Genomic DNA, 56,747 nt, shown 5'->3' with positions numbered 1-56,747 from the left:
AGCCGGGACAGGGACCTTTTTCCGGCGCGTTACGGTGTGGTTTCCGGCCCCTTCACGATTTCCGCCAGATCGGCGGGCCGTATCCATTTACGAAAGGCATCGCGTATCGCATTGGCATCCAGCGTGTAATACGCCTGCGCTGCAATATCATTCTGGTTCAGGGGCAGGCCCAGATCGCTGAAATGCAGGTAAGATGCGGCAATGGTGTCAAGGCTGGCCGATTGCAGGGCCAGTCCACGCAACATGCCGGCACGGGCCATGGTCAGTTCGTCCTCGTTCACAGGCTGGGTCTGCATGGCCCTGATATCGCGCAGGGCGGCTTCACGGGCTGCGGCAATCCTGTCCGGGTCGGCCCCGAAGGAAATGCTGTAGGCGCTGCGGTTGCGCCGCCATGTCAGATTGCTACGCACGGTATAGACATAACCCGTGCGGACCCGCAGGTCGCGGTACAGGCGGGATGAGAAGCCGGAACCCAGAATCTCGTTGCCCAGGCTGAGCGCGAAATGCTCCGGATTGGCGACCGTCAGCCCAAGGCTTTCCGGCAGGGAAACGGAAGCCTGCGTGCTGGACGGGTCGGGGACGTGTGTCTCGCTCATATGGCTGTCGGGACGGGATGGCAGATCGACAACCGGGGTCGGTCCCGTCGCGTGCCATGCGCCAAAGGTGCGGCTGATCGCCCTGTATGCGGCATCGGGTGTGATGTCGCCGGTAATGACGATTGTTGTCAGGTCAGGCCGATAGGCGGACGCCCAGAAGGCGCGGCAGTCCGCCAGTGTCAGCTTCATGACCCGTTTCGGGTCGGGCTGGCGCAGCGACGGGTCCCCCGATGGGGAGATGGCGGCCTGCATCGCATGGCTGAACAGGTAGCCCGGTGAATGCAGCAGGCCGGACAGGGAGGCCGCCGTGTTGGCCCGCACGACCTTGAATGCCGGTTCGGGCAGGGCCGGATGCAGTTCGTTTTCAGCCAGCAGGTCCAGACCCCGCGCAAAATCGGGTGTCAGGACGCTCAGGCTGAAATCCGCCCCGGCACTTTCGGTTGCGGCAATATCATCAAACGCCTTCTGCAGTCCGATCCGGTCATGGCTTGTGCTGCCGTAATGGAACAGTTCATCGGTAATGTCGGCAATGCCTTCCTTGCCGGGCGGTTCCTGCATGTCCTCATTCTGGCGAATGGTGCCATACAGGCTGATGGTATGGCTGACGGATGCAGGACGCACGATCAGCCGCAATCCGTTCGGCAGGGTGAAGGAAGCTGGCTGCGGCGATGGTTCGGGCGGGCGTAGCGCAAGCAGGCTGTCACTGGCCCATTGCGGCAGGGAAACGGCATGATCCGGCGTGCTGGCGAAGGATTCCGATCCACCAAACCCCTTGTCAGTGGTCGGATGGCCCCCGTCGCGCGGGGTCAGGATGGCGGTAATGGATTGCTGCGGGTCAAGTACCTGACGGGCCAGTCGGTTCACGTCCTCCGGTGTTACGGCGGCGAAGGCGCTGGCTTCATCATCGGGGGACTGTAATCCCATGACCGCCTGCGCTTCCGACCAGCTTTCAGCCAGACCGGAAATGCTGTTGGCGGCGAAACCCAACTGCGCCAGTTCCTTGCGTTTGGCTGCGTCCACCAGATCGGCTGGCACGCCATTTTCACGCAGCGTATGCAGGATATTCTGCATGCGGGCCTGTAGCGGGGCAGGCGCGCCATCCTTGGGGAAGGCCGCGATGGCGATACCGATTCCCGCATCCGCCTTGGTTATGAAATCGAAGCTGGCCAGCAACGCATGGCCCTGGGGCACAAGGTCGTACAGCGCGCCGCGCTGGCTGGACAGCACATCGGACAGAATCCGGGCGGCTGCGTAATCATGGCTGTTCTGTCCCGGCATGCGGCTGGCGATGGCGACCAGCCCGATGGGGTAATCGGTGGGGAAATGCAGCGTCTGCGCATGGACGGGGCCGGGATGGATTTCGGGGCGGGGTGGCAGCCTGCGTGCCGGAATCCCCGCGAATGTCGTGCGGACCAGTTCCAGCGTGGATGTGGGGTCTACCGCGCCGGTTATGACCAGAATCGCATTATTGGGCGCGTACCAGTTCCGGTAGAACCGGCGCAGCATGGCGGTATCGGTCCTGTCGAAGGATGCACGGCTGCCCAGCGCATCATGTTCATACGGGGTGCCTGCGAACAGGATGGACTGCAACCGGGCCAGATAGACATAACCGGGGCTGGACATATCGCGCGAGACTTCCTGCTCGATCGCGCCGCGTTCATGTGTCCAGTCCTCTGCGGCCAGTGTCAGGCCATTCATGCGCAGGGCTTCGATATGCAGCAGCACGTCAAGGTTTTCCGCCGGGGCGGTATAGAAAAACTGCGTCACGTTTTCCGTGGTATCGGCATTATAGCTGCCGCCAAGCCGCGCGCCGATGGCGGCAAGCTGGTCACGGTCCAGCCCGTGGCTGCCACGGAACATCATATGTTCCAGCGCATGCGCCGTGCCGGGAAAGCCCGCCGGGGCGGCTGCGGAACCGGCAAGGTAATTGATCTGGGTGCTGACCACCGGGGCCAGCCGGTCCGGCACGATCACTACGCGTAGTCCGTTGGGCAGCGTGGCCTGTAATGGCATTTCCGGCTGGATCAGGGCGGGAACGGGGGCGGGCCGGGTTGCATGTGCCATGGGGGCCATGGCGCCTCCCAGACCTGTGCCACATAACAGAAGGGAGAGGCTTACGACCTTGAAAAACTGACGTGCTATCATATCACAAGATTACGCTGCTTTGAGCGTGCCGACCAGTTCACGCGCTCGCCCCCTGTGTCGCAAAGGATGGAAACATGACATCTGGCCCCCTCGAAACCAGTGGCATGCGTGCCCGTGTCCGCCATGTCATGGATACGGCAATTGATAAGGCCCGACTGGTCGGCGCGGTGGTCCTGGTTGCGGTAGAGGGCGAGGTTGTGGTGGCGGAAGCCGCCGGCCTTGCGGACCGTGAAGCAGGCCGCCCGATGCAGGTGGATACGCTGTTCCGCCTTGCTTCCCTGACCAAGCCGGTTGTTACGGCTGTCTGCCTTGCGCTGGCGGAAGAAGGGCTGGTGGACCTGCACGCCCCGGTCAGCCGATACCTGCCACAATTCCGGCCCTGCCTGCCCGATGGTGGCCCCTGCGATATTACGCTGCATCAGTTACTGACCCATACCAGTGGACTGGGCTACGGGTTTTCCCTGCCGCGCGACGACAATCCCTATACCCGTGCGGGTGTATCGGATGGAATCGCGGAACCGGGGCTGTCGCTGGCGGATAATATGGCCCGTCTGGCCTCGGTTCCGCTTCTGTTTCCGCCGGGTCAGGGCTGGTGCTATTCGCTGGGGCTGGATGTCATTGGCGCGGTGATTGAACAGGTATCCGGACAGTCCCTGCCTGCTGCCGTCCAGCATCATGTGGGGCGCGTGCTGTCATGGCGGGAGAGTGGCTTTACGGTCCGGGCACCTGAAACCCTTGCCGCATGCTATGCCGATGCGCGACCTGTTCCCATCCGCATGGGGGCTGAATATGTCCTGTCCCGCATCCTGCCCGATGGCGGGGTGGGCGAAATCCGTTTCGCGCCCGACCGTATCCTCAACCCGCACTCCTACCCGTCCGGTGGCGCGGGCATGGTGGGTACGGCCCACGAATTCCTTGCCTTCATCGATACCGTGCGCAGCGGCGGGGATGGTATCCTTTCACCTGCCTCCGCCATGCTGTTCGGGCACAACGCCATAGGCGATCTGGATATGGGACCGCAGACACGGGGGCGTCGTTTTGGCTATGGCGGCGCAGTCATAACCGACCCTGATGCCGCGCGTACGCCGCTAGGCGCGGGCAGCTTCACATGGGGCGGCGTATACGGCCATCAATGGGTGGTGGACCGTTCGCGTGGCCTGAGTATTGTGATGCTGAGCAATACGGCGCTGGCCGGTATGGCCGGAACTTATCCCGATGCGGTTGTCGCCGCCGTCTGTGCCGGGTAAGGCATGGCCCCATGCGGCACGGATACGAAGATACTGGGAACTGTCATGTCATTTGGTGAACGCGTCAACCAGTTCGATGCCTGGCTTCTGGACCGGATTTTTCAGCCTTTTGCCGATGCGCTGCCTGAACGCCTGCCTGCGATGGAAGTGGGCATGAGTTTTCAGGTCGGGTCCATCGTGCTGTCGGCCGCGTCCATATCCGCCCTGCTGGTAATGGAAGGCATGACGCTGGATAACGTGATAACCAACCTGCTCGGCTGGTTTTTCGAGGTCATATTCTATATCGGCATTCACCGCCTGCGCGGCATGGTCCGCCCCGGTTACCAGAACCCGTTACGGGTCATGCTGGCGGGGATGCGGCCCATTTCCATTCCCTTTGCGGTCTATGCCTTCTATCAGGCCCTGACGGCGGAACGGGTTTACGAACTCGCCCTGTGGTTCAATTCCCTGTCCCAGCTTGTATTCGTAGCGGGAATCTACCTGATTTCGTGTAACATGCCGCCGCCGGGACACCGGGCGCGCCAGACCTTCGGGCGCGGACCGCTACCGAACGAAATCGGCTGACAGGCAGCAGCCGTGGATCAGAAGTCCACGCATCTTCCCTTGACCGTCCAGTCGCCGTAGCGGGTTGGCTCCGGTCCCTTGGGGCCGCCGATTTCATCGGGTTCCGCCGGCTGTTTCAGCAGGGCGGCTTCCTTTGCGGCCTCATCGGATTCAGCGGTGGGTGCGGGGGTGGGGATCTTGTCCTTGCTCATGCCCGGCAGTTTCCGCCCGGATGCGGATGGCTGGCAAGCTGAAAAGCCCGCCATGCCATGCGGGTAGCGCGTTATTGATGTTCGGACTGCGCGATACGCTGCTGCACCGTCATCCGCCACGGTGCATCCGCCGGGGCAGCGTCAAGCGCGCGGCGGTACAGATCCGCCGTTTCAGCCGAAATATGGCCACCATCCGCCATCATCTGGGCTTCGGCGGCACGGGCCGCCACTTCGGGGTCGAAGCGCTGTTCTATGGCGCTGCGCCAGGCCTGGGCGGCGGCGGCGTAGTGGTCGCGGCCCGCTTCGGCCTGACCCAGCAGCACATAACCCTGAAACAGGCTGGGATCGCCCGGCGGGATCTGTTTCAACTGCTCGCGCAGGCGGTCGATGATCGCGTCGTTGCGATGATCTTCCTTCTGGATGGCGGCAAGACGGGGGGCAAGGGGCTGCGCAGGCAGGGACGGGTGCCCGACCGTCAGGTAGAGCGCGATCGCCGCAACCGGCAGCCCGATCAGGGCTGCGGCAATGGCGCCAGTGGATGCCCCTTTGCGCGCGACAAAGGCGGGCAGGGTGTCCGTGCCCAGCAGGCGGCGCTGGATTTCCAGCCGCGCGCTGTCATGTTCGGATGGGGCGATCATCCCTTCCACCAGGTCACGTTCCAGTTCCGCAAGCTGGGCCTGATGCAGCGCAAGGGCGGTTTCGCGTTCATCGCGCAGCAGGGTGGCGCGACGGAACGACAGCAGGGCAGGCAGCAGCGCGATCACGCCAAGCAGGCAGATACCAATCCAGATCATCTCAATCTCAGCGTGTTCGGGTCAGGTCGGACAGACGGCGGCGTTCTTCATCCGTCAGGGGCGGTGGTGTGGACGCGCGCGGCCTGCGGAACGTCCACCACGCAACCCCGATACCGATGCCAAGCGCCAGTAGCGGCATGACCCACAGCAGCAGCGTGCCGATGGTCAGCGGCGGCTTGAGGCGGATGAAGTTGCCGTAGCGGTTGACCATCCAGTCCATGATCTGGCGGTTGCTTTCACCCTTGGCCACATGTTCGCGCACCACGTGGCGCAGGTCGCGGGCAAGGTCGGCGCTACTGTCCTCGATCGATTCATTCTGGCAGACAAGGCAGCGCAGTTGCGCGCCAATCGCTTCGGCCCGCTGTTCCTGTGCCGGGTCCGGCAGCATCTCCGACGGGTCATCAACCGCAATTGCCACCACGGGAGCCAGCAGCAGGCAGGCCAGAAGGGCCATCACCCAGCCCCGGCGCAGGAAGGATGTCGTCATGATTTCAGGCTGTCCGCCAGCGGCATGATCGTATTGGCAATCATGCTTTCGGTAATGGGGGAGGCCGTGTGCCAGCGGATGACCCCGCCCGGCCCGATCAGGAAGGTTTCCGGCACGCCGGACACGCCCCAGTCGATTGCCGTCAGCCCGTCGCGGTCGGCGGCAATGCGGGCATAGGGGTTTCCGGCACGCTGGACAAAGCCCAGTGCATGCTCGGGCTTGTCCTTGTAAGCGATGCCCCAGATTGGCAGGCGATCTTTCAGCACGTTCAGCACCGGCATTTCCGCCACGCAGGGAATGCACCACGAAGCGAAGTAGTTCACCAGAACCGGCGTTTTCAGCGCGCGCAGGTCCTGTGCGGAAAAGCCGGTTCCCGGCGCCTGATCGGGCAAGGCGAAGTCCGGCACGGGGCGGTTGAGCGCCGGGGCATGGATGTCATGGGGGTCGAATGATCCACGCGACATGCCCGACAGCATGCGCCAGAACGCGACACCCGCGCCACCTGCGACAACCAGCGGGGCCGCCATGAGCAGGCGGCGGCGCGTGGGGGAAGGGGGAAGGGACGTATCGTTCATCGTGCCGCCACCATGTCAGCCGCCTTCGCCCGCCGTGGCGCGCCCACGCGCACACGACGGTCAGACAGCGACAGCGCGCCGCCAAAGGCCATGATCAGGCCACCCAGCCACATCCATGGGGCCAGCGGGTTGTAATGCAGCCGCAGGACATAGGTGGGGTCGGCATCGCTGCCGTGCCTGTCCCCAAGAACGCCATAGATGTCGGCCATGAGGTTGGTGTGGATCGCCACTTCCGTGGTGGTCTGGTGCTGGCTTGCGAATGTCCGCTTGGACGGATGCAGGGTGGTGATCAGCCTGCCATCGTGGCGGACCTCGATGGTGGCGACCAGCGCGGTGTAATTGGGTCCCTGCGCGGGATGGACTTCGGTCAGGGTCCAGCTATCGCCCGCCAGCATCTCGCTCTGGCCGACATGGACTTCGACAATGCGGTGCGCCGCCTGCGACATGCCCGCAATGCCCAGCACCGTAATGCCGACACCCGCATGGGCCAGCGCTGCGCCGAATACCGCACGCGGCAGGCCACGGGCACGCTGCCAGCTCTGCGCGGGTGACTGGCGGAACAGGCGCAGCCGCTCCACGATATCGGCGACACTGCTGCAGATCACCCATACGGCGGTAGCGGTTGCCAGCACTGGCAGGATGTCACGCATGCGGAAGGTGGCGATAGCCAGCGCCAGCAGCGACACGCAGGCCGCCCACCACAAGCGGCGCAGGACCGGCCACATCTGCGCACGCTTCCACGGCACCATCGGGCCAAAACCCATGAACACCATGAGCGGAATGGCAAGGGGAATGGTGGTCGCATCAAAGAACGGCTTGCCCACCGAAATGGTCTTGCCGAACAGCAGCGACATGAATGGCGGATACATCGTGCCCGTCAGCACCACCGCGCAGATGGAACACAGCAGGATGTTGTTGAGAACCAGCAGCCCTTCACGCGACATGGGGGCGAACAGGCCACCCGTGGTGAGTTGCGGCGCGCGGATGGCGAACAGCAGCAGCGAACCGCCAATGACCACTGCAAGCAGCCCGAGGATGAACACGCCACGCGCCGGATCGTTGGCGAAGGCATGCACGGAATTGAGGATGCCCGAACGCACAAGGAACGTGCCGGAAAGCGAGAAGGAAAACGTGCCGATGGCCAGCAGGACGGTCCAGATTTTCAGCGCCTCGCGCTTTTCCACCACAATGGCGGAATGGACCAGCGCCGTGCCCGTCAGCCACGGGATCAGCGATGCGTTTTCCACCGGGTCCCAGAACCAGTAGCCACCCCAGCCCAGCACGTAATAGGACCACCATGATCCCATGGCGATGCCACAGGTCAGGAAGCACCACGCCGCCACTGCCCACGGGCGCACCCAGCGGCCCCATGCAGCATCCACACGCCCTTCGATCAGGGCGGCGATGGCGAAGGCGAACGGCACGGCGAAGCCGACATAGCCGGTGTAGAGAATGGGCGGATGGAACGCGAGGCCGGGGTCCTGCAGCAGCGGGTTCATGCCCTGCCCGTCCAGCGGCGCGGGCCAGACACGGGCGAACGGGTTGGACGTGGTCAGGCAGAACAGTTCGAAGCCTGCAGCAACCCCGCCCAGCACCGCAATCACGCGTGCCTGCAGGGCGGAAGGCAGGTTGCGCCCGAACAGGGCCACCGCGCCACCGCAGATGGACAGGATCAGCGCCCATAACAGCACCGAGCCTTCATGATTGCCCCATACGCCGGTGATTTTGTACAGCAGCGGCTTGCTGACCGCGCTGTTGGCCGCCACGTTCTGCACGGAAAAGTCGTTGGTGATGGCCGCATGGATCAGGCATGCGAAAGAAGTCGCAAGGGCCAGCATCTGCCCCACGGCCAGCGCGGGGGCCAGCGCCATCAGGCGCGCGTCACGCCGGTTCGCGCCGATCAGCGGCAGGATGGCCTGTCCGGCGGCCATACAGCATGCCAGCGCCAGTGCAAAATTTCCAAGTTCCGGGTTCATCGCGGATGTCAGTTTCCGTCAGGTGTCTGGGTGGCCGGTTTTTTCGCCGTATCGGTCGCCGTCATGGTGTTCCAGCTTGTCGCGTCCGGCGCCTTGCCGAAACGTGGGTCCCATTTGCCGCTGCGGCGCAGTTCCTCGGCCACTTCCTTGGGCATGTAGGTTTCGTCATGCTTGGCCAGAACTTCGCTGGCGCGGAACGTGCCATCGGGATTGACGGTGCCCACGGCCACGACGCTCTGCCCCTCGCGGAACAGGTCGGGCAGTATCCCTTCATAACGAACGGTCACGGCGTCCTGCCCGTCGGTCACGTCGAATATGGCGACCGGGGTGTCCTTCACCTTTTCACGGTGTACGCTGCCCGCCACGACCATGCCGCCCAGACGGATGGTGCGGTCGGCTGGCGGCGGCTTCTTATGGACCTGCGATGGCGCCATGAAGAAGACGATATTGGATGAAAAGGCGTTGAGTGTCAGGGCAGCGGCGGAACCAAGCCCGATCATGCACGCAACCACCAGCCACAGGCGTCGGCTCTTGCGGGTCATGACGGCCTGCGTGTCCGGCCGGGCTGTTCAATGGCGGCAAGCCGTTTGCGCGCCTGTCGCAGCCGGATGGTGGCGTTGACCGACAGGATCGCCGCGACGCCAAGGGTCAGGCCATAGGCGGCCACGATATAGGGCAGGTGGGTCATACGGCGGCACTGTCTGTCTGGGGATTGGTCTGTGCGGACTGGCGGCCACGGCTGGCGGCAAGGATGGTGCGGATGCGGCTTTCCATTACGGAAGCGCGCAGGCGGGCCAGCACGATCGCGCCAAATCCCAGCGTGAAGCCCAGCGTGGTCAGGCCCAGCGGCCACAGCATGGAGGTGGACATGGTCGGCGCCCCCGTAACCGTGATGCTGTCGGGCTGGTGCAGCGTGTTCCACCACTGTACGCTGAACTTGATGATCGGCAGGTCGATCGCGCCCGCCAGCCCCAGTATGGCGGCGGCGCGGTAGCCACGCTGCGGTTCGTCAAATGCGCGGATCAGCGCGATATGGCCCAGATACAGGAAAAACAGCACCAGAACGGATGTCAGCCGCGCATCCCACACCCACCACGTGCCCCACATCGGCTTGCCCCACAGGGAGCCGGTGGCAAGGCAGACAGCGGTGATGGCGGCCCCGACCGGCCCGATCTCCACCGCCGCAAGGTCGGCCAGCGGATGCCGCCATACAAGCGAAAGAAGGGAGCACACCGCCAGCGCCATATACCCCGACGATGCCAGCCATGCTGTAGGCACATGCACGTACATGATGCGCACGCTGTCGCCCTGCTGCCAGTCGGCGGGGGAGAAGAACAGCCCGCATACGATTCCGGCCGCGGACAGCGCAAGTGCGGGCCAGGTCAGCCACGGCTGCAGCTTCGCACCCATGCGCAGGAAACGCCCCGGGTTGGCGTAGCGGTGAAAAAGGTTACCGGTTCTTGCGGTAAGGCTCTGCGTTGCGTTCAAGGTTGATCCATCCGTGCCGGGGGCACCTGTCCCTGCAATGAAAAGGGTCAAGAAAAATTTTCGCCATAGCCCGCGGTCGGCCGGGGGCTGGCGTTTTGCTGCTCTACACTATCGCGTTAAAAAAGACACGGCCAGTCCTGTCCCTTCATGGTACTGTCCCGCCACAGGAGGAGAAAACATGCTGTTTGCGATCATTTGTACCGACAAGCCCGGCGGTCTTGAAACCCGCAAGGCCACCCGTGAGCGTCACCTTGCCTATCTGGAACAGTGGAAGCAGCACATCGTGCATGGCGGTCCGCTGCTGGACGCGGAAAACCGCCCCTGCGGCAGCCTGCTGGTGGTGGATGTGGCCGACCGCGCGGCGGCCGAAGGCTTCGCGGCAGAAGACCCCTATGCCCGTGTCGAACTGTTCGAGAGCGTGGTCATCCGTCCGTTCCGTTCAGTTTTTCGTGATTGCATGCGGGTGGAGTGAAGAACCGGGCATGGCTTACTGGCTGATCAAGTCCGAGCCGGACGCGTTTTCATGGTCCGAGCAGGTGGAAAACGGCGTGGAACCGTGGACCGGCGTGCGTAACCACCAGGCGAAGAAGAACCTCGCGGCCATGGAAGTGGGGGATCAGGCGTTCTTCTACCACTCCAACGTAGGGCGCGAGATCGTGGGCGTGGTGGAAGTCGTGCGTGCTGGCTATCCCGATCCCACGGCGGAGGATGGCAGATGGGTATGCGTGGACGTGCGCGCCGTGGGGCCGATGCCCCGCCCGGTCACGCTGGCGCAGATCAAGGCCGATCCGGTGCTGGAGGATCTGGCCCTTGTGCGGCAGTCGCGGCTGTCGGTCGTGCCGGTTTCGGATGCGCACTGGGGACACCTGTGCGCGATGGGCGGCTGGAACAGCCACGGTTGAGGCGCGTTTCATGCCAGAAGGTATGGTGATGCGCATTGCAAGAACGCCATCATGGTGCTGAAACAGTGGGAACTGCCGCATGGGCGTTGCGGGCGGCGTCATCCATCCCGCCGGTAGTGCAGGGACATGGGGCCGGTCCGTACTGTTACGGAAGATCAGGCGAAGGGCATTGTAATGAGTGCAGGTTCCTCCAACGAACTGGCACCGCTGACGCTGGACAGCGCGTGTATTACCGAACTCCAGCAGGCGCTGGAACGGGTCGAGACGGGGCGCGGCGTGCTGGTGCGTCTGGCCGACCTGATGGGCGGTGCCGTGGGGCAGGCGGCGATGCTGGGCATGCGCACGCTGGGCCTTGCGCCCACGTTGCAGGCCAGCCTGCAATCCGCTGCCGAAACGGCCATCCGGCGTGCATTCGACATCGCGGTGATCGGCATGGACCGCCCGCATGACGTGTCCGCCCAACCGGGCGGCGGTGCCGCATGGCGCGACCCGGCGGTGAAGGCCGCCGTAACCATGTCGGGGGCCATAGGCGGTTTTGCCGGCCTGCCGGGACTGGTGGCCGATGTCGGCTTCACGACGCTGACCATCATGCGCGAGATCGCGCGTATCGCCCGCGAACAGGGGGAAGACCTGTCGCAGGAAGATGCGCGGGCGGCGTGTCTGGAAGTATTCGCCCTCCGTGCCTTCCCCTTTGGCGCGAACCGGAAAGCCGCGCCGGGGGAGGATAGCGAACTGGGCTATTTTTCCGCCCGCGCCATGCTGCGCGGTCGCCCGGTTGTCATGCTGGTCAGTGAAGTGGCGACCCATTACGGGCTGGGCCTGTCGCGCAAGTTCGCACTGCAGATGATGCCGGTGGCTGGCGCGCTGTGCGGGGCGTCGCTCAACGCGGCGTTCCTGTCGCATTACCGCGCGGTGGCGCAGGCGCATTTCACCATCCGGCGGCTTGAGCGTGAATATGGACCGGAAGTCCGCCGCACCGCCGCTGACCTCAAGGCCCACGCCGCAAGTCAGGTCAACGAAGGCTGAAGCGGTAATAATGCTGGCAGACGCGCTTCCTCTCCATTGGTGAGGGCGTCTGCTACGACTTTATTTCTGTGAAAAACTTCAGTTCCCGACCGCTCCGGGCATGGCCCGGAGCGGCTGTCTGTCATGCTTTGCCGGATGTATGCCGCACGGGCTGCGGCTTCCTTACGATTTCGATGGTCGCGGCGATCAGCGTGAAGACCACGTAAAATCCGGTCAATGTCTGCAACAGGCCATTCATGCGCGGCATGAACAGTTCCAGCAGCAGTGTGATCAGCGTGAAAACGATGAAAACGCCGGGCAGTCCCATAAGCGTGCTTCCCTTACGGCCGGATCAGGTGTGGACGGGGGTGGGGGCTGCGCGGCCGTTCAGCACGGCTTCCACGTTTTCAATCGCCAGCATGCCCATGTCGGTACGGGTTTCGATGGTGGCGCTGCCGACATGCGGGGTCAGGAACACGTTGGGCAGTTCCAGAAAGCGCGGGTCGGGATTGGGTTCATTGCGGTAGACATCCAGCCCGGCGGCGGCAAGCTGGCCGCTGCGCAGGGCCGCGATCAGGGCGTCCTCATCCACCAGCGCGCCACGGGCGGCATTGATGAAAATGGCCCCGCGCGGCAGGCGGCCCAGCAGGTCGGCATCGATCATGCCCTCGGTTTCGGGCGTGGCGGGCAGATGCAGGCTCAGGATATCGCAGTGCGGCAGCATGTCGGTCAGGGTGCTGAAATAGGTGGCGCCCGCTTCCTGCGCGGCGGGCAGGCGGCGGCGGTTGGAATACATGACCGTCATGTCGAAGCCACGCGCCCGCCGGGCCACGGCCTGGCCGATGCGGCCCATGCCCACGATACCCAGCCGCTTGCCGCTTATGCGGGTGCCCAGCATTTCATCCATCGCAAGCGGACGGCCCCAGCCTTCGCGCATGAGCGTGGTGTATTCCCCCGCGCGCCGGGCGGCAGCCAGCATCAGCAGGATGGCCATGTCGGCATTGCAGTCGGTCAGTACGTCGGGCGTGTTGGTGACGATGATGCCACGGGCATGAAGGGCTGGAATGTCCAGATGGTCCGTGCCGACGCTGACGGTTGCGACAACCTTCACGCAGTCAGGCAGTTGCGCCACGTCATCGCCACGCAGCGGCAGGCCCGTCGATGTCATGATGGCCTGCGGCTGGAAAGCGCGCGCGGCGTCCAGCAGTTCGCGGGTTGTCATCCGGTGGTCCGGGACGGGGGCTATGGTAAAGTTCTGCTCGATACGCTGCATGACGGGATCGGTCTGGCGCTGGGTCAGCAGTACGCGGGGGCGGGTAGCGGACATAGAGGGTGGTTTCTCCGGCCTAACGGGGGCATGACACAGGCGATCGTGCCTGCAGAAGCATGCGAAAGGGTTATCCTAAGAACATGACGGGTCAAGAGACGGTTCCGCTTACGCCGGAACTTATGCTGCGCGCCTACCGGGCCGGCCTGTTTCCCATGGCGCCCGATGCGCGGTCCGACGAACTGGAATGGTTCTTCCCGCAGATGCGCGGCATCCTGCCGCTGGAGGGATTTCATGTGCCGCGCAGGCTCATGCGCACGGTGCTGTCGGATCGCTTTGCAGTAATGACAGATCAGGATTTCGCAGGAATCATGGATGGCTGTGCAGCACCCATGCCGGGGCGCGAGGATACATGGATCAACCCGCGCATCCGCACCCTGTTCTGTCAGCTTCACGCCATGGGCCATGCCCACAGCATCGAAACCTATCATGAGGGCAGGCTGGTCGGCGGCCTGTATGGCGTGGCCATCGGTCAGGCTTTTTTCGGGGAAAGCATGTTCAGCCGCATGCGCGACGCATCCAAGGTGGCGCTGGTCCATCTGGTGGCCCGCCTGCGTCTGGGTGGCTTTACCCTGCTCGATACACAGTTCGGCACGGATCATCTGGCCAGTTTCGGCGGATACGAGATTCCGGCGGATGATTACATGCGCCAGCTTGTCCGCGCGGTGGCGCAACGGGCGCAATGGATCGGAAATGACAGCGCGGCGGAACTGCTGCCCGCCATCCGTGCCCTGCGGCCCGCGGGCGCGATGGACGCGGATGGTTGACAGTCCTGCGCGTGCAGGGTTCCGTCTTGGCAGAAGAAGGGGAAGAAACGTGATGAAACAGGGAGCGGCCTGCCCGGTAAAGGGTAAGGGCAGGGGGCCGTTGGGCATGATGATGTTCGTGGCGGCCATTGCAGCGGGTGGCGCACCCGGCATGGCGCAGGAAGCCGCCACCGTTCACCCCCCGCTTACCCCCACGCGGGATGTGCAGGTGGACTATAACGTGCAGCCCGATGGCATGCCCGAGCCCAAGGCCGTGCGCACATGGTTCGCCTATAATGGCGGTCTTATGCGAATCGACAGCCCGCTGGCCATGGGCGAGATGGTGCTCAACCGCATGACCCGTCAGGTCATGATCATCATCAATCCGCAGAAGGTGTACAGCCAGCTTGATGCCCGCTACGGCATCCGCAATCCCTTCCTGCTGGACCTGTCCATGTCCTTCGTGCGCAAGGGCACCGCCACCGTGGCCGGGGTCACATGCACGCAGTGGGACGTGACGACCGATCAGGGCAACGCCACCACCTGCGTTACGGAAGATGGCGTGATCCTGCAGGAAGACGGTGTGGATGGGGACGGGCTGCGCGGTAAGCTGGAAGCGACGAAAGTGGTTTACGGACCCATTCCCGACAGCATGTTCCAGCCGCCCGAGGGCTATCGCAAGATCGAACCGCCCCCGCCGCCCGGCACGTCAGCCGCCCGCACGAACCCGGATCAGAAGGGCGGCTGACACGCCTGCCCCGTCCCCGTTTTGAAGGATTACATACCGTGACCCGTTTTTCGTATCGCAGTGGTCAGGCCCTGCTGGTGGCTGGCCTGCTGCTGGCTGGTGCAGGCCATGCGTCTGCCGCCACCGATGAGACCCCCTTCGTCACCCCCCAGAACGATGTGGACGTGACCTACACCATCTACCCCCCCCATGACACGAAGGAGGTCATGACCCAGCGCATGCGCTGGTCCAGCGGGCGGATGATGCAGCGCGTCGATCCGGGCAATGCCACCACCTACATGGTTACCGACTACCACGCGGGCACGCTGACGGTGGTAAACCCCGAGCAGAAGATCAGGACGGTCATTCCCGCGCCGGGTGCCGGTAATGTGCAGATGGGGCAGCGTGCGCAGGGCAACTGGCTGCGCACCGGCACGGCCACCGTTGCCAACATCCCGTGCACGTTATGGCAGACGCAGGACACCGACCAGCGTCCCAGCGAAATCTGCTACACCGATGATGGCGTGATGCTGGAAGTCATCCGTGATGGCAAGGTGATGGTGGAAGCCACCGCCGTCACCCGTGCGCCACAGGCGGACGACGTGTTCGCCATCCCTTCGGGCCTGAAGGAACTGCGCGCGGCCCATCCGTAACGGCCGAGGCCGGTTTATGGCATGAAAAGGGCGATTCCTGCCCGTAAATCGCCATGACCCTCCTGTCTCATCCCTGTCAGGCGGGGATGCGTTCCCCGCCTGATCGAGACAGGAGCAGGAAGAGTTTGATGAAAAACATCGGGCGTATTGCAGCCACCGGGCTGCTTGTCCTGACCGGGCTGGCGGCAGCCGCACCGGGCGCGCAGGCCCACGGGCGTGGCGGCGGGGGCGATGCGCTGGTTGGGGGACTGGTGGGTGGCATTGTGGGTGGCGTCATCGGCGGGGCCATGGTGGACAGCTACGGGCCACCGCCGCCTCCGCCCCCGGTCTATTACCGTCCCCCACCGCCGGCGGTGGCCTATTATGCCCCACCACCCCCGCCGCCGGTCGTGGTCTATGGTCCCTATGGCGGACCGGGACGTCCCTACTGACGTGCTAGCCCGCTGTTCCCGCCTGTAGCGTCAGGGTCGCAATGGCCTTGCGCACGGCGGCGACGTGGTTCGGGACCTTTACCTTGCGCCATGCTTCCACCAGATGGCCATTGGCATCGATCAGGAAGGTCGCGCGTTCGATACCCATGTATTTGCGACCGTACATCGATTTTTCGACCCATACGCCATAGGCTTCCGTAACGCTGCCATCGCCATCCGATGCAAGGGGGAAGGTGAGGGCGTGATCGGCCGCGAATTTCTCGATTGCAGGCATGCCATCGCGGGAGACGCCGATGACGCTTACGCCATCCTTCTGCATGTCATTCAGGGCGGCTTCGAATTCGCAGGCTTCCCTGGTGCAGCCCGATGTATTGGCCTTGGGATAGAAATACAGCACGAAAGGATGGCCGCGCAGGGCGGTCAGGCTGACCGTGCGCCCATGACTTGCGGGCATGTCAAAATCGGGAACGGCGCTGCCGGGTTCGGGGAAAGGGGGAAGAACCTTGCTCATGACCTGCCTTGCTGATCTGTCCGCCTGCATGGCGTGGCGCGTCCGGTATCGGCGCGACCGGCATGCGGGGATATGGGTTGGGCTGCGATCATGCAACGCTTTGGCGGGCGGGGAAACACTCCCGGCGTGGCTATCGCGCCGGTGTGTCCGCAATGGGGGGAATCAGACGGTCGAATATCGCGGTTACGCGGGCGGCCATATCATCCATCCGGTCCAGCAGGGCCGTCGCATTGCGCGCCCTGACTTCCCCCATCAGGATTTCAAGGCTGGCCTGCGGGATCGCATCGGGCACGACGCTGCCGCATATGATGCGGACGAGCCCCTGCATCGACCGCCAGAACAGGTCCGCGCGCCGCAGCAGGCGGGCATCGGCCATATCCAGCGTCCCCGCCTGCGCCAGCCGCAGCAGCGCCAGCCGGGTGGAGGGATTACGGGCCTGGGCATCTGGCGTCAGCAGTTGCAGCCCCTGTGCGATGAACTCCACATCCATCAGCCCGCCCCGGCGGCGTTTGATGTCCCACGGGCTGGCGGCGGGATGTTCGCGCGCCAGCCGTTCGCGCATGTGACGCACGTCATGCAGGATCTGGCGGCTTTCCTTATCCGTCAGCGGGGCATGGTCCAGCGCCGTGGCGATGGCGTGGCGCAGGCGGGCGGCAAGGCGGGGCGGTCCCGCCACCACGCGCGCGCGGGTCAGGGCCATGCGTTCCCATGTCCATGCGGATTCTTCATGGTAGCGGCGGAAGGCGGACAGGGAGACGGCGACCGGCCCCTTCGATCCCGAAGGACGCAGGCGCATATCCACCTCATACAGCGGTCCCTCCCGTCCCGGCGCGGTCAGGGCCGCGACGAAGGCATGCGCCAGCCGGACGAAATACGTGCCCGCCGCAAGCGGGCGTCCGCGCATGCCATCCGTGCCGACTGTGCCATTAACAACGCTTTCCCCCGCATCGGGCGGATGATCGAACACGAGCATGAGGTCGAGGTCGGACCCCGGCATCATTTCATGCGATCCCGCTTTGCCCAGCGCCACAACCGCCATCGCACCACCGGGCACGGTGCCGTGGCGGCGTCTGTGTTCACCGGTGACCACGCGCAGCAGCCCGCGCATGACCGTTTCGGCCATGGCTGTGCGCGCGCGGGCGGCGCTGTCCTCGCCCATGCGGTGTTCAAGGCGGGCAACCGACAGGCGGAATTCCTCCCCGCACACCAGTCCGCGCATCACCGGCAGTACCTGCTCGGCCGATTGTGCCGATGTGACATGCCGCCTGACCAGCGCCGTGGCCGTACCCAGCGCGCCAGGACCGCCATCCATGTCCAGCAGCCCGTCCAGGGCGGAGGGAGTTTCGGCCAGATGGTCGGCCAGGAACGGCGCGCAGTCCAGAACGGTCACGATGCGGTGGATCAGTGCGGTATTGCGTTCCAGCAGCGACAGGAACTGCACGCCCGCCCATTGCCGCTCCAGCAGCGCATCGAAACGGCGCAGCACGGTCAGCGGCTGCTGGCGGCCCCCGATTTCGGTCATGATGGCAGGCAGCAGCCGGCGCAGCAGCTTGCGCGCCCGGTCGGAACGCAGCGCGCGCAGCCGGTTGCTATCCCACCGGTTGAGGATCTGCAGCGCGTCACCGATGTCATGGGGCGCGAAGCCGTAGTCACGCAGCCGGTCGGCGGCATCGACATCCTCCGGCGCGATGGTGATGTCCTGCCGGTCGCTTTCGGCAAACTGCAGGTCGAAGTTGCGGCGCGAATGCTGCATGACCGACAGCATGCTGCAGGCCAGTTCACCCGGCGTTGCAGCCAGCATGAAGGTGGCGAAGCGTGCGAATCCGTCACGTGTGTCCGGCAGGGTGTGGGTCTGGTGATCCATGCGCATCTGCAACCGGTGTTCGGCCTGACGCAGCATGCGGTAGTTGCGGACCAGTATTGCGCACTGGGCACGTTCCAGCAGTCCCGCGCGGCGCAGCCTGCGCAGGCCGCCCAGCGTGGTGGGATCACGCAGTTCGGGCCGCCTGCCGCCCCATACAAGCTGAAGCGCCTGCACGATGAACTCCACTTCCCGGATGCCGCCCTGTCCCAGCTTTACGTTCTGCCCCAGAAGCCAGCCGGTCGCGGTCTCGGGATCGCGGATAGACGCGGCGGGCAGGCTTTCCAGATCAGCGTGGCCCGCATTCCGGTGGCGGTCGATTCGTGCTTTCATGTCGTGCAGATCGTCGATCACCGCAAAATCAAGATGGCGGCGCCAGATGAACGGATGAATGTGTTTGAGGAAACGGCGGCCCGCCACAATATCCCCCGCAACCGGACGGGCTTTCGTCATGGCCGCGCGTTCCCATGTGCGGCCCATGCTTTCGTAATACTGGATGGCGGCGGGAAAGGACACGGCGGCGGGCGTTGCGGCGGGGTCGGGCCTCAGCCGCAGGTCCATGCGGAAAACGTAACCATTTGCATCACGCGCTTCCATCAGGGTGACAAGATCGCTAGTCATGCGCACAAAGGTATGTCGCAGTTCCCCGTTTCCGGGGTGGCGGTCCGGGTCATACAGGATGATCAGGTCGATATCCGAGGAGTAGTTCAGTTCCCGCGCGCCCAGCTTACCCATTGCCAGAACCACGAAGCCGCTGCCCCGGCACGGGTTTTCCGGGTCACGCAGGCGCAGTCGTCCGGTCTGGCAGGCATGCAGCAGCAGATGCCTGACCGCGGCCCCCAATGCGTTCTCGGCCAGTCCGCTCAGCGCCAGCGTCACCTGCTCCAGCGTCCATGCGCCCCCGATATCGGCCAGTGCAATGGCCAGCGCGGCCTGCCGCTTGGCGATACGCAGGGCGGCCATCACCTCAATGCGCGGGGTTTCGGGCGGCAGGGCTTCAAGTCCCCTGAGGATTTCGCGCACATGCGCATCCGGCCCGTCGAGCAGAAGGCGCAGGAAGGCTTCCGTATCGCGCAGCGCCAGGTCCGACAGGTAGGGACTGTTTCCCCCCAGTGCATCGGTCATGACGCGCACGCCCGCTATGCTGGCGATATCCGGCAGTCCCGCGCGGGCGCACGCCTGCGTCAGGTTTTCGTGCATGATGGTGGCCGCCCGGTCATCCGCCGGGTGGGGCCATGTGCATCCGCGCCAGGACGGGTGCAGCGTAAGGTCGGGTGTAGCGGGCATATCCATGGGGCAGGGTCCGGCAGGAGACTGGGAAGTCACGCATTTTCATGCGCTGGCGTAGCGTGGACGGTATGACGGAAACAGGTCAACCCACCCCCGTCGGCCCCCCCGGCGCAGGTCGCGTGCGCCGGGCGGTCATGGCGGCGGGGCGCGTGGTGATCTGGCTGGTGCTGCTGTGCATAACGCTGCCTGCCGTGTTCCTGCTTGTGCTGACGGTGCGCCTTTCGGCAGGTCCGCTGGATGTAACGCCCGCGATCAGGCTGTTCATGCCCATCCCGGTCGCCCATGGTCTGCGGCATGAGGATATTATCGGCGGCCTTTCAGCAGGGCATGTGCGCGTGGGCTGGAATGCCCTGCATGGCGGGATACGCGCCCCGTTCGTGATCTGGGTGGAGGATGTGCGCATCCAGCGCCACGATGGCTCGCTGGCCGATACGCTGCGCCGGGGGCGTATTACGCTGGACAGTCCGGCGCTGTTCCATGGCAGCGTGCGTATCCTTGAACTGTCCGTCTCGCAGGGGCGGCTGCGCCTTGCCCGTAACGCGGATGGCAAATTCGGCCTCGATCTGGGGCCCAACACACCATACCCTTCGCTCAAGCCGCAGGAGCCATCCCCTGTTGACCTGACGGATATCCGTCAGGCCGTCATATCCGATACGCATGTCACCCTGACCGACCGCGCCACGGGCCGTGTGTGGCGACTGGGGGAGGCAGACGCGCATCTGAACATCATAACGGATTCCGGCCAGAAAGGGGTGACGGGGGATATACGCCTCGGCCTTGAGGGCAATGGGGAACGCCTTGTCCTGCATGGATCGGGTGAGCATGTCGGCCCGCAGCAGGTGAACTGGACGCTGTTGCTGGACCCGATCAGCCCCGCCGCCTTCGCGCCGGGACAGAAGGAGGTCGCGCCCCTCGACCTGCCGGTAGGCGGCAGGCTGGATGTGGCGTTCCGCGCCGGGCGCGCTGACTGGCCTTTCCTCATGCCACGTGAATTCGGCCTCAAGCTGCGTGCGGGCAATGGTCAGGTCACGACCCGCAAGGCGGGGCAGTATCTGGTGGGCGAAGGCGAGGCCGATCTGGCTGGCACGCTGGGGACCGGGGCGGGATCTGTGCCCTTTGACGGGCCGCTGCATGTGGCGCTGCGCAATCTGGTCCTGCATCTGCGTGCGCCGGGTCACGCCAGTGATGACGGCAGCGGGCCGACGCTGCATGCGACGGCGGACCTGAAATCCGCCTCCCTGCTCCATCCCGCCTCGATCTGGCTGAATGTGGGCGCGCGGGCGCAGTCGCTGGACTTTGCGACACTGGGTGATTTCTGGCCCCCCCGCGCCATGAAGGGCGCGCGGCGCTGGGTGACGCAGAACATCCCGCAGGGCCATGTGGACCTGTTGCAGGTCAATATGGGTATGGCCAGCAATAAGGGGTGGAAGGGACTGAATGTCGCCTCGCTGGGGGGGACGATCGATGCGCACCGGATGGAACTGCACTGGCTGCGTCCGATCCCGCCCATGCATGACATGGATGCGCACCTGACCTTTGACGGGCCGGACCAGATGATGATCCGTTTCGGCCATGCCTATCAGCTTGTGGATCTGGCGGACCGGCATGTCGATGCGAAGGGGACGGGCCGGATCGAGGTGGGACCCGGCTCCATGCGGATTACGGGGCTTAGCGAAAAGGTGCAGCAGGGCGACATCAACGTCACCCTGCTGGGCAATGTGCGCGACGTGCTGGCCCTTCTGGCCGAACCCCGGCTGAATGTCCTGTCGCGCCATCCCATGTCGTTCACCCATCCGGCCGGGCGGGCGAATGTATCGCTGCATATTGCCCTGCCGCTGGATGCCCATGTCAGGCTGAACCAGATCGACCTGCGCAGTCATGCCGATCTGGGGGATGTGCATCTGGGCAATGTGGTGGTGGGCAGGCCGCTTGACCGGGGCAGCCTTGGCATCGACGCGACCATGAACGGACTGCTGCTGCAGGGAACCGGAGTTCTGGCGGGCATACCGTCCAGCGTCATCTACACCATGGATTTCCGCAGCGGGCCGATGGTGCGCGCGGTGGAAAGCGCAAGCCTGCAGGGACACGTCACGCCGGAAGGGGTAAGGCGCGCGGGATTCGAGATGGGCGAGCATTTTTCCGGCAGCGCCCTGCTGGATGTCGATTATGACCGTTACGTGGGCGGCAAGGCGCAGGTCGATATCGACCTTGATCTGGACCGTGCGGCGCTGGCCATTCCCATCTGGTCCAAGAAACCGGGGCAGGAAGCCAATGCCTCGGTCGAGCTTGATCTTGACCATGGAAAAATCTCGGGCATCGAGAACATACGCGCCGTCGGCCCGGACCTGCTGATCGATGGCCATGCCGAAACAACGGCGGGTATCGCCCGCAGGCTGATCCTGCGTGGCTTCCGGGTCGGGCGCTCGGTGGGGAATGCGGCGGTCACGCTGCCCATGCGTGACAGTGATCCCATTGGTGTCACTGTTGCGGCACGGGTGCTGGACCTGTCCCCGCTGGTTTCCTACCAGACCGCGTCCAGCAGTTCGGCGACGGCGAAGGCCCAGACATCGCAGGGAAGTGGCGGATACCACATGCCCGAAATGGCGACGGGCCGCGTCAACGGGCCGCCGGGGCGGAGCTGGAACCTCAATGTCGATGCCCGCACGCTGTATTATGGCCCTACTGACACGCTGACAAACGTGCACAGCCATCTGGAAACCAACGGATCGCGGCTGATGCGTGGCGTGCTGACGGTGGGCGGACCGGTCGCGGCCACGGCCCATGTGACCCCGCAGGGCAACAGCCGCCTGCTGGATGTGCATCTGGCCAGTCTGGGCAGCCTGCTTCAGGCCATGAAGGTGACGGATCAGATGCAGGGCGGCGTGACCGACATTAACGGCAGTTTTGATGACAGTGTCGCCACCGCTCCCTTCTCCGGCACGGTGCGGATGGGCTCATTCACGCTGCGCGACGTGCCCGCCGTGGTGCGGCTGGCCAATAATGCCTCGATTTATGGCTGGATGCGCGCGCCGCATGCGCCGGGTCTTGAGATTGACCAGCTCAATATCCCGGTCACGATGAACGAGGGCAACATCCATATTGCCGACGGGCTGGTCAGCAATGCCTCTCTCGGCGCGACGGTGACGGGGGATGTGAACCTTGAAAAGAAGTCGCTGGCCCTTGATGGAACCATCATCCCTGCCTTTGCCGTCAATGCGGCCCCCGGTCATCTGCCGGGGCTGCTGGGATGGCTGTTCAGCCCCGAGAAAAACAGCGGCGTGGTCTCGGCCACCTATCAGGTCACAGGGCCGATGGCGAACCCGGCTGTGCATGTGAACCCCTATGCCATGCTGCTGCCGGGGTTCCTGCGTAATCTCATGCACGTTCACTGACCGCCTGCCTCTCGACGGAAGGAGAGGCAGGCGGTCAGGTCACCCTTCAGCTTTCCTGCGTGATCCGGTCATGCGCGGGCAGAAGGAATATAACCGTCAGCAGCGAACACGCGATGCAGCCGGTCACGTACCAGTAGAACAGGTCTTCATGCCCGATCTGCTTGAACCATAACGCGATGTATTCAGCCGTGCCGCCAAAGACCGATACCGTCAGCGCATAGGGCAGTGCGACCCCCAGTGCGCGGACACGTGTGGGAAACAGTTCGGCCTTCACCACCGCATTGATGGACGTGTAGCCCGAAATGCCGATAAGGGCCGCCGTAACCAGCCCGAACGCGGCAAGGGGCGACTGCACGGTTGATATGGTCCGCATGAGCGGCACGGTGAACAGGCAGCCCACAATACCGAATGACAGCAGCAGCCGCCTGCGTCCCACCCGGTCCGACAGCGCGCCAAAGGCGGGCTGGATCAGGGCGAAGACCACCAGTGACGCGGTGGAGACCAGCGTTGACTGCTCCTTGGTCAGGCCCACGGTATTGACCAGATATTTCTGCATGTAGATCGTGAACGTGTAGAACGAAACCGTACCGCCCAGTGTCAGCCCGCATACGCCCAGCACCTCGCGCGGGTGGCGCAGCAGGACACGCAGGCCACCATGGGCCGCACTGTCGCGCGTGGCGGCGTTGAACTGCTCACTTTCCGCCATGCCCCGGCGAAACCACAGGATCGACAGCGCCAGCAGCGCACCGATGCCGAAGGGAACGCGCCATCCCCATGCGCCGAGCTGCGCCGGGCTGAGCAGCGCGAACTGCAGCACCAGCAGCACGACAAGGGCCAGCAACTGTCCCATCACCAGTGTCACGTACTGGAAACTGGCATAGAAGCCGCGCTGCGCGGCTGGCGCTATTTCAGACAGATAGGTAGCACTTGCCCCGTATTCGCCCCCAAGGCTCAGCCCCTGCAGCAGGCGGGCGAGCAGCAGGATGCTGGGGGCGGCCACGCCAATGCGCGCATAGGTCGGGCAGACCGCAATGGCCAGAGATCCCGCGCACATGGCGATGATGGACAGGCTCAGCGCCGCCCGTCGCCCGTAACGGTCGGCCATAAGCCCCATAAGCCACCCGCCCACCGGCCGCATGAGAAAGCCGATGGCGAAGACCGCCGCACTCTGCAGCAGTTCCGTGGTTGCGTTGCCCGGCGGAAAGAACGCATGCGCGAAATACATGGAAAATGCGGCGTATACGTACCAGTCGTAATATTCGATCAGATTTCCCGATGAACCCGCAATAATGCTTCGTATCCGCTGTGCGGTGGTCAGCGCGCCGGTCTGGGTCTGGAAAACAGGCATATGGAAGAACCTATGAAGGGCAGGGGACAGGGCGGAAAAAGGGGTAGGGAGGCCTAACCGGCGGATGACCGGCTGACGGGGACGGTCTCTACACCGGGGATGACCGGCGTTTCAGCCTGCTCGTCGCTCAGGCGGCCGGACAGGGCGGCTGCAAGGCGTTCCGTATCCAGCGCGCCTTCCCACCGGGCCAGCACGATGGTGGCCACCGCATTGCCAATGATGTTGGTCAGCGACCGGCATTCGGACATGAAACGGTCAATGCCCAGAATCAGCCCCATGCCCGCCACCGGCACATCCGGCACGACCGCCAGCGTGGCCGCCAGCGTTACGAAGCCCGCGCCGGTCACGCCCGCGGCCCCCTTGGAACTGATCATGGCGACCAGCAGCAGGCTGATCTGCTGGCCCAGGCCCAGATGCACATCCGTCGCCTGCGCGATGAACAGCGCCGAAAGCGACATATAGATATTGGTGCCATCAAGATTGAAGGAATATCCCATCGGCACCACCAGACCGACGACGGAAGGTGCGCAGCCTGCGTTTTCCATACGGGTCATGAGGCTGGGCAGGGCTGATTCGGATGAACTGGTACCCAGAACGATCAGCAGTTCCTCACGCAGGTAGGCCAGAAGCGGAAGGATGCGAAAACCGTTCCACCGTGCAACGGCCCCGAGGATCACCAGCACGAACAGCGCCGATGTCGCGTAGAACGTCACCACCAGAAAGGCCAGATGCAACACCGCGCCAATGCCGAAACGCCCGATGGTAAACGCCATGGCCCCCAGCGCGCCGATGGGGGCGGCATACATGACCAGCCGTACCACGCCGAACACCAGTTGCGTCAGTTGCCGCAGCAGCGTCAGGATCGCCTGACCCCGCGCCCCCATATGCGAAAGGCTGATGCTGAACAGGATGGCGATCAGCAGGACCTGCAGGATGTCGCCCGTGACAAAGGCGCTGACGACCGTATCGGGAATGATGTTGAGCAGGAAATCACTGAAGGAATGCGCCTGCGCCCGTGCCGCATAGGCCGCGACCGCATGGGTATCCAGCGTTGCGGGGTCGGCATGGATATGCGCGCCGGGCCGGACGATGTTGGCCATGACCATCCCCACCACCAGCGCCAGCGAGGAGAAGGTGAGGAAATAGACCATGGCCTTGGCCGCGAGCCTGCCCGCCTGGCCCAGATCCGTCAGGCTGGCGACACCCGTCACCACGGTCAGGAATATGACCGGCGGGATCACCATCTTGACCAGCCGGATGAACGCATCGCCCAGCGGCTTGAGGGTTACGGCCGTATGCGGGCAGAAATGCCCCAGTGCGATACCCGCCACCACCGCAAGGACAACTTGCACATACAGGCTGCGAAACAGGGATCTGCGCCGCGCGGGCCGGGCCTGCGGGCAGGTCTGCGTTTCCTCGGGCATGGTGGATGGGTCCTCACGAACGGTTCGGGCGCCCGTGCTGGTCACACGCGGCGGTATGGGCATGCAGGACGCACGCTAGTGGTTTGTGGCACCGCAGGAACCTGAAAAACAGGTGATATGCGATCGTTTCGGTTGGTGCATATCATGGTTGCCAGATATTCCAAAAAAACATGATGGCTTTACAGCACCCGTATTACAGGGCACGGACCTGATTTGTTCTTTCTGATCTGATGGGAAACCTCCAGCCATGTCCGATATGCCCGCATCTGCTGCTGTCTGGATCGGAATGTTCTGTGCCGTTGCGTCGTGCGTGATGTCCTTCATCATCCTGCGCCGTATGTCACAGCAGCCCGACCCGCAGGCGGAAGGCGACGTGCTGGCGCGGCTGTGCATCATGATGGAGCGCGAGACCACGGCCCGCGTGGCGGAAAACGAAGTCCAGCGTGCGCGGATGGCCGAAATCGAACGCGCGCTGTCCACCCGCCTTGACCAGCGGCATCAGGAAATGACGGAAACCTTCAACCGCATTGCCCGCATGATGGGCCGCGACCTGTCGGAAATGCGCGTGACCCAGGCCGAATCCCTGCGCGAAATGGCGGAGGAGGGCAGACGGCAGAGCGATGAACTGCGTGCCGCCGTGAATGAACGCCTGCATCAGGCGGTGGAAAAGCAGATGCAGACTTCCTTCCAGCGTGTGCTTGAACAGATCGGCGCCATGCAGAAGGCGATGGGGGAGGTCTCGGCCATGACCGCGCAGGTCGGGGACCTCAAACGTCTGTTTTCCAACGTCAAGACCCGTGGCGGATGGGGGGAGGCGCAACTGCGCACCATACTCGACGACGTGCTGCCCGAAGGTGCGTACGACACAAACCGCCGCCTGCGCGACGATAGCAGGGAGGTGGTGGAATTCGCGGTCCGCATGCCGGTGCGCGCGACGGTCCCGCCGGTGCTGGCCATTGATTCGAAATTCCCGACCGAAGCCTATGAACGCCTCCTGCAGGCGGTGGAGGACTGCAATCCAGATGCCGAGCGTGCTGCCCGCCGTGCGCTGGAAACCACCCTGCGGATCGAGGCGCGCAAGATCGCGACCAAATATATCGTGCCGCCTGTAACTGTGGAATTCGCCGTTCTCTACCTGCCGACCGATGGGCTGTATGCCGAAGTCGCGCGAATTCCCGGCCTGCTGGACGAAATCGGGCGCGCCTATCGCGTCATCGTGATGGGGCCGGGGCTGATGCCCGCCATGCTGCGTACCATCCATCTGGGATATGTGACGTTGGCGCTGGAAAAGCGCACGGATGACATTGCCCGCCTGCTGGGGGCCACGCGGCAGGAAATGCTGCGTATGGACGGGGTGCTGGAAAAGCTGGCCCGCAATGCTTCCGCCATGTCATCCTCGATTGATGAGGCCCGCCGCCGCACCAGCCTTGTCAGCCGCAAGCTGCGTGATCTGGACATGGACCCGCAACATCCCGTGCCCGCCGGGGATGACGGGACAGCCCCGGCGGCACATCCCGGCATGGCGAACGGGGCGCGGCAGGCCGACATGATGCCCACATGGGCCGATGATGGCCCGCACCCGGACGGGCATGGCTGAAAACGATTTTAATTGGCCCGTTTCCGCGCAGCACTGCATAAAGGAAGGGATCATGACCATGCCGTCCGAAATCAATCCTTCCCAGCCCGCGCCCCTGGCCCCGCAGCCCGTGGCCGCGACGCGTATCCTGCTGATCGAGGATGACAGCAAGATCGCGCAGGAAGTGGTGGAGGAACTGGAAAGCCGTGGCTTCCATGTCCAGCATGAGGAATCGGGGGCCGCTGGCCTGTCCATGGGGCTGAACGCCCATTTCGACGTGATGGTCGTGGACCGCATGCTGCCCGAACTTGATGGCCTGACGCTGATCGAGACCCTGCGGGAGCGCAAGGTGCATGTGCCGGTTCTGGTGCTGTCCGCCCTTTCGGCGGTGGACGACCGGGTCAGCGGGCTGAAGGCGGGTGGCGATGACTACCTGACCAAACCCTTCGCGATGGAGGAACTGGCCGCGCGGCTGGAAGCCCTGCTGCGCCGCCCGGACAATTCCCGCCAGACCATGCTGCGCGCGGGACCGCTGGAAATGGACCTGATCGAACGCACGGTCACGCGCGCGGGGGTGCCGATCGACCTGCTGCCGCGTGAATTCCGTCTGCTGGAATATCTCATGCGGCGTCCCAATCAGGTGCTGACGCGCAACATGCTGCTGGAAGATGTGTGGAATTACCGCTTCATCCCGCAGACCAACCTTGTGGATGTCCATATCGGCAAGCTGCGCCGCAAGATTGACGAAAGCGGCAAGCCCGCCCTGATCCAGAGCATCCGTGGCGCGGGGTTCATGCTGCGTGTTCCGTAACGAACTGTTCCGGACCGCCACTTTCCGCCTGACGCTGGCGGTGGTCGCGGCCATGATCGGATCGGCGGCTTTGCAGTTCTTTTTCGGCTACAGCCAGGCCAGCGTGTTCGAGGCCCGGCGTTCCGACATGCTCCTGCTGCGTGAAGCCAGCATCCTGCAACGCGAAACCCCGCAGGAACTCGAACAGCAGGTACGCGACCGCGCGACCGACGACCTGCGCATCCTGCTCAATGTCACCACGCTGTTCGACAGCCAGCAGCATTATATCGTGGGCGACCTGCATAACTGGCCCGCCGATCTGGTGGCGGACGGGCATGTCCATGTCATTACCCCCGAAGCAACGGGCGGCGGCTCATCCACCGTATTGCGGATGGTTGCGGTGAAGGTGCCGGGGGAGCGGTATCTGGTTCTGGGGCGCAGCCGGCACATGCGTACCGAACTGCGGCTCATGATGCGGCATTCCATGCTGGTGTCGATCGTGCCGACCGTGCTGTTCGCACTCATGACCGGCATCGTGCTGAGCCATCGCGCCCTGTCCCGCGTCAAGGACATGCACGAGGCGATCGACCGCATCATGGAAGGCGACCTGCATGAACGCCTGCCCGCGGGTAAGCAGAATGACGATCTCCAGCGTCTTGCGGGCAGCGTCAACCGCATGCTCGACCGGCTGGAACAGCTCCTTGATGAAATACGCGACGTGGGCAACGACATCGCCCACGACCTGCGTACGCCGCTGGCGCGTGTGCGGGCGCGCCTTGACCGTGCGCTGAACGCCGACCATTCGGCGGAAGCGCTGCGCAATGTCATTTCCCATACCATCGATGATCTGGACCAGTCATTCGCCATCATCACCGCCCTGCTGCGCATAGGCGAGATCGAGAACGGCCGCCGACGGGCGGGTTTCGGCACGGTGGACCTTGAATCGCTGGTGGCGGATATCATCGATCTGTACGAACCGATTGCCGAGACCAAGGGGATCGCCCTGTCCCATGTTACGGGTGATGATCCCCCCATTCATGTACTGGGTGATCGGGACCTGCTGATCGAGGTTCTGGCCAACCTTGTGGACAACGCCATCAAATTCACGCCCGAAGGGGGGCGGGTGGAAATCCGCACCCGCATGAATGATGGCTGCGCCATGCTCCAGATCGCCGATACGGGCATCGGCATTCCCGCCGGCGAACGCAGGGCGGTCACGGGGCGCTTCTACCGGTCCGATAAAAGCCGTCACATTCCCGGCAGCGGGCTGGGGCTGAGCCTTGTATCCGCGATTCTGGCGCTGCATCACGCGCGGCTCGATATCCTGCAGTCGCGGGTGCATGACAGTCTGCCCGGGGCAACCATGAACATCGTTTTTCCGCCATCCGGGGTTGTGCAGCCCGGAAACTAAATTGAAATTTCATTTGCCACCTGACGCTCCCTCATTAACACCGGAAGGACAGACGGGGAGACGAGACATGCATGAACACCACCTGTCCCGTGCGAAGGCGGCATGCGACATGCGCCTTGCTACGTGGCGTAGACCGCCACAGTGGAGGGTAACTGGCCGCGCATGAACGGTATTGTCGTTACCGCGCTCAAGCGGCCATATACTTTCGTAGTTCTCTCCATCCTGATTGTCGTGTTCGGTGTGCGGGGCCTCCTGCGCACGCCAACGGACGTGTTCCCCAGCATCAATATTCCCGTGGTCGCGATCTGCTGGACCTATACCGGCCTCATGCCGGAAGATATGTCCGGGCGCGTGGTGTACTATTACGAGCGCGCACTGACCGCCACGGTGAACAACATCGAACATATCGAAAGCCAGTCCTATTACGGACGTGGCATCGTGAAGGTGTTCTTCCAGCCCGGCACCGATACCGCCGTGGCGCAGACGCAGATCACCGCCGTTTCCCAGACTGTCATCAAGCAGATGCCCGCAGGCATGACGCCCCCCCTTGTACTCACGTACAACGCGTCTTCCGTGCCGGTGCTGACGCTGCAGGTTTCATCCGATTCCATGACGGCGTCGGAAATTTACGACATGTCCTCCAACCTGATCCGCCCGGCGCTGGTATCGGTTGCGGGGGCGGCCATTCCCAATCCCTATGGCGGCCAGCCGGGCAACATCATGGTCGATCTGGACCAGAGCAAGCTGCTGGCCCACAAGCTGTCCGCCACGGATATCGGTAACGCGCTGGGCAAGCAGAACATCGTGCTGCCCGCCGGTGACCAGCAGATCGGCGCGTTCGACTGGATGGTCCAGACCAATGCCTCGCCCGAGGAGATAGACACCTTCAACAACATGCCCATCAAGCAGGAGGGCAATTCCGTCGTCTACCTGCGCGACGTGGCATGGGTGCATGCGGGGGGACCGCCACAGACCAACATGGTGCTGGTCAAGGGGCATCAGGCGGTGCTGATCGTCATCATGAAAAGTGGTGATGCGTCCACCCTGTCCGTTGTCAGCGGGATCAAGCAGCTTCTGCCCTCCATCGTCAGGACGCTGCCGCCGGGGGTCGACATCACCGTGCTGGGCGATGCCTCCACCTTCGTGAAGGAGGCGGTGCGCGACGTGGTGCAGGAAATGGGCACCGCCGCCATGCTGACCAGTCTTGTGGTGCTGTTGTTCCTTGGTTCGTGGCGATCGACTGTCATCATTGCAACGTCCATCCCGCTGGCCATGCTGTGCTCGGTCATCGGGCTGGGGGCGGCGGGGCAGACCATCAACGTCATGACGCTGGGCGGTCTGGCGCTGGCGGTGGGTATCCTCGTCGATGATGCCACCGTCATGATCGAGAACATCGACGCACATCTGGAAATGGAAAAGGATCTGGAAACCGCCATTATCGATGCGGCCAACCAGATCGTCATTCCCACCTTCGTCTCGACATTATGTATCTGTATCGTGTGGATGCCGCTGTTCCAGCTTACCGGTGTGGCAGGCTGGCTGTTCATGCCCATGGCGGAAGCCATCATCTTCGCCATGATCGCATCCTTCATCCTGTCGCGTACGCTGGTGCCGACCATGGCCAAATACATGCTGGCGGCGCAGGTCGCGGCCCATGCCAGAGCAAAGGCGGAGGGTGGCCATCAGGAACCGCGCAATGTCTTTGGCCGCTTCCAGCAGGGGTTCGAGCGCCGCTTCGTCATCTTCCGTAACAACTACCGTGGGCTGCTTGAACATCTGGTGACCATTCGCGGGCGTTTCGTCCCGATATTTGCCCTGTCCGCCTTCTGTTCGCTGGGTCTGCTGGTTTTCGCGGGACAGGATTTCTTCCCCGAAATCAACTCCAACGCGCTGGCGATCCATATGCGCGCGCCCATGGGCACCAAGATTGCCGAAGCGGGCAAGATCGCGATGCTGGTGAATGACGAGATCGAACGCCTGCTGCCCAATCAGGTCGAAGGCATCGTCAATAACTGCGGCCTGCCGTTCAGTCCGCTCAATCAGGCGTTCATTCCCACGCCCACCGTTGGCGCGCAGGACTGCGATCTGACGGTTACGCTGAAGAATGATGAAGCGCCGGTGGCGGAGTTCCGTGGCATCCTGCGCAAGGGGCTGGCGGAGAAATTCCCCGGCACCGAAATCACCTTCATGCCAGCCGATCTGACCGCCAAGATCCTGAACTTCGGGCTGCCCGCGCCGCTTGATGTGCAGGTATCGGGGCGCAACCTGTATGGCAATTTCGATTTTGCCGAAAAACTGGCCGAAAAGCTGCGGCACGTCACCGGCATTGCCGATGTGTCGGTGCAGGAACCGCTGAATACGCCGACCCTGCGCGTCAATGCCCGCCGGACCTACGCGCTGGGCACCGGCCTGACCGAAGCGGACGTGGCGAACAACGCGCTGGCCGTGCTGTCGGGCAGCGGGCAGGTGGCGCCGACCTACTGGCTGGACCCCAAGACGGGCGTTTCGCATCTGGTCGATATCCAGACGCCGCTGCAGTTCCTGCAGACCCTGAACGATCTTGAAACCATCCCTATCGACAAGGGGGATGGCAACCCGTCCGACAAGGCGCCGCAGATACTCGGTGGCCTGAGCCAGATCGTGCAGACGGGCACGCCGGGCGAGGTTTCGCACTACAACATCATGCCGGTGTTCAACATCTATGCCTCGAACGAGGGACTGGACCTTGGTGCGGTCTCCCGTGAGGTCAACCGCGTGGTGGCAGAGGCCAGTAAGGACCTGCCCGCAGGCTCAAGCCTGAGCGTGCGTGGTCAGGCTTCCACCATGAACGGGGCGTATGTCCAGCTTATCGGCGGTCTCGCGATGTCGATCCTGCTGGTGTACCTGATCATCGTGGTGAACTTCCAGTCGTGGATGGACCCGTTCATCATCATTACGGCCCTGCCCGGTGCGCTGGCGGGTATCGCATGGAGCCTGTTCCTGACGCACACGACCCTGTCGGTTCCGGCGCTGACGGGGGCGATCATGTGCATGGGCACGGCCACGGCCAACTCCATCCTTGTCGTCTCCTTTGCGCGGGAACGGATGGATGTGCATGGCGATGCCGTCCGTGCCGCGATCGAAGCCGGTTATGAACGTATCCGTCCCGTCCTGATGACGGCGTCGGCCATGATTATCGGCATGCTGCCCATGTCGCTGAGCAATTCGCAGAACGCGCCGCTGGGTCGTGCGGTGATGGGGGGGCTGCTTGTCGCAACCTGCGCCACGCTGCTGTTCGTGCCCTGCGTGTTCGCCCTGATCCATTCCAGAAAGTCCAAGAAGGCCGCCGTCGGCGAAGGAGAGCACGCATGACCGCCACAGGGGAAAACCACACGCCGCACAGGTCCGGGCGTGGGCGGCTGTACGCCACTGTGGGCGGGATCGTGCTGGCCGCGGTTGTTATCGGCGGCATTGTGGAACGCCGCATCCATGTCTCCCACCTGAAAGCCGCGACACAGGACGCGGCCATTCCCCGCGTGCAGATCATCCTGCCGCAGAAAGGCCCCAAGACCCGCACGCTGGACCTGCCGGGCAATATTTCCGCATGGTACCAGGCGCCGATCTATGCGCAGGTCTCGGGCTACGTGCAGATGTGGTACAAGGATATTGGCGCCAAGGTGAAGGCGGGCGAGATTCTGGCCACCATCGACACGCCGGGACTGGATGCGCAGTATGCGGCGTCCAAGGCGAATTTTGACGTGGCCATGGCGCGCTACAGGCTGGCGCAGATCACGGCCCGGCGCTGGCGGGCGCTGCAGGGCACGCAGGCCGTGTCGCAGCAGGAAGTGGACGTGCAGGCCGCCAATGCCGAAGTCAATCAGGCGGAGGTGGAAGCCGCCCGGCATGAGGTCTCGCGCTATGCCGCCCTGATCGGGTTCAAGCAGCTTGTGGCGCCGTTCGACGGGGTGGTTACGTCCCGTCTGGCTGACGTGGGCGATTACGTGAACGCGGGCGGGGGCGATGTCTCCTCACGCGGGACGGCGACCGAACTGTTCAGCGTGGCCGACGTGCACCGGATGCGTATTTTCGTATCCATCCCGCAGGACTATGCGGACATCATCAGCCCCAAGCTGACGGGCGACGTGTCGGTGCCGCAGTATCCGGGCAAGGTGTTCCGGGCCAAGTTCCTTGCAACCGCACGTGCGTTCAACTCCGGCACCCGCACCGTGACCACGGAACTGGTTGTCGATAACGACAAGCGGGAACTGTGGCCCGATTCCTATGCCAATGTACATTTTGTCGCACCCGGTGACCCCGATATTCTGATAATTCCCGAAGGCGCGCTTGTATTCCGTGCGCAGGGTATGCAGGTGGCGATTGTGGATGACGATAACCGCATACGCCTGCGCAATGTAACGGTTGGCACCAACCTGGGGACGAAGGTGCAGGTTCTGGCGGGTATCGGCCCGAAGGACCGGATTGTGAACAACCCGTCCGCAGGTTTGCTGGAAGGCCAGAAGGTCTATCTGGTCGGCGCGACGACGGGGTACAATGACGCCGGGGCCACGGCATCCCCCGGAGTCGACAAGGGAGATGACGTGCGGGCCATGCCAGCGGGTGACAGTAACGCAAGCGATACCGGGGTGCGGCAATGATGGGAGCGCCGCCCAGCCGGTTCCGCCATGTCCTTTCGCGCCATATGCTCTCACTTGCCGGTTGCGCCGCCCTGGCGGGCGGTCTGGGCGGCTGTGTGGACCTTGCTCCCAAATATCGCCAGCAGCATTACATGCTGCCCGATAACTGGAAGGGCGACGGGGTTGTGCAGTACGGCAACCCGCAGGATGGCGTATCGCGCGGGGACTGGTGGCAGGTCTTTCACGACCCCACCCTTGATGAGCTGGAAGAACGTGCAAGCCGCCTGAACCCGGACCTGCAGGCCGATGCGGAAGCCTTCACGCAGGCACGCGACATCGTGGCGGAAGCGCAGTCCAATCTGTACCCCCAGATCAGCGGGGCGGCTTCAGCCTCACAGAATCAGGCGTCCAGCCACAGGCTGTGGCGTGGTGCGGGTTCGCAGGGGCCGATCTACATGTCGTCGGAGCAGTATAGTGCTTCCGCGCGATGGGAGCCGGATTTCTGGTCCGGCATCCGCAACCGCAGGCGTGTGCAGCAGCGTCTGGCGCAGGCGGCGGCGGCTGACTTCGCCGTGGCGCGTCTGAGCATCCAGTCCGAACTGGCCAATGACTATATGCAGTTGCGCGGCATGGACGCGCAGCATGCGGTCTATCTCGACTCGATCCGTTATTACCAGACCGCGGTGCAGATCACGAAAATGCGGCAGGCGGGGGCTATCGCCGCGGGAATCGATGTCTCGCGCGCGCAGACCCAGCTTTCGTCCACGCAGGCGGCGGATACGGACCTTCAGGCCCGCCGGGCGGTGATGGAACATGCGATTGCCATTCTGGCCAATGTGGCGCCGTCCGATTTCCATATCACGCCCCGTTCCCAGATCAGCTTCCCCAAGGTGCCCGCCCCGGTGGGCATTCCCGCCACCCTGCTGGAGCGCAGGCCCGACATCGCCAGCGCCGAGCGGCATATGGCGGCGGCCAACCGCGCCATCGGTGTCTCGCGCGCGGCGTTCTATCCGCATGTAACCTTCAGTGCGACTGCCGGTTTCATGGATAACGGCTTCACGCTCGATAAATTCGCCAACGGCATGTACAACTATGCCGCGCAGGCTGTCCTGCCCCTGTTCCAGGGCGGACTGCGGCGCGCGGAACTGCAACGCAACTGGTCGCAGTACCGGCAGGCGGAAGACCAGTACCGCGCCACTGTGCTGGCAGCCTTCAAGGACGTGGAGGACGGGCTGAGCCTGACCCATGGCCTTGATACGGAGGCCACGCAGCAGGCTGAGGCGGTGCAGGCCGCCATGCGCACGCAGAACATGACCATGCAGCTTTATACGGGCGGCCTGACCAATTATCTGGACGTGGTGGTGGCGCAGGTCGCGGCCCTTCAGGCCCGTATTGCCGAAGTGCAGGTGGAAACCCGCTACATGCAGGCGCAGGTGGAGCTTATCCGCGCGCTTGGCGGTGGGTGGACCACGGCGGAACTGCCCAATAACCGGCAGATCCGTCCGTTCTCTCCGCTACAGTATACGCATCTGCGCACGCCCAAGGCCGTCAAGGGCGTCAATGTCGATAACGGGCCTGAATCCTACGACCTCTCAGGCAAGGGATTTCAGGACGGGGACTTGACAGGCACACCTAAACAGCGGTAGGTGCGCGCCTCTTATCGGAACGCGGGAGGTCACCCCCATCATACCTTCAGGGTAGGGGGTGGCCACCAGAACCGCGGTCCGGGTGAAACAGTCAGGAGCCCCGGATATGGCCAAAAAAATCGTTGGCTACATCAAGCTGCAAATCCCCGCCGGCAAGGCGAATCCGTCCCCGCCGGTTGGTCCGGCACTGGGTCAGCGCGGCCTGAACATCATGCAGTTCTGCAAGGAGTTCAACGCGAAGACACAGGGTCTCGAACCCGGTATGCCGATTCCCGTCGTCATCACCGCGTATGCCGACCGTACGTTCAGCTTCATCACCAAGACGCCGCCGAACACCTACTTCCTCATGAAGGCTGCCAAGATTTCCAAGGGCAGCTCCACCGTGGGCAAGGCTGCCACCGTTGGCAAGGTGACGATCGCGCAGCTGCGCGAGATTGCCGAGACGAAGCAGAAAGACATGAACGCCAACGATATCGACGGCGCCGTGCGCATGCTGGCGGGTTCCGCCCGCTCCATGGGCATCGACGTGGTGGAGGGCTGATAGAATGGCAAAGAACAAGCGTCTGACCGCAGCCCGCGCCGCAGTCGATAATGCCAAGCAGTATGGTCTTGATGAGGCGATCGCCCTGGTCAAGAACAATGCCAAGGCAAAGTTTGACGAAACGGTCGAAATCTCCATGAACCTGGGCATCGACCCGCGTCATGCCGACCAGATGGTCCGTGGCCTGCTGTCCCTGCCCAACGGCACGGGCAAGACCCTGCGCGTTGGCGTGTTCGCCCGCGGCCCGAAGGCCGAGGAAGCGAAGGCCGCCGGTGCCGACGTGGTTGGTGCCGAAGATCTGGCCGAAAAGGTGCAGGCTGGCGAAATCGCTTTCGACCGCTGCATCGCGACCCCCGACATGATGGCCCTCGTTGGCCGTCTGGGTAAGATCCTTGGCCCGCGTGGCCTGATGCCCAACCCCAAGCTGGGCACCGTGACCATGGACGTTAAGGGTGCGGTTTCCGCAGCCAAGTCCGGTCAGGTCGAATACCGCGCGGAAAAGGCCGGTATCGTGCATGCCGGTGTTGGCAAGGCGTCGTTCGACGGCTCCAAGCTGGCTGAAAACATCCGTGCGTTCGTGGACGCCGTCCAGAAGGCCCGTCCGACGGGTGCGAAGGGCACGTATGTCAAGAAGATCGCCCTGTCCTCCACCATGGGACCGGGTGTTACGGTTGATGTCTCCGCCTTCACGGCGGGCTGACACCAGCTTCCGAATGACCCTGCCCTGCAAGGGGTAGGGGACAGGAGATGGCGGTCCGCCGCCATTTTCCGAACCTGTCCATGACCGGATGTGGCGAAAGCCTTGATTGCCCGCAGGGGCTGCAACCGGGAGACGGGGATGCCGGATCGGGGCGAAAGCCCGCACTGGTTGTTCCGTTAAAAAAGGACAGGCGAACCGGGATGCAAGCGGCCTGCCGCAACATCCCAAGGGTAAACCCTATCTGCCGGTTTTGCCGGCGGATGATGATGGAGACGGGATTTGGACCGTACGGAGAAGCGGGAGTTTGTTGCCTCCCTCGCAGCCGTGTTCGCGAAGACGTCCATGGTCATCGTCACCCGTAATGACGGGCTGACTGTGGCTGATGTGACGGAACTTCGGCGTCGCGTGCGTGCGGCTGGAGCTACACACAAGGTCGCGAAGAACCGGCTGACCTCTCTCGCCCTGGCAGGGACCCAGTTCGAAGGCATCAAGCCGCTGCTGAAGGGGCCGACCGCGTTGTCGTGGGCGGATGAACCCGTATCAATGGCGAAGGTGCTGGTCGAGTTCGCCAAAACCAATGACAAGCTTGTTCTGCTCGGCGGATCGCTTGGTGCCCAGACGCTCGATGTCGCGAGTATCAAGGCCCTGGCGGAACTGCCGTCCCTGGATGTTCTGCGTGCGCAGCTGGTGGGGCTTATCTCCACGCCGGCAACCCGCATCGCAGGCGTGCTCCAGGCGCCGGCCGGACAGCTTGCACGGGTTTTTGGTGCCTATGCCAAGACGGGCGAAGCAGCCTGAGACCCAATGGCCCGGCCCGCCGGGTTATCAACAAAACGGCATTTTTCCGAAAAAACGGGATTGTGCTGTGTCAACCAGTGTATAAATTAGGAAGACCGAATTATGGCCGATCTGAACAAGATTGTTGAAGACCTGTCCGCTCTGACCGTTCTGGAAGCGGCTGAGCTGTCCAAGCTGCTGGAAGAGAAGTGGGGCGTTTCCGCTGCCGCTCCGGTAGCCGTTGCTGCTGCTCCGGGTGCGGCTGCTGCTGCTCCGGCAGAAGAAAAGACGGAATTTGACGTTGTCCTGACCAAGGCCGGCGACAAGAAGATCAACGTGATCAAGGAAATCCGTGCGATCACGGGTCTGGGCCTGAAGGAAGCCAAGGATCTGGTCGAGGGCGCGCCCAAGACCATCAAGGAAGGCGCCAGCAAGGATGAAGCCGAAAAGATCAAGAAGACCCTTGAAGACAACGGCGCTTCCGTCGAAATTAAATAAGTTGGCCTATCTGGACGCGTCGTTCGCGGCGCAACCGGGCTGAGTTATTCAGGTGAGGGTGGAAACCGGCTGGTTTCCGCCCCCTTGGCCGTTACAGGCGCCCTGGCCGCAAGGCTTCGGGCGCCTTTGGTGGTAGATAGGGTTGGTCCGGGCGCAGGTCCGGCTGATCCGCCAAAGATTTTCAAGGGCCGCGCAGTCCGCGTGACATTCGTGTCACCACCGTGCGGACCTGTGTGGATGGGGGCTGGATAGGCGATGAACGCGATTACAAAATCGTTCACGGGACGCAAACGCATCCGCAAGAGCTTCGGGCATATACCCGAGGTGGCTCCGATGCCCAATCTGATCGACGTGCAGCGGGCTAGCTACGAGACGTTCCTCCAGATGAACGTGGCGCCCGACAGCCGGACATCGACGGGCCTGCAGGAAGTGTTCCGTTCCGTCTTTCCGATCAATGATTTCGCTGGGCGCGGGCGGCTGGAATTTGTCAGCTACGAACTGGAAGAGCCGAAATACGACGTTGAGGAATGCATCCAGCGTGGCCTGACCTTCGCCGCACCGCTGAAGGTTATCCTGCGCCTGATCGTATGGGACGTGGATGAGGATACCGGGTCACGTTCGATCCGCGATATCAAGGAGCAGCCGGTCTATATGGGCGACATGCCGCTCATGACCGACAACGGCACCTTCGTCATCAACGGGACCGAGCGCGTCATCGTCAGCCAGATGCACCGCAGCCCCGGCGTGTTCTTCGATCACGACAAGGGCAAGACCCATTCGTCGGGCAAGTTCCTGTTCGCGGCCCGTGTCATCCCCTATCGCGGATCGTGGCTTGACTTCGAATTCGACAGCAAGGACCTGATCTACGTCCGCATCGACCGCAAGCGTAAGCTGCCGGTCACCACGCTGCTGTACGCGCTGGAAGGTGCCACGTCCGCTGCCGCACGTGCCACTAAGGCCGCCGAGGGCGGTGACGTGGAAGCTATGGAAATCCAGGGCATGGACCCTGACGAAATCCTTGGCTACTTCTACGGCAAGGTCGAGTTCAACAAGACCCCGAAGGGCTGGGCCCGTCGTTTTGACGCGGAAGCCTTCCGTGGGCAGAAGCTGCTTGAGCCGCTGATCGACGCCCAGACGGGTGAGGAAGTTGCCCCCGCCGATGCGAAGCTGACGGCCCGCATGGTGCGCAAGATCGCGGAAACCACCAAGGAAGTGCTGGTTGGTCCCGCTGGCCTGATCGGTCGCTTCATCGCGTCCGACATGGTCAACGAGAACACGGGCGAGATCTATGCCGAAGCCGGCGAGGAACTGACCGAGCAGAAGCTTGAGGAACTCGATGCCGAGGGCCTGACCACCCTGACCACGCTGGCGATCGACGCCACGAATGGTCCGTGGATCCGTAACACGCTGGCCGTGGACAAGAACGCCTCGCGTGAGGAAGCGCTGACCGACATCTATCGCGTCATGCGCCCCGGTGAGCCGCCCACGCCCGAAACGGCGGAAGCCATGTTCTCCGGCCTGTTCTTCGATCCTGACCGTTATGATCTGTCCGCCGTCGGTCGCGTGAAGATGAACATGCGCCTTGGCGTTGACGTGCCCGATACGGTGCGCGTGCTGCGCAAGGAAGACATCCTGCGCACCGTCAAGATCATGTGCGAACTGAAAGATGGCCGCGGCGCGATCGACGATATCGACAATCTCGGTAACCGTCGTGTCCGCTCCGTCGGCGAACTGATGGAAAATCAGTACCGCGTTGGCCTGCTGCGCATGGAGCGCGCCATCCGCGAACGTATGGGTTCGGTCGATATCGATACGGTCATGCCGCATGACCTGATCAACGCCAAGCCGGCTGCTGCTGCGGTGCGTGAATTCTTCGGTTCCTCGCAGCTCAGCCAGTTCATGGACCAGACTAACCCGCTGTCGGAAGTGACCCATAAGCGCCGTCTTTCGGCACTTGGCCCGGGCGGTCTGACACGTGAACGTGCAGGGTTCGAAGTCCGTGACGTGCATCCGACCCACTACGGCCGTATCTGCCCGATCGAGACGCCGGAAGGCCCGAACATCGGCCTGATCAATTCGCTGGCCACATACGCGAAGGTCAACAAGTACGGGTTCATCGAAACCCCGTACCGCATGGTCGAAAACGGCGTTCTTCAGGATGGCTGGAAATATCTTTCCGCCATGGAAGAAGAAAAGCTTGTCGTGGCTCAGGCCGATGCGAAGCAGGACGCGCAGGGCAACCTGACGGACGATCTGGTTTCGGTGCGTCGTGGCGGTGACTTCCGCCAGGTACCGCCGACCGATGTCACCGCCTGTGACGTGTCCCCCCGCCAGCTCGTCTCGGTCGCTGCCGCGCTCATTCCGTTCCTTGAGAACGATGACGCCAACCGTGCACTGATGGGCTCGAACATGCAGCGTCAGGCCGTGCCGCTGGTGCGTTCCGACGCGCCGCTGGTCGGCACGGGCATGGAAGCGGCCGTGGCCCATGATTCGGGTGCCGCGATCGTGGCGCGCCGTCATGGTGTGGTGGATCAGATCGACGGTGCGCGTATCGTTGTACGCGCCACTGACGATGCTGGTGCAACGCAGGGCGTCGACATCTATCGCCTGCGCAAATACATGCGCTCCAACCAGTCGACCTGCATCAACCAGCGTCCGCTGGTCCGGGTTGGCGATCAGGTGCGTGCGGGCGAGATTATCGCCGACGGTCCGTCCACGGAACTGGGTGAACTGGCGCTGGGCCGTAACGTGCTTGTCGCGTTCATGCCTTGGAACGGTTACAACTTTGAAGATTCGATCCTGATTTCCGAACGGATCGCGCGTGATGACGTGTTTACCTCGATCCATATCGAGGAATTCGAAGTCATGGCCCGTGACACGAAGCTGGGTCAGGAAGAAATCACCCGCGACATTCCGAATGTCGGTGAGGAAGCGCTGCGCAACCTCGACGAAGCCGGTATCGTCTATGTGGGCGCGGAAGTGAATCCGGGCGATATCCTGATCGGCAAGGTCACGCCGAAGGGCGAAAGCCCGATGACGCCGGAAGAAAAACTCCTGCGCGCCATCTTCGGTGAAAAGGCTTCCGACGTTCGTGATACCTCGCTCAAGCTGCCGCCGGGCACGTCGGGCACCATTGTCGATGTCCGCGTGTTCTCGCGTCGTGGCGTGGACAAGGACGAGCGCGCGATGGCCATCGAGCGCGCCGAGATCGAACGCCTCGCCAAGGACCGTGACGACGAACGCGCGATTCAGGAACGTTCCTTCTACAACCGTCTGCGCGAGCACCTGATCGGCCAGACGGCGGGCACCGGTTTCAAGGGTATCCGTTCGGGCACGGTCATCACGGATGAAGTTCTGTCCGAACATCCGCGCGGTGCATGGCGCAACGTGACCGTCATGTCCGACGAGGTCATGGCGGAGCTGGAAACCCTGCGGCGTGAATTTGACGCGGCGGTGGCCAAGATCCAGGCGCGTTTTGACAACAAGGTCGAAAAGCTCCAGCGCGGTGATGAGCTGCCGCCGGGCGTGATGAAGATGGTCAAGGTCTTCGTTGCGGTGAAGCGCAAGCTTCAGCCGGGTGACAAGATGGCCGGTCGTCACGGCAACAAGGGTGTTGTCTCCCGTGTGGTCCCGGTCGAGGATATGCCGTTCCTTGAGGATGGCACTTCGGTCGATCTGGTGCTGAACCCGCTGGGCGTGCCTTCGCGCATGAATGTCGGGCAGATTCTGGAAACGCATCTGGGCTGGGCCTGCGCCAATATCGGTCGTCAGATCGGCCAGCTTGCCGATGATTACCAGCGCAAGGGTGAAAAGCGACAGGAACTGCTGGAAGAACTGAAGTCTGTCTATGGCGACAAGGTCTATGATGACCAGATCGGCGACATGACGGATGCCCAGTTGCTGGAACTGTGCGGTAACCTGCGCAAGGGCGTGCCGATCGCAACCCCGGTATTCGATGGCGCGTCCATTCCGGATATCGAAGCGATGCTGACCAAGGCGGGTGTGGACAAGTCCGGCCAGTCGCAGTTGATCGACGGTCGTACGGGTGAACCGTTCGAGCGTAAGACCACGGTCGGTTACATCTACATGCTGAAGCTGCATCACCTTGTTGATGACAAGATCCATGCACGCTCCATCGGTCCGTATTCGCTGGTCACCCAGCAGCCACTGGGCGGTAAGGCGCAGTTCGGTGGGCAGCGCTTCGGTGAAATGGAAGTGTGGGCGCTGGAAGCTTACGGCGCCGCCTACACACTGCAGGAAATGCTGACGGTCAAATCGGATGACGTGTCAGGTCGCACCAAGGTGTATGAGGCGATCGTGCGTGAGCAGGACGACTTCGAAGCCGGCATCCCGGAAAGCTTTAACGTCCTGATCAAGGAACTGAAGTCCCTTGGCCTGAATGTTGACCTTGAACAGAGCGGCTCCTGATCCGGCCTTTACGGTCCACGTCAGTCCATACGTTTTTATTTCAGGAGTGGAGGCAGGTAACGCGCCTGCTTCCGCTTCATTCCCTCAGGGGGTTTGCGGCGCATGAATGAACTCATGAAGATCCTTGGTCAGGGCGGCCAGGCCATGACCTTCGACCAGATCAAGATCCAGCTGGCCTCGGCCGAGCAGATCCGTTCGTGGTCGTACGGCGAGATCAAGAAGCCCGAGACCATCAATTACCGGACATTCAAGCCGGAACGTGATGGCCTGTTCTGCGCGCGGATATTCGGTCCGATCAAGGATTACGAATGCCTGTGCGGCAAATACAAGCGGATGAAGTTCCGCGGTATCATCTGTGAAAAGTGCGGCGTTGAAGTCACGCTGGCCAAGGTCCGCCGCGAGCGGATGGGCCATATCGAACTTGCCAGCCCGGTAGCCCATATCTGGTTTCTCAAGTCGCTGCCCAGCCGTATCGGCCTGATGGTCGACATGACGCTGAAGGATCTGGAAAAGATCCTGTATTTCGAAAGCTATGTGGTTCTGGAACCCGGCACGTCGCCGCTTAAGCAGTACAGCCTGCTGACGGAAGACCAGTACCTTGATGTCATGGACGAGCATGGCGACGAGGGGATTGAGGTCGGGATCGGTGCCGAGGCGATCAAGAAGATCCTCGAACGCATCGACTGCAAGCAGGAAAAGGAAGAACTGCGGCAGGAACTGAAGGATTCCACGTCCGAGGCCAAGCGCAAGAAGCTGGTCAAGCGCCTGAAGCTGGTCGAAGCCTTTGCCGACAGCGAATCACGCCCGGAATGGATGATTCTGGATCTGGTGCCGGTGATCCCGCCCGAACTGCGCCCGCTGGTGCCGCTCGATGGTGGCCGTTTCGCTACATCCGACCTGAACGACCTGTACCGTCGTGTCATCAACCGTAACAACCGTCTCAAGCGGCTGATCGAACTGCGTGCGCCGGACATTATTGTCCGTAACGAAAAGCGCATGCTGCAGGAATCGGTCGATGCGCTGTTTGATAACGGTCGTCGTGGCCGTGCGATCACCGGTGCGAACAAGCGCCCGCTGAAGTCGCTGTCCGATATGCTCAAGGGCAAGCAGGGTCGTTTCCGTCAGAACCTGCTGGGCAAGCGCGTCGATTACTCTGGCCGTTCGGTCATCGTGGTCGGCCCCGAACTGAAGCTGCACCAGTGCGGCCTGCCCAAGAAGATGGCGCTGGAACTGTTCAAGCCGTTCATCTATTCCAAGCTGGAAAAATACGGTCACGCCACCACCATCAAGGCCGCCAAGCGGATGGTGGAAAAGGAACGTCCCGAAGTCTGGGATATCCTTGAAGAGGTGATCCGTGAGCATCCCGTCATGCTCAACCGCGCGCCCACGCTGCACCGTCTGGGCATTCAGGCGTTCGAGCCGGTTCTGATTGAAGGCAAGGCGATCCAGCTTCATCCGCTGGTCTGCACCGCCTTCAACGCGGACTTCGACGGTGACCAGATGGCCGTGCACGTGCCGCTGAGCCTTGAGGCGCAGCTTGAAGCCCGCGTGCTGATGATGTCGACAAACAACATCCTCAGCCCGGCCAACGGCAAGCCCATCATCGTGCCGTCGCAGGATATCGTGCTGGGGCTGTACTATCTCAGCCTGGAAACGCCCGAGTTCCGTGCGACGCCCGACCAGAACAGCTATGACGACAAGGGTCAGGTCACGGTCACGGGTGCGCCGTCCTTCTCCAGCGTTGGTGAAGTCGAATATGCACTCAGCACCGGCGCCGTGAAGCTACATGACAAGATCCGTGCGCGGATCGAGAATGTCGATGCGGAAGGCAGGCTGTCGCGTGAGACCGTGGTGACGACACCGGGTCGTATGCTGGTGGGCCAGATCCTGCCGCGTAACGCCGCGCTGCCGTTCTCGCTGATCAACCGTCAGCTGACCAAGAAGATCGTATCGGACGTGATCGATGCGGTTTACCGTCACTGCGGCCAGAAGGAATGCGTGATCTTCTGTGACCGCCTGATGGGCCTTGGTTTCCGTCACGCCGCGCGTTCGGGCATTTCCTTCGGTAAGGACGACATGATCGTTCCCGCCGAAAAGAAGGGCCTGGTCGACCGCACCGCCGCCGAGGTGAAGGAGTTCGAACAGCAGTATCAGGATGGTCTGATCACTGCGGGCGAACGCTACAATAAGGTGGTGGACGCCTGGTCGCGCTGCACGGACGAAGTGCAGGCCGCGATGATGAAGGAGATCTCCAAGCAGGAGATCGGCAAGCCCACCAACTCGGTGTGGATGATGAGCCACTCCGGTGCCCGTGGGTCGCCAGCGCAGATGAAGCAGCTTGCCGGCATGCGTGGCCTGATGGCCAAGCCGTCCGGTGAGATTATCGAACAGCCGATTATCGCCAACTTCAAGGAAGGCCTGTCGGTTCTCGATTACTTCACCTCCAGCCATGGTGCCCGTAAGGGTCTGGCCGATACCGCGCTCAAGACGGCGAACTCGGGTTACCTGACCCGCCGTCTGGTTGACGTGGCGCAGGACAGCATCATCGTCGAGGAAGATTGCGGCACCGAACGCGGCCTGACCGTGCGTGCGGTCATGGATGGCGGTGAGGTGATCGCCTCCCTGTCCGAGCGTATGCTGGGCCGCACGCTGGCGGCTGATGTGCTTGATCCGGCCACCGGCAAGGTCCTGTTCCCGCGCAATACGCTGATCGAGGAAGCTCAGGCCGAACTGATCGAGAAGGCTGGCGTCGAAAGCCTGCTGATCCGCTCGGTGCTCACCTGTGACAGCCGGGTTGGCGTATGCGGTCACTGCTATGGCCGTGACCTCGCACGTGGCACGCCGGTCAATATCGGTGAGGCCGTGGGCGTGATCGCAGCCCAGTCCATCGGTGAGCCGGGCACCCAGCTTACCATGCGTACCTTCCATATTGGTGGCGCGGCCCAGCGTGGTGCCGAGCAGTCGATGGTGGAAGCCTCGCGCGATGGCAAGGTGACGATCCGCAACAAGAACGTTGTGCAGAACAGCCAGAACGTGCCCATCGTCATGTCGCGTAACTGCGAAATCCTGCTGACGGATGACCGTGGAACCGAGCGTGCCCGCTACCGTGTGCCGTATGGTGCGCGCCTGCTGGTCGAGGACGGTGCCGATGTGACGCGTGGCCAGAAGATGGCCGAGTGGGATCCGTACACCCTGCCGATCATCACCGAGCAGCCTGGTAAGGTTGAATATCTCGACCTGATCGACTCCATCACGCTGGTTGAGCGGATGGATGAAGTCACCGGCCTGACATCCAAGGTGGTCGTGGACTACAAGCAGGCTTCCAAGGGAATCGACCTGCGTCCGCGCCTGCAGCTGAAGGATGCGAAGGGCGATGTGGTGAAGCTGGCCAACGGCAACGACGCCCGCTACTTCCTGTCCCCGGATTCGCTGCTGTCGGTTGAAAACGGCGCGCAGGTTAACGCTGGTGACGTGCTGGCCCGTATCCCGCGTGAAGGTTCCAAGACGCGTGACATTACCGGTGGTCTGCCGCGTGTGGCGGAACTGTTCGAGGCCCGTAAGCCGAAGGATCACGCCATCATCTCGGAAACCGAGGGGCGCGTTGAGTTCGGCAAGGATTACAAGTCCAAGCGTCGCGTCATCGTGAAAAATGACGAGACGGGCGAGGAGACGGATTACCTGATCCCCAAGGGCAAGCACGTTTCCGTTCAGGAAGGCGACTTTGTCCAGGTTGGCGATCCGTTGGTTGACGGTCCCCGCGTGCCGCATGACATCCTGAAGGTGCTGGGCGTCGAGGCACTGTCCGACTATCTCGTGAACGAGATCCAGGACGTGTATCGACTGCAGGGCGTGAAGATCAATGACAAGCACATTGAGGTCATCGTCCGGCAGATGCTGCAGAAGGTGGAAATCCTTGAACCCGGTGACACGACCTACCTGATCGGTGAGACGGTGGATCGTATCGAGTACGAGGAAGAGAACACCAAGCGCCTGAACATGGGTGAGCGTCCCGCAGTGGCCATGCCGGTGCTGCAGGGCATCACCAAGGCGTCGCTGCAGACCCAGTCCTTCATCTCCGCCGCATCCTTCCAGGAGACCACACGTGTCCTGACAGAGGCTGCTACGGCAGGGAAGAAGGATACCCTGAACGGCCTGAAGGAGAACGTGATTGTCGGTCGCCTGATCCCCGCTGGGACAGGCAGCGTCATGAACAAGCTCCGCGCGGTTGCCGCAGGTGAGGACAAGCAGCGTCTGGCGCAGGCCCGTGCTGCCGTCCCGCCAACCAAGGCGGCCGAGTAAGCTCAGGCGCATACCATATCCGGATACCGGGAAGCTGGTATCCGGAATGATTCGGTGCTGCACTATTGTCACCATCCGCTTCAGGCAGTATCTGCTGCCGGGTGGAACGGTGTTTGCGGGTTGGTGAAACGGATTCGTTCTCCCTGACCCGCGCGAATCCTGCGTAAGGCTTGACTTGAAGTCATTATGCCCGTAGGTTCCGCGCCCTCGGCTAGCCCTGTCTGAAAGACGTTGTTGGCCGTCGAATGCAGCATGCAGACATGCGGCGCCGCAGCTCGGGAATCGGGCTGCCAAGGCCGGATGTAAATATGATGCCCGAACGGATGGTTGTCATTCGTTGGGGTTTTGTTGTGAACGACAGTCGGCAACCGGACATGAGGTTGGCCGGCCGAATTTTGTAAGGATCGGGAAAGGCGTATGCCGACCATCAACCAGTTGATCGCGAAAGGTCGCGAGCCCGCAGCCAAACGCAACAAGGTTCCTGCTCTGCAGGGCTGTCCGCAGAAGCGTGGCGTTTGTACTCGTGTTTACACAACCACACCGAAGAAGCCGAACTCGGCTCTGCGTAAGGTGGCAAAGGTGCGCCTGACAAACGGTTATGAGGTTGTGAGCTATATTCCGGGTGAGGGGCATAACCTCCAGGAACATAGTGTCGTCCTGATCCGTGGTGGTCGCGTCAAGGATCTTCCTGGCGTGCGTTATCACATCCTGCGCGGCGTTCTGGACACCCAGGGTATCGCCAAGCGTCGTCAGCGTCGCTCGCTCTATGGCGCGAAGCGTCCTAAGTAAAAGGAATAACGAGGCATGAGTCGCCGTCATCGCGCAGTAAAGCGCGAGATTCTTCCCGATCCGAAATTTGGTGATGTCGTCATTACGCGTTTCATGAACGCCCTGATGTACGACGGCAAGAAGTCCACCGCCGAAGGGATCGTCTATGGCGCCCTTGAGGTGCTGCGTCGCCGTGGTGGCGCTGCTGCGGACCCTGTGATGATGTTCCACAGCGCGCTGGACAACGTCAAGCCGGCCGTCGAGGTGCGTTCCCGCCGTGTTGGTGGCGCGACCTACCAGGTTCCGGTCGAAGTCCGGGCTGAGCGTCGTCAGGCGCTGGCCATCCGCTGGCTGATCGACGCCTCGCGCAAGCGTGGCGAGAACACCATGCAGGAGCGTCTGTCCAACGAACTTCTCGACGCCGTGAACAACCGTGGTTCGGCAGTCAAGAAGCGCGAAGACACGCACCGTATGGCGGAAGCCAACAAGGCATTCAGTCATTACCGCTGGTAAAGGCGGTCTGGCCGGTCTATCTACCGGCTCGACTTCCGAAACGGAACTTTCCAACCCGACTCTCGGCACGAGGCCGAGTTAACGGAGAAAACGATGGCAAAGGCTAAATTTGAGCGGAACAAGCCGCATTGTAACATTGGCACGATCGGTCACGTCGATCATGGCAAGACATCGCTGACCGCTGCTATCACGAAGACGCTGGCGAAGGCCGGCGGCGCCGAGTTCAAGGCGTACGACATGATCGACGCGGCGCCGGAAGAACGCGCCCGTGGCATCACGATCTCGACCGCTCACGTCGAGTACGAGACCGCGAAGCGTCACTACGCTCACGTCGACTGCCCCGGCCATGCTGACTATGTGAAGAACATGATCACAGGTGCCGCGCAGATGGACGGCGCGATCCTGGTTGTGTCTGCTGCTGACGGCCCGATGCCCCAGACCCGCGAGCACATCCTGCTTGCCCGTCAGGTCGGCGTGCCGGCACTGGTCGTCTTCCTGAACAAGGTTGACCAGGTTGACGATCCGGAACTGCTGGAACTCGTTGAGATGGAAGTGCGCGAGCTGCTTTCCGCTTACCAGTTCCCCGGCGACGATATCCCCATCATCAAGGGTTCGGCCCTGGTGACGCTGGAAGACGGCGATGCGGAAATCGGTGAAAACCGCGTTCTGGATCTGATGAACGCTGTTGACGAATACATCCCGCAGCCGGAGCGTCCGGTTGACCGTCCGTTCCTGATGCCGATCGAAGACGTGTTCTCCATCTCCGGTCGTGGCACCGTGGTTACGGGCCGTGTCGAGCGTGGCGTTGTGAACGTTGGCGACGAAATCGAGATCGTTGGCCTGCGCCCGACGCAGAAGACGACCGTGACCGGCGTTGAAATGTTCCGCAAGCTGCTCGATCGTGGTGAAGCAGGTGACAACATCGGCGCACTGGTGCGTGGCACGAAGCGTGAAGACGTTGAGCGTGGCCAGGTGCTGGCAAAGCCGGGTTCCATCACCCCGCACACCAAGTTCAAGGCGGAAGCCTACATCCTGACGAAGGAAGAGGGTGGCCGTCACACGCCGTTCTTCACCAACTATCGTCCGCAGTTCTATTTCCGCACGACCGACGTCACCGGCGTTGTTCACCTGCCGGAAGGCACGGAAATGGTCATGCCTGGCGATAACGTCGCCATGGATGTCGAGCTGATCGCTCCGATCGCCATGGATGAAGGCCTGCGCTTCGCTATCCGCGAAGGTGGCCGCACCGTTGGTGCAGGTGTTGTTGCTTCCATCACAGCGTGATTGGACAGTAACTGAACTGTGGTATCCCGGTCGGAGCGATCCGGCCGGGTTTCCATTGCGGATCGGGTTCCCCCGAATCAGGTAAAGTTGGACTGAAACAGAAAGATGGACAACCAGAACATCCGCATTCGCCTGAAGGCGTACGATCACCGGGTGCTGGACAACAGCACGAAAGAGATCGTCAATACGGCGAAGCGTACGGGTGCGCGGGTTCGGGGTCCTATCCCGCTGCCGACGCATATTGAACGGTTTACTGTAAACCGCTCCCCCCACGTGGATAAGAAAAGCCGCGAGCAGTTCGAAATTCGGACCCATCGCCGGCTGCTCGACATTGTCGAGCCGACCCCGCAGACCGTGGACGCTCTCATGAAACTCGACCTCGCCGCTGGCGTGGATGTCGAGATTAAACTCTAAGGTCCAGACGATGCGCACCGGATTGATCGCAAAAAAGCTGGGTATGACCCGGCTGTTCAAGGAAGACGGCACACATGTGCCGGTGACTGTCCTGCAGATTGATGATCTGCAGGTGGTTGATGTCCGTAATACCGAGCGTGATGGCTACACGGCCGTCCAGCTTGGCGCGGGCAAGGCCAAGGTCAAAAATGTGTCGAAGCCGAACCGCGGCCATTTTGCCAAGGCCAAGGTCGAGCCCAAGAAGAAGCTGGCTGAATTCCGCGTTGCGGATGACGCCGTCCTGGAAGTCGGGGCTTCTCTGTCCGCCGCCCATTTCGTGGCGGGACAGAAGGTGGACGTTACCGGCACCAGCAAGGGTAAGGGTTTTGCCGGCGCCATGAAGCGCTGGAACTTTGCCGGTCTCGAAGCCTCCCATGGTGTCTCGATCAGTCACCGTTCGCACGGTTCGACGGGTAACCGTCAGGACCCGGGCAAGGTTTTCAAGAACAAGAAGATGGCTGGCCATCTCGGTTCCGAGCGTATCACCACGCTGAACCTTGAGGTAGCGGCTGTCGACGCCGAAAAGAACCTCCTCATGATCCGCGGCTCCGTGCCGGGCGGGAAGAACGAGGTGGTTCTGATTCGTGATGCGATCAAGAAGGCCCGTCATGCCGAGGCGCCGTATCCGGCGGCCCTGGTTGAGGCTGCGGGCTGAGGATAGAGGGCAATGGATTACGAGATCAAAACCCTCGATAACGGGAGCGCAGGTACCGCCAGCCTTCCGGACGAGATTTTCGCCGCAACCCCGCGCAGCGACATTCTGGCGCGTGTGGTGCACTGGCAGCTGGCAAAGCGCCGCGCAGGGACGCACAAGATCAAGGGCATGGGGGAAGTCTCCGGCACGACCAAGAAGCCCTACCGCCAGAAGGGAACAGGTAGCGCCCGTCAGGGTTCGCTGCGTTCGCCGCAGTACCGTACCGGTGGTGTGGTGCATGGTCCGGTCGTGCGTGACCATGGCTATGACCTGCCCAAGAAGGTGCGTCGTCTGGGCCTGATTTCCGCGCTGTCACAGAAGGCTGCCGAAGGCAAGCTGGTCGTGCTTGATGCGGCGACGGCTTCGGGCAAGTCCGCTGAGCTGGCGAAGAAGCTGAAGGTCCTGGGCTGGACATCCGCCCTGATCGTGGATGCCACGGTTGAAGAGAACTTCGGCCGCGCCGCGCGCAACCTGCCGAAGATCGATATTCTTCCGACGGTTGGCGCGAATGTCTACGACATCCTGAACCATGAGGTGCTGGCCATCACCCGCGCCGGGGTTGAGGGACTGAAGGAGCGTCTGGCATGACCAACATCCTGGCAATCCGCAAGAAGGCGGAACGTATGTCTCGGGAAGCGATGTATGACATCATCCGCTCCCCCCTGATCACGGAAAAGGCGACAGCCCTGTCCGAGAAGAATCAGGTCGGTTTCAAGGTTGCGATCAGCGCGACGAAGCCAGAGATCAAGGTAGCGGTCGAGACGCTGTTTGGTGTGAAGGTTCTGGGTGTGAACACACTCATCCAGAAGGGGAAGGCCAAGCGCTTCAAGGGACGTCCCGGCCAGCGTTCGGATGTGAAGAAGGCGTTTGTTCAGCTTGCAGAAGGTCAGTCCATTGACCTGACCGCGAAGCTGGTCTGACGCGGGGTGACAAGAAATGGCATTGAAGCACTTTAATCCAGTTACCCCCAGCCTGCGCGGAACGGTTCTTATCGACCGCAAGGAGCTGTGGAAAGGCAAGCCCGTCAAGGGCCTGACCGAGGGGAAGAACAAGAGCGGCGGCCGTAACAACCACGGTCGCACCACCTCGCGTTTCATCGGTGGCGGACACAAGCAGTCCTACCGTTATGTCGACTTCAAGCGTCGCAAGTTCGACGTGGTCGGCACGGTGGAGCGTCTTGAATACGATCCCAACCGCACCGCGTTCATTGCGCTGATCAAGTACGATGACGGCGAACTGGCCTACATCATCGCACCGCAGCGCCTGAAGGCTGGCGATCAGGTTGTTGCCGGCGCCCGCGCCGACATCAAGCCGGGCAACGCCATGCCCCTGTCAGCGGTTCCGGTGGGAACGATCATCCACAACATCGAGCTCAAGGCCGGTGGTGGCGGGAAGATCGCACGTTCCGCTGGTACCTATGCACAGCTGGTCGGCAAGGATATGGGCTATGCCCAGATCAAGCTGCAGTCCGGTGAACTGCGTGTTGTCCGCGCGGAATGCATGGCCACCATCGGTGCCGTGTCCAACCCGGACAACATGAACCAGCATCTGGGCAAGGCCGGCCGCAATCGCTGGCTGGGCCGCCGTCCGCACAACCGTGGTGTCGTCATGAACCCGGTTGACCACCCGCATGGTGGTGGTGAAGGGCGCACGTCCGGTGGACGTCATCCGGTTACGCCATGGGGCAAGCCGACTAAGGGTTACAAGACCAGGGTCAACAAGCGTACGGACAGTCTGATTATCCGTCGCCGGAAGACCGGCAAGTAAGGGGCATTTAAGATGGCACGTTCCGTCTGGAAGGGCCCGTTCGTGGACGGGTATCTGCTGAACAAAGCCGATGCGTCGCGCGCGTCGGGCCGTAACGAAGTGATCAAGATCTGGTCGCGTCGATCCACCATCCTGCCGCAGTTCGTCGGACTGACGTTCGGCGTCTATAACGGGCATAAGTTCCTGCCCGTGCAGGTCTCCGAGAATATGGTGGGGCACAAGTTCGGTGAATTTTCGCCGACCCGTACCTTCACGGGTCATTCTTCGGACAAGAAAGCGAAGCGGGGCTGATCATGAGCAAGCCTAAGCATCCGCGCACGCTCGCGGAAACCGAAGCGCAGGCCATGACGCGGAACATCCGCATCAGCCCGCGCAAGCTGAACCTTGTTGCGGGTCTCATCCGCAACAAGCCGGCCGGGCAGGCGATCGCCACCCTCACCTTCTCCAAGCGGCGCATCGCCCAGCAGGTCAAGAAGACCCTGGAAAGCGCGATCGCCAATGCCGAGAACAACCATCAGCTGGACGTTGACCAGCTGGTCGTTGCCCGTGCAGAGGTGGGCAAGTCGATCGTGATGCGTCGTTTCCACGCACGTGGTCGTGGCCGTTCGGCCCGCATCGAGAAGTTTTTCAGCCACCTGACTATTGTGGTGGCCGAAAAGAAGTCCGAAGCTGAAACCGAAAAAAAGGCAGCCTGATCCATGGGACACAAAGTTAATCCGATTGGGCTGCGGCTCGGTATTAACCGGACATGGGACAGCCGCTGGTACGCCGATGCCGATTATGCACGGCTGCTGCATGATGACCTGAAGCTGCGCGCCTACCTGCGTCGCAAGCTGTCCGGCGCGGGTGTGTCCCGCGTGGTGATCGAACGTCCGGCCAAGAAGCCGCGCGTGACCATCTACGCGGCACGTCCGGGTGTGGTCATCGGCAAGAAGGGGCAGGATATCGATGTGCTGCGCAAGGATCTGGCCCGTATGGCCAAGACCGATGTGGCGCTGAACATCGTCGAGATCCGCAAGCCGGAAATCGATGCGACTCTGGTGGCCGAAAACATTGCCCAGCAGCTGGAGCGCCGCGTTGCGTTCCGCCGGGCGATGAAGCGCGCCGTGCAGTCCGCCATGCGTCTGGGTGCGCAGGGTATCCGGATCAACTGCTCGGGCCGTCTCGGTGGCGCGGAAATCGCGCGTATCGAGTGGTATCGTGAAGGCCGGGTGCCGCTGCACACGCTGCGTGCGGACATCGATTACGGTGTGGCGACCGCCAAGACGACCTACGGCACCTGTGGTGTGAAGGTCTGGATCTTCAAGGGTGAGATTCTTGCCCATGATCCGCTGGCGCAGGACCGTCGCGCCGCCGAGCAGGCCCCGCAGCGCTGATCTGCGCGGTCAAATGGACCTAGATGCGCCAGGCGGCGCGTGAGGATTTAGAAAATGCTTTCTCCCAAGCGGACAAAGTACCGCAAGGCCCACAAGGGCCGCATTCATGGGTTGGCCAAGGGTGGCACAACCCTGAATTTCGGGGCGTTCGGCCTGAAGGCTCTCCAGCCTGAACGGATCACGGCCCGCCAGATCGAAGCCGCCCGTCGTGCCATTACCCGCGCCATGAAGCGTGCCGGTCGTGTCTGGATTCGGATCTTCCCTGATCTTCCGGTCTCGACAAAGCCCGCAGAAGTGCGTATGGGGTCCGGCAAGGGGTCGCCTGAATATTGGGTGGCTCGTGTGAAGCCGGGTCGGATTCTGTTCGAGATCGAAGGTGTGTCACCGGAAGTCGCGCGTGAAGCGCTGGCTCTGGGGGCTGCGAAGCTGCCGATCAAGACCAAGTTCGTGACCCGTATCGGAGAGGCGTGAGATGGCAAAGGCAACAAAGCCGGCCGATCTGCGTGCCAAAACTGTTGAAGAACTGGACACGCTTCTCGTTGATCTGAAGCGCGAGCAGTTCAATCTTCGGTTCCAGCACGCGACCGGCCAGACCGAGGGTCAGTCCCGCATGCGCGAGGTCCGTCGTGACATCGCGCGTGTGAAGACGATTGCGGCCCAGGTTGTGAAGAAGAGTTCCGCTGGCCAGGCGCCGGCAGTAAAGTCCTGAAGGGAGACGGGCGATGCCAAGGCGCGTCCTGACCGGGCGGGTAACAAGCGACAAGATGGACAAGACCGTAACGGTTCTTGTCGATCGTCGCATTATCCATCCGTTGTATAAGAAGTTCATTCGCCGCTCGAAAAAGTACGCGGCGCATGACGGATTGAATGAATGCAAGGTGGGGGACATGGTGCGCATTGAAGAATGCAAGCCGATTTCCCGCCGCAAGACCTGGACTGTCGTTGTCCGGAATGGTCAGCCCGTAGCGGCTGCCGCCGGTGCCGCGTCTGGTGCGCAGGCGTAAAGAAGGGCATAGACCATGATCCATCCCGAGACCAACCTTGACGTGGCCGACAATTCCGGTGCCCGTCAGGTGCAGTGCATCAAGGTGCTGGGCGGTTCCAAGCGGAAGACTGCCTCGGTCGGCGACGTGATTGTCGTGTCCGTCAAGGAGGCCATCCCCCGTGGGAAGGTGAAGAAGGGTGACGTTCACCAGGCCGTGATCGTGCGCACTTCCTATCCCGTGCGTCGCGCCGACGGCAGCGCCATCCGGTTTGACCGCAATGCGGCCGTGCTGATCAACAAGCAGCAGGAACCGATCGGTACCCGTATCTTTGGCCCGGTCGTGCGCGAACTGCGTGCGCGCAAGTTCATGAAGATCATCTCGCTGGCACCGGAGGTGCTGTAATGGCTGCTCGTATCAAGAAGGGTGACCAGGTTCTGGTCATCACCGGCGGTTCCAAGGGAACCCGTGGCGAGGTTGTTACGGTCCTTCCGGCTGTCAACAAGGCTGTCGTCCGTGGCGTCGCGATCGCCAAGCGGCACACCCGCGCATCCCGCATGGGTGAGCAGGGCGGTATTATCCAGAAGGAAATGCCGGTTCACCTGTCGAACCTGAAGCTGATCGATCCCAAGAGCGGGGACCCGACGAAAGTTGGCTTCCGTATTCTGGAAGATGGTCGCAAGGTCCGTGTCGCCAAGGCGACCGGCGAAGTTATCGAAGGCTGAGGGGGCGGGAATGTCTGAAGTGAAAGAAGCCCGTCCTGTGCCGCGCATGCAGCAGCGCTACCAGAGCGAGCTGCGCGCGAAGCTGCGCGAGGAATTCGGGTACGAGAACGAGATGCAGGTTCCGCGTCTCGAGAAAATCGTCCTGAACATGGGTGTGGGTGAAGCTGCTGGCGACCAGAAGAAGCTGGACGCCGCAGTCAAGGAAATGACCCTGATCGCAGGTCAGAAGCCGGTCAAGACGGTTGCCAAGAAGGCGATCGCGGGCTTCAAGATCCGTGAAGGTCTGCCTATCGGGTGCAAGGTCACGCTGCGTCGTGCCCAGATGTTCGAATTCCTGGACCGGTTTGTGACGATCGCCCTGCCGCGCGTGCGCGACTTCCGCGGCCTGCCCGCGAACAAGGGTTTTGATGGTCGTGGCAACTTCGCCATGGGCCTGAAGGAACAGATCGTCTTTCCGGAAATCGAATACGACAAGGTAGACGAGATCCGTGGCATGGACATCATCTTCGTGACCACCGCGAAGACGGATGCGGAAGCAAAGGCTCTGCTCAAGGCGTTTGATCTGCCCTTCGCTGCATAAAATGTTGCGAAAGGGCTTCCGTCTGAAGTCCAGAAGACCTAATACACACGTTGTTTGGAAAACCGTTGGGAATGGCCCGACAGGTTCCGGAGGGTAAAACAAGGCATGGCCAAAATTTCCGCCGTTAACCGGAATGTCAAGCGCGAGCGCATGGCAACCCGGGACCGGGCTAAGCGGACAGCACTGAAGAACATCATCATGGACCGGTCTCTGCCGGTTGAAGATCGCTTCGATGCTTCGCTTAAGCTTGCTGAACTTCCTCGCAATGGATCGCGCGTTCGCGTGCGCCTGCGCTGCAAGTTGACGGGGCGTCCGCGCGCCAATTACAGAAAGTTCGAACTCTGCCGTATCGCCCTGCGCGACCTGGCCTCTAATGGTCAGATCCCGGGCATGGTCAAATCGAGCTGGTAAGGGCAGGGAACGATGTCACTTTCTGATCCTTTGGGTGATCTGCTCACCCGGATCCGCAATGCGCAGCGTGCACGGCATGCTGCATGCGTGGCGCCGGCGTCCAAGCTGCGCGCCAGTGTCCTCGAGGCCCTGCGCCGCGAAGGATATATCCGTGGTTTCTCGCGTGAGGAACTGCGCAAGGGTGTGGCCCAGCTGCGCATCGAGCTGAAGTATCTCGATGGTGAGCCGGTCATC

Annotated in this window: 56 protein-coding genes (1 of these 56 cut by a window edge); 41 read left to right on the top strand and 15 right to left on the bottom strand. The window is 62.5% G+C overall.

Annotated elements, in window-relative coordinates; translation table 11 throughout:
* Positions 1-29 precede the first annotated feature (29 nt).
* The gene (locus ACBR42_RS03600; RefSeq protein ID WP_371207288.1) at positions 30-2,741 is read right to left on the bottom strand and encodes a M16 family metallopeptidase; all 2,712 of its coding nucleotides are present in this window, start codon (positions 2,739-2,741) and stop codon (positions 30-32) included.
* A 74-nt stretch (positions 2,742-2,815) separates the two neighbouring features.
* On the opposite strand from ACBR42_RS03600, the gene ACBR42_RS03595 reads away from it, so the two are divergent.
* Positions 2,816-3,988 carry a serine hydrolase domain-containing protein gene (locus ACBR42_RS03595; RefSeq protein WP_371207287.1) on the top strand — a complete coding sequence of 391 codons (1,173 nt, stop codon included), beginning with the start codon at positions 2,816-2,818 and terminating at the stop codon, positions 3,986-3,988.
* Between the two features lie 45 nt (positions 3,989-4,033).
* Positions 4,034-4,552, top strand: a complete 519-nt coding sequence (locus tag ACBR42_RS03590) for a hypothetical protein (protein ID WP_371207286.1) — start codon at positions 4,034-4,036, stop codon at positions 4,550-4,552.
* A gap of 17 nt (positions 4,553-4,569) precedes the next feature.
* Here ACBR42_RS03590 and ACBR42_RS03585 read toward each other — a convergent pair whose 3' ends face one another.
* The 8 genes from ACBR42_RS03585 to ACBR42_RS03550 form a co-directional block, all read right to left on the bottom strand.
* Positions 4,570-4,743: a DUF1674 domain-containing protein gene (locus tag ACBR42_RS03585; protein WP_110546601.1), complete on the bottom strand. Its 174-nt coding sequence runs from the start codon at positions 4,741-4,743 to the stop codon at positions 4,570-4,572.
* Positions 4,744-4,814: 71 nt separating this feature from the next.
* A complete protein-coding gene (ccmI, locus tag ACBR42_RS03580) occupies positions 4,815-5,537 on the bottom strand; it encodes a c-type cytochrome biogenesis protein CcmI (RefSeq protein ID WP_102323134.1) in 723 nt (240 codons plus the stop codon).
* 7 nt (positions 5,538-5,544) lie between these two features.
* Entirely contained in the window at positions 5,545-6,024 is a 480-nt protein-coding gene (locus ACBR42_RS03575; RefSeq protein ID WP_102323135.1) for a cytochrome c-type biogenesis protein, read from the bottom strand.
* Positions 6,021-6,599, bottom strand: coding sequence for a DsbE family thiol:disulfide interchange protein (locus ACBR42_RS03570; protein ID WP_102323136.1), 579 nt, complete (start codon positions 6,597-6,599; stop codon positions 6,021-6,023). Before ACBR42_RS03570 ends, ACBR42_RS03575 begins: the two co-directional genes overlap by 4 nt.
* Positions 6,596-8,575: a heme lyase CcmF/NrfE family subunit gene (locus ACBR42_RS03565; protein ID WP_371207285.1), complete on the bottom strand. Its 1,980-nt coding sequence runs from the start codon at positions 8,573-8,575 to the stop codon at positions 6,596-6,598. The genes ACBR42_RS03570 and ACBR42_RS03565 overlap by 4 nt, the downstream gene beginning before the upstream one ends.
* Positions 8,576-8,583: 8 nt before the next feature.
* Entirely contained in the window at positions 8,584-9,117 is a 534-nt protein-coding gene (ccmE, locus tag ACBR42_RS03560) for a cytochrome c maturation protein CcmE (protein WP_102323138.1), read from the bottom strand.
* The gene (locus tag ACBR42_RS03555; protein ID WP_102323139.1) at positions 9,114-9,263 is read right to left on the bottom strand and encodes a heme exporter protein CcmD; all 150 of its coding nucleotides are present in this window, start codon (positions 9,261-9,263) and stop codon (positions 9,114-9,116) included. Before ACBR42_RS03555 ends, ccmE begins: the two co-directional genes overlap by 4 nt.
* Positions 9,260-10,063, bottom strand: a complete 804-nt coding sequence (locus ACBR42_RS03550) for a heme ABC transporter permease (protein WP_102323140.1) — start codon at positions 10,061-10,063, stop codon at positions 9,260-9,262. The genes ACBR42_RS03555 and ACBR42_RS03550 overlap by 4 nt, the downstream gene beginning before the upstream one ends.
* A gap of 178 nt (positions 10,064-10,241) precedes the next feature.
* Between ACBR42_RS03550 and ACBR42_RS03545 the strand changes: the two genes are divergently transcribed.
* The 3 genes from ACBR42_RS03545 to ACBR42_RS03535 all read left to right on the top strand — a co-directional run bounded on the left by ACBR42_RS03545 (position 10,242) and on the right by ACBR42_RS03535 (position 11,991).
* Complete coding sequence (locus ACBR42_RS03545) at positions 10,242-10,535, top strand: YciI family protein (protein ID WP_371207284.1); 294 nt, start codon at positions 10,242-10,244, stop codon at positions 10,533-10,535.
* 10 nt (positions 10,536-10,545) lie between these two features.
* Positions 10,546-10,965, top strand: a complete 420-nt coding sequence (locus ACBR42_RS03540) for an EVE domain-containing protein (protein ID WP_371207283.1) — start codon at positions 10,546-10,548, stop codon at positions 10,963-10,965.
* A gap of 174 nt (positions 10,966-11,139) precedes the next feature.
* Entirely contained in the window at positions 11,140-11,991 is an 852-nt protein-coding gene (locus ACBR42_RS03535; RefSeq protein ID WP_132304751.1) for an EcsC family protein, read from the top strand.
* A gap of 121 nt (positions 11,992-12,112) precedes the next feature.
* Here ACBR42_RS03535 and ACBR42_RS03530 read toward each other — a convergent pair whose 3' ends face one another.
* A complete protein-coding gene (locus tag ACBR42_RS03530) occupies positions 12,113-12,298 on the bottom strand; it encodes a hypothetical protein (protein ID WP_110546590.1) in 186 nt (61 codons plus the stop codon).
* Between the two features lie 24 nt (positions 12,299-12,322).
* On the bottom strand, positions 12,323-13,297 hold the full coding sequence (locus tag ACBR42_RS03525) for a 2-hydroxyacid dehydrogenase (protein ID WP_371207282.1): 975 nt from the start codon (positions 13,295-13,297) through the stop codon (positions 12,323-12,325).
* Positions 13,298-13,380: 83 nt separating this feature from the next.
* Between ACBR42_RS03525 and aat the strand changes: the two genes are divergently transcribed.
* From aat to ACBR42_RS03505, 4 genes are all read left to right on the top strand, one after another.
* Entirely contained in the window at positions 13,381-14,064 is a 684-nt protein-coding gene (gene aat, locus ACBR42_RS03520; protein WP_371207281.1) for a leucyl/phenylalanyl-tRNA--protein transferase, read from the top strand.
* Between the two features lie 52 nt (positions 14,065-14,116).
* Entirely contained in the window at positions 14,117-14,791 is a 675-nt protein-coding gene (locus tag ACBR42_RS03515) for a hypothetical protein (protein WP_371207280.1), read from the top strand.
* Between the two features lie 38 nt (positions 14,792-14,829).
* The gene (locus ACBR42_RS03510) at positions 14,830-15,423 is read left to right on the top strand and encodes a hypothetical protein (RefSeq protein ID WP_371207279.1); all 594 of its coding nucleotides are present in this window, start codon (positions 14,830-14,832) and stop codon (positions 15,421-15,423) included.
* Between the two features lie 128 nt (positions 15,424-15,551).
* A complete protein-coding gene (locus tag ACBR42_RS03505; RefSeq protein ID WP_102323147.1) occupies positions 15,552-15,854 on the top strand; it encodes a hypothetical protein in 303 nt (100 codons plus the stop codon).
* Positions 15,855-15,858: 4 nt separating this feature from the next.
* On the opposite strand, the gene ACBR42_RS03500 is transcribed toward ACBR42_RS03505, so the two are convergent.
* Both ACBR42_RS03500 and ACBR42_RS03495 read right to left on the bottom strand, forming a co-directional pair.
* The gene (locus ACBR42_RS03500; RefSeq protein ID WP_102324139.1) at positions 15,859-16,365 is read right to left on the bottom strand and encodes a peroxiredoxin; all 507 of its coding nucleotides are present in this window, start codon (positions 16,363-16,365) and stop codon (positions 15,859-15,861) included.
* A gap of 130 nt (positions 16,366-16,495) precedes the next feature.
* Positions 16,496-19,519, bottom strand: coding sequence for a bifunctional [glutamine synthetase] adenylyltransferase/[glutamine synthetase]-adenylyl-L-tyrosine phosphorylase (locus ACBR42_RS03495; protein WP_371207278.1), 3,024 nt, complete (start codon positions 19,517-19,519; stop codon positions 16,496-16,498).
* Between the two features lie 65 nt (positions 19,520-19,584).
* Between ACBR42_RS03495 and ACBR42_RS03490 the strand changes: the two genes are divergently transcribed.
* Entirely contained in the window at positions 19,585-22,908 is a 3,324-nt protein-coding gene (locus tag ACBR42_RS03490; protein WP_371207320.1) for an AsmA-like C-terminal region-containing protein, read from the top strand.
* A 46-nt stretch (positions 22,909-22,954) separates the two neighbouring features.
* Here the strand turns inward: ACBR42_RS03490 and ACBR42_RS03485 are convergent, their stop codons facing one another.
* The gene (locus ACBR42_RS03485) at positions 22,955-24,256 is read right to left on the bottom strand and encodes an MFS transporter (RefSeq protein WP_110546581.1); all 1,302 of its coding nucleotides are present in this window, start codon (positions 24,254-24,256) and stop codon (positions 22,955-22,957) included.
* A 53-nt stretch (positions 24,257-24,309) separates the two neighbouring features.
* Positions 24,310-25,680 carry a C4-dicarboxylate transporter DctA gene (gene dctA, locus ACBR42_RS03480; protein WP_371207277.1) on the bottom strand — a complete coding sequence of 457 codons (1,371 nt, stop codon included), beginning with the start codon at positions 25,678-25,680 and terminating at the stop codon, positions 24,310-24,312.
* Positions 25,681-25,927: 247 nt separating this feature from the next.
* Here dctA and ACBR42_RS03475 point away from each other — a divergent pair, with 247 nt between their 5' ends.
* The 31 genes from ACBR42_RS03475 to rpsH form a co-directional block, all read left to right on the top strand.
* The gene (locus tag ACBR42_RS03475) at positions 25,928-27,277 is read left to right on the top strand and encodes a DNA recombination protein RmuC (protein ID WP_282757490.1); all 1,350 of its coding nucleotides are present in this window, start codon (positions 25,928-25,930) and stop codon (positions 27,275-27,277) included.
* A 52-nt stretch (positions 27,278-27,329) separates the two neighbouring features.
* Complete coding sequence (locus ACBR42_RS03470) at positions 27,330-28,067, top strand: response regulator transcription factor (RefSeq protein ID WP_102324141.1); 738 nt, start codon at positions 27,330-27,332, stop codon at positions 28,065-28,067.
* Positions 28,057-29,457 carry a HAMP domain-containing sensor histidine kinase gene (locus ACBR42_RS03465; RefSeq protein WP_102323152.1) on the top strand — a complete coding sequence of 467 codons (1,401 nt, stop codon included), beginning with the start codon at positions 28,057-28,059 and terminating at the stop codon, positions 29,455-29,457. The genes ACBR42_RS03470 and ACBR42_RS03465 overlap by 11 nt, the downstream gene beginning before the upstream one ends.
* Positions 29,458-29,619: 162 nt before the next feature.
* On the top strand, positions 29,620-32,808 hold the full coding sequence (locus ACBR42_RS03460) for an efflux RND transporter permease subunit (RefSeq protein ID WP_132304739.1): 3,189 nt from the start codon (positions 29,620-29,622) through the stop codon (positions 32,806-32,808).
* Complete coding sequence (locus tag ACBR42_RS03455) at positions 32,805-34,091, top strand: efflux RND transporter periplasmic adaptor subunit (protein WP_102323154.1); 1,287 nt, start codon at positions 32,805-32,807, stop codon at positions 34,089-34,091. Before ACBR42_RS03460 ends, ACBR42_RS03455 begins: the two co-directional genes overlap by 4 nt.
* Positions 34,088-35,716 carry an efflux transporter outer membrane subunit gene (locus ACBR42_RS03450; protein ID WP_102323155.1) on the top strand — a complete coding sequence of 543 codons (1,629 nt, stop codon included), beginning with the start codon at positions 34,088-34,090 and terminating at the stop codon, positions 35,714-35,716. Before ACBR42_RS03455 ends, ACBR42_RS03450 begins: the two co-directional genes overlap by 4 nt.
* A 106-nt stretch (positions 35,717-35,822) precedes the next feature.
* Positions 35,823-36,257, top strand: coding sequence for a 50S ribosomal protein L11 (gene rplK / locus ACBR42_RS03445; protein ID WP_102323156.1), 435 nt, complete (start codon positions 35,823-35,825; stop codon positions 36,255-36,257).
* A 4-nt stretch (positions 36,258-36,261) separates the two neighbouring features.
* Positions 36,262-36,957 (top strand): 50S ribosomal protein L1, encoded by a 696-nt coding sequence (gene rplA, locus ACBR42_RS03440; RefSeq protein ID WP_110546571.1) that lies wholly within the window; start codon positions 36,262-36,264, stop codon positions 36,955-36,957.
* Between the two features lie 279 nt (positions 36,958-37,236).
* A complete protein-coding gene (rplJ, locus tag ACBR42_RS03435; RefSeq protein ID WP_102323158.1) occupies positions 37,237-37,755 on the top strand; it encodes a 50S ribosomal protein L10 in 519 nt (172 codons plus the stop codon).
* A gap of 102 nt (positions 37,756-37,857) precedes the next feature.
* Positions 37,858-38,232, top strand: a complete 375-nt coding sequence (rplL, locus tag ACBR42_RS03430) for a 50S ribosomal protein L7/L12 (protein ID WP_102323159.1) — start codon at positions 37,858-37,860, stop codon at positions 38,230-38,232.
* A gap of 255 nt (positions 38,233-38,487) precedes the next feature.
* The gene (rpoB, locus tag ACBR42_RS03425) at positions 38,488-42,660 is read left to right on the top strand and encodes a DNA-directed RNA polymerase subunit beta (RefSeq protein ID WP_371207276.1); all 4,173 of its coding nucleotides are present in this window, start codon (positions 38,488-38,490) and stop codon (positions 42,658-42,660) included.
* Between the two features lie 102 nt (positions 42,661-42,762).
* Positions 42,763-46,959, top strand: coding sequence for a DNA-directed RNA polymerase subunit beta' (gene rpoC, locus ACBR42_RS03420; protein ID WP_102323161.1), 4,197 nt, complete (start codon positions 42,763-42,765; stop codon positions 46,957-46,959).
* Between the two features lie 417 nt (positions 46,960-47,376).
* The gene (gene rpsL / locus ACBR42_RS03415; protein ID WP_003621118.1) at positions 47,377-47,748 is read left to right on the top strand and encodes a 30S ribosomal protein S12; all 372 of its coding nucleotides are present in this window, start codon (positions 47,377-47,379) and stop codon (positions 47,746-47,748) included.
* Positions 47,749-47,763: 15 nt separating this feature from the next.
* The gene (gene rpsG, locus ACBR42_RS03410; protein WP_371207275.1) at positions 47,764-48,240 is read left to right on the top strand and encodes a 30S ribosomal protein S7; all 477 of its coding nucleotides are present in this window, start codon (positions 47,764-47,766) and stop codon (positions 48,238-48,240) included.
* A gap of 93 nt (positions 48,241-48,333) precedes the next feature.
* Positions 48,334-49,524 (top strand): elongation factor Tu, encoded by a 1,191-nt coding sequence (gene tuf / locus ACBR42_RS03405; RefSeq protein WP_102323163.1) that lies wholly within the window; start codon positions 48,334-48,336, stop codon positions 49,522-49,524.
* Between the two features lie 105 nt (positions 49,525-49,629).
* Positions 49,630-49,938, top strand: coding sequence for a 30S ribosomal protein S10 (gene rpsJ / locus ACBR42_RS03400; protein ID WP_007282720.1), 309 nt, complete (start codon positions 49,630-49,632; stop codon positions 49,936-49,938).
* A 10-nt stretch (positions 49,939-49,948) separates the two neighbouring features.
* Entirely contained in the window at positions 49,949-50,632 is a 684-nt protein-coding gene (gene rplC, locus ACBR42_RS03395) for a 50S ribosomal protein L3 (RefSeq protein ID WP_102323164.1), read from the top strand.
* A 12-nt stretch (positions 50,633-50,644) separates the two neighbouring features.
* Positions 50,645-51,259, top strand: coding sequence for a 50S ribosomal protein L4 (gene rplD / locus ACBR42_RS03390; protein WP_371207274.1), 615 nt, complete (start codon positions 50,645-50,647; stop codon positions 51,257-51,259).
* A 35-nt stretch (positions 51,260-51,294) separates the two neighbouring features.
* Positions 51,295-51,591, top strand: a complete 297-nt coding sequence (locus ACBR42_RS03385; protein WP_172157796.1) for a 50S ribosomal protein L23 — start codon at positions 51,295-51,297, stop codon at positions 51,589-51,591.
* A gap of 16 nt (positions 51,592-51,607) precedes the next feature.
* Entirely contained in the window at positions 51,608-52,438 is an 831-nt protein-coding gene (rplB, locus tag ACBR42_RS03380) for a 50S ribosomal protein L2 (protein ID WP_102323166.1), read from the top strand.
* Positions 52,439-52,450: 12 nt separating this feature from the next.
* The gene (gene rpsS / locus ACBR42_RS03375) at positions 52,451-52,729 is read left to right on the top strand and encodes a 30S ribosomal protein S19 (protein ID WP_007399623.1); all 279 of its coding nucleotides are present in this window, start codon (positions 52,451-52,453) and stop codon (positions 52,727-52,729) included.
* 2 nt (positions 52,730-52,731) lie between these two features.
* Entirely contained in the window at positions 52,732-53,133 is a 402-nt protein-coding gene (gene rplV / locus ACBR42_RS03370) for a 50S ribosomal protein L22 (RefSeq protein ID WP_025811622.1), read from the top strand.
* 3 nt (positions 53,134-53,136) lie between these two features.
* Positions 53,137-53,814 (top strand): 30S ribosomal protein S3, encoded by a 678-nt coding sequence (gene rpsC / locus ACBR42_RS03365; protein WP_007399625.1) that lies wholly within the window; start codon positions 53,137-53,139, stop codon positions 53,812-53,814.
* A gap of 54 nt (positions 53,815-53,868) precedes the next feature.
* Positions 53,869-54,285, top strand: coding sequence for a 50S ribosomal protein L16 (gene rplP / locus ACBR42_RS03360; RefSeq protein WP_014105026.1), 417 nt, complete (start codon positions 53,869-53,871; stop codon positions 54,283-54,285).
* Position 54,286: 1 nt separating this feature from the next.
* Complete coding sequence (gene rpmC / locus ACBR42_RS03355; RefSeq protein WP_102323167.1) at positions 54,287-54,523, top strand: 50S ribosomal protein L29; 237 nt, start codon at positions 54,287-54,289, stop codon at positions 54,521-54,523.
* 13 nt (positions 54,524-54,536) lie between these two features.
* Positions 54,537-54,818, top strand: coding sequence for a 30S ribosomal protein S17 (rpsQ, locus tag ACBR42_RS03350; RefSeq protein WP_102323168.1), 282 nt, complete (start codon positions 54,537-54,539; stop codon positions 54,816-54,818).
* A gap of 15 nt (positions 54,819-54,833) precedes the next feature.
* A complete protein-coding gene (gene rplN / locus ACBR42_RS03345; RefSeq protein ID WP_007399629.1) occupies positions 54,834-55,202 on the top strand; it encodes a 50S ribosomal protein L14 in 369 nt (122 codons plus the stop codon).
* Complete coding sequence (rplX, locus tag ACBR42_RS03340; protein ID WP_102323169.1) at positions 55,202-55,522, top strand: 50S ribosomal protein L24; 321 nt, start codon at positions 55,202-55,204, stop codon at positions 55,520-55,522. Before rplN ends, rplX begins: the two co-directional genes overlap by 1 nt.
* A gap of 10 nt (positions 55,523-55,532) precedes the next feature.
* Positions 55,533-56,102 (top strand): 50S ribosomal protein L5, encoded by a 570-nt coding sequence (gene rplE, locus ACBR42_RS03335; protein WP_102323170.1) that lies wholly within the window; start codon positions 55,533-55,535, stop codon positions 56,100-56,102.
* A 105-nt stretch (positions 56,103-56,207) separates the two neighbouring features.
* Positions 56,208-56,513, top strand: a complete 306-nt coding sequence (rpsN, locus tag ACBR42_RS03330; RefSeq protein WP_007399632.1) for a 30S ribosomal protein S14 — start codon at positions 56,208-56,210, stop codon at positions 56,511-56,513.
* A gap of 12 nt (positions 56,514-56,525) precedes the next feature.
* Positions 56,526-56,747, top strand: partial view of a 30S ribosomal protein S8 gene (gene rpsH / locus ACBR42_RS03325; RefSeq protein ID WP_010506719.1) — the 5' portion only. The gene runs 177 nt beyond the window's last position; 222 of the gene's 399 nt are visible here — the first part of the coding sequence; the start codon lies at positions 56,526-56,528; its stop codon lies beyond the right edge, outside the window.

Origin of the sequence: Komagataeibacter sp. SM21 (assembly GCF_041402665.1) — a bacterium.
GTDB lineage: Bacteria > Pseudomonadota > Alphaproteobacteria > Acetobacterales > Acetobacteraceae > Komagataeibacter > Komagataeibacter saccharivorans.
The sequence above is the reverse complement of the archived record's forward strand: the minus strand, read 5'-3'. Positions and strand labels throughout refer to the sequence as shown.

Excerpts from the sequence above, each read along its gene's own strand:
- ACBR42_RS03385 (WP_172157796.1), top strand. The coding sequence starts at position 51,295 with ATGTCTCGGGAAGCGATGTATGACATCATCCGCTCCCCCCTGATCACG.
- ACBR42_RS03570 (WP_102323136.1), bottom strand. The coding sequence starts at position 6,599 with ATGAACGATACGTCCCTTCCCCCTTCCCCCACGCGCCGCCGCCTGCTC.
- rpmC (WP_102323167.1), top strand. The coding sequence starts at position 54,287 with ATGGCAAAGGCAACAAAGCCGGCCGATCTGCGTGCCAAAACTGTTGAA.
- ACBR42_RS03600 (WP_371207288.1), bottom strand. The coding sequence starts at position 2,741 with ATGATAGCACGTCAGTTTTTCAAGGTCGTAAGCCTCTCCCTTCTGTTA.
- rpsJ (WP_007282720.1), top strand. The coding sequence starts at position 49,630 with ATGGACAACCAGAACATCCGCATTCGCCTGAAGGCGTACGATCACCGG.
- ACBR42_RS03470 (WP_102324141.1), top strand. The coding sequence starts at position 27,330 with ATGACCATGCCGTCCGAAATCAATCCTTCCCAGCCCGCGCCCCTGGCC.
- ACBR42_RS03455 (WP_102323154.1), top strand. The coding sequence starts at position 32,805 with ATGACCGCCACAGGGGAAAACCACACGCCGCACAGGTCCGGGCGTGGG.
- ACBR42_RS03585 (WP_110546601.1), bottom strand. The coding sequence starts at position 4,743 with ATGAGCAAGGACAAGATCCCCACCCCCGCACCCACCGCTGAATCCGAT.
- dctA (WP_371207277.1), bottom strand. The coding sequence starts at position 25,680 with ATGCCCGAGGAAACGCAGACCTGCCCGCAGGCCCGGCCCGCGCGGCGC.
- ACBR42_RS03450 (WP_102323155.1), top strand. The coding sequence starts at position 34,088 with ATGATGGGAGCGCCGCCCAGCCGGTTCCGCCATGTCCTTTCGCGCCAT.
- ACBR42_RS03495 (WP_371207278.1), bottom strand. The coding sequence starts at position 19,519 with ATGGATATGCCCGCTACACCCGACCTTACGCTGCACCCGTCCTGGCGC.
- tuf (WP_102323163.1), top strand. The coding sequence starts at position 48,334 with ATGGCAAAGGCTAAATTTGAGCGGAACAAGCCGCATTGTAACATTGGC.
- ACBR42_RS03485 (WP_110546581.1), bottom strand. The coding sequence starts at position 24,256 with ATGCCTGTTTTCCAGACCCAGACCGGCGCGCTGACCACCGCACAGCGG.
- ACBR42_RS03490 (WP_371207320.1), top strand. The coding sequence starts at position 19,585 with ATGACGGAAACAGGTCAACCCACCCCCGTCGGCCCCCCCGGCGCAGGT.
- ACBR42_RS03545 (WP_371207284.1), top strand. The coding sequence starts at position 10,242 with ATGCTGTTTGCGATCATTTGTACCGACAAGCCCGGCGGTCTTGAAACC.
- ACBR42_RS03590 (WP_371207286.1), top strand. The coding sequence starts at position 4,034 with ATGTCATTTGGTGAACGCGTCAACCAGTTCGATGCCTGGCTTCTGGAC.
- rpoB (WP_371207276.1), top strand. The coding sequence starts at position 38,488 with ATGAACGCGATTACAAAATCGTTCACGGGACGCAAACGCATCCGCAAG.
- ccmI (WP_102323134.1), bottom strand. The coding sequence starts at position 5,537 with ATGATCTGGATTGGTATCTGCCTGCTTGGCGTGATCGCGCTGCTGCCT.
- ACBR42_RS03595 (WP_371207287.1), top strand. The coding sequence starts at position 2,816 with ATGACATCTGGCCCCCTCGAAACCAGTGGCATGCGTGCCCGTGTCCGC.
- rplC (WP_102323164.1), top strand. The coding sequence starts at position 49,949 with ATGCGCACCGGATTGATCGCAAAAAAGCTGGGTATGACCCGGCTGTTC.
- rplP (WP_014105026.1), top strand. The coding sequence starts at position 53,869 with ATGCTTTCTCCCAAGCGGACAAAGTACCGCAAGGCCCACAAGGGCCGC.
- ACBR42_RS03505 (WP_102323147.1), top strand. The coding sequence starts at position 15,552 with ATGAAAAACATCGGGCGTATTGCAGCCACCGGGCTGCTTGTCCTGACC.
- ACBR42_RS03530 (WP_110546590.1), bottom strand. The coding sequence starts at position 12,298 with ATGGGACTGCCCGGCGTTTTCATCGTTTTCACGCTGATCACACTGCTG.
- rplE (WP_102323170.1), top strand. The coding sequence starts at position 55,533 with ATGTCTGAAGTGAAAGAAGCCCGTCCTGTGCCGCGCATGCAGCAGCGC.
- ACBR42_RS03575 (WP_102323135.1), bottom strand. The coding sequence starts at position 6,024 with ATGACGACATCCTTCCTGCGCCGGGGCTGGGTGATGGCCCTTCTGGCC.
- ACBR42_RS03565 (WP_371207285.1), bottom strand. The coding sequence starts at position 8,575 with ATGAACCCGGAACTTGGAAATTTTGCACTGGCGCTGGCATGCTGTATG.
- rplD (WP_371207274.1), top strand. The coding sequence starts at position 50,645 with ATGGATTACGAGATCAAAACCCTCGATAACGGGAGCGCAGGTACCGCC.
- ACBR42_RS03555 (WP_102323139.1), bottom strand. The coding sequence starts at position 9,263 with ATGACCCACCTGCCCTATATCGTGGCCGCCTATGGCCTGACCCTTGGC.
- rplB (WP_102323166.1), top strand. The coding sequence starts at position 51,608 with ATGGCATTGAAGCACTTTAATCCAGTTACCCCCAGCCTGCGCGGAACG.
- ACBR42_RS03475 (WP_282757490.1), top strand. The coding sequence starts at position 25,928 with ATGTCCGATATGCCCGCATCTGCTGCTGTCTGGATCGGAATGTTCTGT.
- rplV (WP_025811622.1), top strand. The coding sequence starts at position 52,732 with ATGAGCAAGCCTAAGCATCCGCGCACGCTCGCGGAAACCGAAGCGCAG.
- rpoC (WP_102323161.1), top strand. The coding sequence starts at position 42,763 with ATGAATGAACTCATGAAGATCCTTGGTCAGGGCGGCCAGGCCATGACC.
- ACBR42_RS03460 (WP_132304739.1), top strand. The coding sequence starts at position 29,620 with ATGAACGGTATTGTCGTTACCGCGCTCAAGCGGCCATATACTTTCGTA.
- rpsQ (WP_102323168.1), top strand. The coding sequence starts at position 54,537 with ATGCCAAGGCGCGTCCTGACCGGGCGGGTAACAAGCGACAAGATGGAC.
- rplN (WP_007399629.1), top strand. The coding sequence starts at position 54,834 with ATGATCCATCCCGAGACCAACCTTGACGTGGCCGACAATTCCGGTGCC.
- rplA (WP_110546571.1), top strand. The coding sequence starts at position 36,262 with ATGGCAAAGAACAAGCGTCTGACCGCAGCCCGCGCCGCAGTCGATAAT.
- aat (WP_371207281.1), top strand. The coding sequence starts at position 13,381 with ATGACGGGTCAAGAGACGGTTCCGCTTACGCCGGAACTTATGCTGCGC.
- ACBR42_RS03540 (WP_371207283.1), top strand. The coding sequence starts at position 10,546 with ATGGCTTACTGGCTGATCAAGTCCGAGCCGGACGCGTTTTCATGGTCC.
- ACBR42_RS03515 (WP_371207280.1), top strand. The coding sequence starts at position 14,117 with ATGAAACAGGGAGCGGCCTGCCCGGTAAAGGGTAAGGGCAGGGGGCCG.
- rpsN (WP_007399632.1), top strand. The coding sequence starts at position 56,208 with ATGGCCAAAATTTCCGCCGTTAACCGGAATGTCAAGCGCGAGCGCATG.
- rplX (WP_102323169.1), top strand. The coding sequence starts at position 55,202 with ATGGCTGCTCGTATCAAGAAGGGTGACCAGGTTCTGGTCATCACCGGC.
- ACBR42_RS03535 (WP_132304751.1), top strand. The coding sequence starts at position 11,140 with ATGAGTGCAGGTTCCTCCAACGAACTGGCACCGCTGACGCTGGACAGC.
- rpsG (WP_371207275.1), top strand. The coding sequence starts at position 47,764 with ATGAGTCGCCGTCATCGCGCAGTAAAGCGCGAGATTCTTCCCGATCCG.
- rplL (WP_102323159.1), top strand. The coding sequence starts at position 37,858 with ATGGCCGATCTGAACAAGATTGTTGAAGACCTGTCCGCTCTGACCGTT.
- ACBR42_RS03500 (WP_102324139.1), bottom strand. The coding sequence starts at position 16,365 with ATGAGCAAGGTTCTTCCCCCTTTCCCCGAACCCGGCAGCGCCGTTCCC.
- rplK (WP_102323156.1), top strand. The coding sequence starts at position 35,823 with ATGGCCAAAAAAATCGTTGGCTACATCAAGCTGCAAATCCCCGCCGGC.
- rpsL (WP_003621118.1), top strand. The coding sequence starts at position 47,377 with ATGCCGACCATCAACCAGTTGATCGCGAAAGGTCGCGAGCCCGCAGCC.
- rpsC (WP_007399625.1), top strand. The coding sequence starts at position 53,137 with ATGGGACACAAAGTTAATCCGATTGGGCTGCGGCTCGGTATTAACCGG.
- ACBR42_RS03525 (WP_371207282.1), bottom strand. The coding sequence starts at position 13,297 with ATGTCCGCTACCCGCCCCCGCGTACTGCTGACCCAGCGCCAGACCGAT.
- rpsS (WP_007399623.1), top strand. The coding sequence starts at position 52,451 with ATGGCACGTTCCGTCTGGAAGGGCCCGTTCGTGGACGGGTATCTGCTG.
- ccmE (WP_102323138.1), bottom strand. The coding sequence starts at position 9,117 with ATGACCCGCAAGAGCCGACGCCTGTGGCTGGTGGTTGCGTGCATGATC.